Annotated in this window: 65 protein-coding genes (1 of these 65 cut by a window edge); 49 read left to right on the top strand and 16 right to left on the bottom strand. The window is 62.5% G+C overall.

Annotated features, from left to right (window positions below; translation table 11 throughout):
* Nucleotides 1–36 carry the final stretch of a DoxX family protein gene (locus NKJ08_RS16020; protein WP_352524104.1) on the top strand. The gene continues 396 nt to the left of window position 1, outside the view, so 36 of the gene's 432 nt are visible here — the last part of the coding sequence; its start codon lies beyond the left edge, outside the window; the stop codon is at nt 34–36.
* 40 nt (nt 37–76) lie between these two features.
* Here the strand turns inward: NKJ08_RS16020 and NKJ08_RS16015 are convergent, their stop codons facing one another.
* On the bottom strand, nt 77–382 hold the full coding sequence (locus tag NKJ08_RS16015; RefSeq protein WP_352524105.1) for a hypothetical protein: 306 nt from the start codon (nt 380–382) through the stop codon (nt 77–79).
* 727 nt (nt 383–1,109) lie between these two features.
* Between NKJ08_RS16015 and NKJ08_RS16010 the strand changes: the two genes are divergently transcribed.
* From NKJ08_RS16010 to NKJ08_RS15965, 10 genes are all read left to right on the top strand, one after another.
* Nucleotides 1,110–1,529, top strand: a complete 420-nt coding sequence (locus NKJ08_RS16010; protein ID WP_352524106.1) for a hypothetical protein — start codon at nt 1,110–1,112, stop codon at nt 1,527–1,529.
* Nucleotides 1,530–1,533: 4 nt separating this feature from the next.
* Nucleotides 1,534–1,935, top strand: coding sequence for a hypothetical protein (locus tag NKJ08_RS16005; protein ID WP_352524107.1), 402 nt, complete (start codon nt 1,534–1,536; stop codon nt 1,933–1,935).
* Nucleotides 1,901–2,581: a terminase large subunit domain-containing protein gene (locus NKJ08_RS16000; protein WP_502896019.1), complete on the top strand. Its 681-nt coding sequence runs from the start codon at nt 1,901–1,903 to the stop codon at nt 2,579–2,581. Before NKJ08_RS16005 ends, NKJ08_RS16000 begins: the two co-directional genes overlap by 35 nt.
* 585 nt (nt 2,582–3,166) lie before the next feature.
* Nucleotides 3,167–3,922, top strand: a complete 756-nt coding sequence (locus NKJ08_RS15995) for a phage terminase large subunit family protein (RefSeq protein ID WP_502896018.1) — start codon at nt 3,167–3,169, stop codon at nt 3,920–3,922.
* A gap of 82 nt (nt 3,923–4,004) precedes the next feature.
* The gene (locus NKJ08_RS15990; RefSeq protein ID WP_352524109.1) at nt 4,005–5,096 is read left to right on the top strand and encodes a methyltransferase; all 1,092 of its coding nucleotides are present in this window, start codon (nt 4,005–4,007) and stop codon (nt 5,094–5,096) included.
* A gap of 116 nt (nt 5,097–5,212) precedes the next feature.
* A complete protein-coding gene (locus NKJ08_RS15985; protein WP_352782298.1) occupies nt 5,213–5,806 on the top strand; it encodes a hypothetical protein in 594 nt (197 codons plus the stop codon).
* A gap of 468 nt (nt 5,807–6,274) precedes the next feature.
* Nucleotides 6,275–7,438: an acyltransferase family protein gene (locus NKJ08_RS15980; RefSeq protein ID WP_352524111.1), complete on the top strand. Its 1,164-nt coding sequence runs from the start codon at nt 6,275–6,277 to the stop codon at nt 7,436–7,438.
* Between the two features lie 175 nt (nt 7,439–7,613).
* Entirely contained in the window at nt 7,614–9,356 is a 1,743-nt protein-coding gene (locus NKJ08_RS15975; RefSeq protein WP_352777427.1) for a portal protein, read from the top strand.
* Nucleotides 9,353–9,478 carry a hypothetical protein gene (locus NKJ08_RS15970; RefSeq protein WP_352524114.1) on the top strand — a complete coding sequence of 42 codons (126 nt, stop codon included), beginning with the start codon at nt 9,353–9,355 and terminating at the stop codon, nt 9,476–9,478. Before NKJ08_RS15975 ends, NKJ08_RS15970 begins: the two co-directional genes overlap by 4 nt.
* Nucleotides 9,460–9,675, top strand: coding sequence for a Bbp19 family protein (locus tag NKJ08_RS15965; RefSeq protein WP_352777424.1), 216 nt, complete (start codon nt 9,460–9,462; stop codon nt 9,673–9,675). The genes NKJ08_RS15970 and NKJ08_RS15965 overlap by 19 nt, the downstream gene beginning before the upstream one ends.
* A gap of 20 nt (nt 9,676–9,695) precedes the next feature.
* Here the strand turns inward: NKJ08_RS15965 and NKJ08_RS15960 are convergent, their stop codons facing one another.
* The 4 genes from NKJ08_RS15960 to NKJ08_RS15945 form a co-directional block, all read right to left on the bottom strand.
* Nucleotides 9,696–9,998: a hypothetical protein gene (locus NKJ08_RS15960; RefSeq protein WP_352524118.1), complete on the bottom strand. Its 303-nt coding sequence runs from the start codon at nt 9,996–9,998 to the stop codon at nt 9,696–9,698.
* 209 nt (nt 9,999–10,207) lie between these two features.
* Entirely contained in the window at nt 10,208–10,525 is a 318-nt protein-coding gene (locus NKJ08_RS15955; protein ID WP_352524211.1) for a YMGG-like glycine zipper-containing protein, read from the bottom strand.
* A 195-nt stretch (nt 10,526–10,720) separates the two neighbouring features.
* Nucleotides 10,721–11,122, bottom strand: coding sequence for a type II toxin-antitoxin system HicB family antitoxin (locus tag NKJ08_RS15950; protein ID WP_352524120.1), 402 nt, complete (start codon nt 11,120–11,122; stop codon nt 10,721–10,723).
* Nucleotides 11,123–11,126: 4 nt separating this feature from the next.
* Nucleotides 11,127–11,315 (bottom strand): type II toxin-antitoxin system HicA family toxin, encoded by a 189-nt coding sequence (locus NKJ08_RS15945; protein WP_352524121.1) that lies wholly within the window; start codon nt 11,313–11,315, stop codon nt 11,127–11,129.
* Between the two features lie 123 nt (nt 11,316–11,438).
* Here NKJ08_RS15945 and NKJ08_RS15940 point away from each other — a divergent pair, with 123 nt between their 5' ends.
* On the top strand, nt 11,439–12,011 hold the full coding sequence (locus NKJ08_RS15940; RefSeq protein WP_352524123.1) for a hypothetical protein: 573 nt from the start codon (nt 11,439–11,441) through the stop codon (nt 12,009–12,011).
* A gap of 20 nt (nt 12,012–12,031) precedes the next feature.
* Here the strand turns inward: NKJ08_RS15940 and NKJ08_RS15935 are convergent, their stop codons facing one another.
* Nucleotides 12,032–12,454 carry a DUF7674 family protein gene (locus NKJ08_RS15935; protein WP_352777421.1) on the bottom strand — a complete coding sequence of 141 codons (423 nt, stop codon included), beginning with the start codon at nt 12,452–12,454 and terminating at the stop codon, nt 12,032–12,034.
* Between the two features lie 93 nt (nt 12,455–12,547).
* Between NKJ08_RS15935 and NKJ08_RS15930 the strand changes: the two genes are divergently transcribed.
* From NKJ08_RS15930 to NKJ08_RS15900, 7 genes are all read left to right on the top strand, one after another.
* Nucleotides 12,548–13,453, top strand: coding sequence for a hypothetical protein (locus NKJ08_RS15930; RefSeq protein WP_352524127.1), 906 nt, complete (start codon nt 12,548–12,550; stop codon nt 13,451–13,453).
* A gap of 32 nt (nt 13,454–13,485) precedes the next feature.
* Nucleotides 13,486–14,475 carry a Coat protein gene (locus tag NKJ08_RS15925; RefSeq protein ID WP_352524128.1) on the top strand — a complete coding sequence of 330 codons (990 nt, stop codon included), beginning with the start codon at nt 13,486–13,488 and terminating at the stop codon, nt 14,473–14,475.
* Nucleotides 14,476–14,687: 212 nt separating this feature from the next.
* Complete coding sequence (locus tag NKJ08_RS15920) at nt 14,688–14,939, top strand: hypothetical protein (RefSeq protein ID WP_352524130.1); 252 nt, start codon at nt 14,688–14,690, stop codon at nt 14,937–14,939.
* A gap of 291 nt (nt 14,940–15,230) precedes the next feature.
* Nucleotides 15,231–15,833: a phage connector family protein gene (locus NKJ08_RS15915; protein ID WP_352524131.1), complete on the top strand. Its 603-nt coding sequence runs from the start codon at nt 15,231–15,233 to the stop codon at nt 15,831–15,833.
* Nucleotides 15,834–15,993: 160 nt separating this feature from the next.
* Nucleotides 15,994–18,285, top strand: coding sequence for a phage tail protein (locus NKJ08_RS15910; RefSeq protein ID WP_352782293.1), 2,292 nt, complete (start codon nt 15,994–15,996; stop codon nt 18,283–18,285).
* A gap of 232 nt (nt 18,286–18,517) precedes the next feature.
* The gene (locus NKJ08_RS15905; protein ID WP_352524133.1) at nt 18,518–19,189 is read left to right on the top strand and encodes a hypothetical protein; all 672 of its coding nucleotides are present in this window, start codon (nt 18,518–18,520) and stop codon (nt 19,187–19,189) included.
* Between the two features lie 2 nt (nt 19,190–19,191).
* The gene (locus NKJ08_RS15900; RefSeq protein WP_352782292.1) at nt 19,192–19,683 is read left to right on the top strand and encodes a hypothetical protein; all 492 of its coding nucleotides are present in this window, start codon (nt 19,192–19,194) and stop codon (nt 19,681–19,683) included.
* Here NKJ08_RS15900 and NKJ08_RS15895 read toward each other — a convergent pair.
* The gene (locus NKJ08_RS15895) at nt 19,677–20,120 is read right to left on the bottom strand and encodes a hypothetical protein (protein WP_352782291.1); all 444 of its coding nucleotides are present in this window, start codon (nt 20,118–20,120) and stop codon (nt 19,677–19,679) included. The genes NKJ08_RS15900 and NKJ08_RS15895 overlap by 7 nt on opposite strands.
* Between NKJ08_RS15895 and NKJ08_RS15890 the strand changes: the two genes are divergently transcribed.
* The 6 genes from NKJ08_RS15890 (at nt 20,103) to NKJ08_RS15865 (ending at nt 28,334) form a co-directional block, all read left to right on the top strand.
* Nucleotides 20,103–22,241, top strand: a complete 2,139-nt coding sequence (locus NKJ08_RS15890; protein WP_352782290.1) for a hypothetical protein — start codon at nt 20,103–20,105, stop codon at nt 22,239–22,241. The genes NKJ08_RS15895 and NKJ08_RS15890 overlap by 18 nt on opposite strands.
* A 77-nt stretch (nt 22,242–22,318) precedes the next feature.
* Entirely contained in the window at nt 22,319–22,804 is a 486-nt protein-coding gene (locus tag NKJ08_RS15885; RefSeq protein WP_352524136.1) for a hypothetical protein, read from the top strand.
* 835 nt (nt 22,805–23,639) lie between these two features.
* A complete protein-coding gene (locus NKJ08_RS15880) occupies nt 23,640–23,990 on the top strand; it encodes a hypothetical protein (RefSeq protein ID WP_352524138.1) in 351 nt (116 codons plus the stop codon).
* Nucleotides 23,991–24,157: 167 nt separating this feature from the next.
* On the top strand, nt 24,158–27,361 hold the full coding sequence (locus NKJ08_RS15875) for an SGNH/GDSL hydrolase family protein (RefSeq protein WP_352777413.1): 3,204 nt from the start codon (nt 24,158–24,160) through the stop codon (nt 27,359–27,361).
* A gap of 4 nt (nt 27,362–27,365) precedes the next feature.
* Complete coding sequence (locus NKJ08_RS15870) at nt 27,366–27,548, top strand: hypothetical protein (RefSeq protein WP_352524140.1); 183 nt, start codon at nt 27,366–27,368, stop codon at nt 27,546–27,548.
* Nucleotides 27,549–27,620: 72 nt separating this feature from the next.
* A complete protein-coding gene (locus NKJ08_RS15865; RefSeq protein ID WP_352524142.1) occupies nt 27,621–28,334 on the top strand; it encodes a class I SAM-dependent methyltransferase in 714 nt (237 codons plus the stop codon).
* Here NKJ08_RS15865 and NKJ08_RS15860 read toward each other — a convergent pair.
* The 5 genes from NKJ08_RS15860 to NKJ08_RS15840 form a co-directional block, all read right to left on the bottom strand.
* Nucleotides 28,323–29,024 (bottom strand): acyltransferase, encoded by a 702-nt coding sequence (locus NKJ08_RS15860; protein WP_352524143.1) that lies wholly within the window; start codon nt 29,022–29,024, stop codon nt 28,323–28,325. The two genes, NKJ08_RS15865 and NKJ08_RS15860, sit on opposite strands and share 12 nt — an antisense overlap.
* Before the next feature lie 321 nt (nt 29,025–29,345).
* Nucleotides 29,346–29,513 carry a hypothetical protein gene (locus NKJ08_RS15855; protein ID WP_352524144.1) on the bottom strand — a complete coding sequence of 56 codons (168 nt, stop codon included), beginning with the start codon at nt 29,511–29,513 and terminating at the stop codon, nt 29,346–29,348.
* Between the two features lie 158 nt (nt 29,514–29,671).
* Nucleotides 29,672–29,839, bottom strand: a complete 168-nt coding sequence (locus tag NKJ08_RS15850) for a hypothetical protein (RefSeq protein ID WP_352782286.1) — start codon at nt 29,837–29,839, stop codon at nt 29,672–29,674.
* 180 nt (nt 29,840–30,019) lie between these two features.
* Complete coding sequence (locus NKJ08_RS15845; protein ID WP_352524146.1) at nt 30,020–30,169, bottom strand: hypothetical protein; 150 nt, start codon at nt 30,167–30,169, stop codon at nt 30,020–30,022.
* A 173-nt stretch (nt 30,170–30,342) separates the two neighbouring features.
* Nucleotides 30,343–30,528: a hypothetical protein gene (locus NKJ08_RS15840; protein ID WP_352524147.1), complete on the bottom strand. Its 186-nt coding sequence runs from the start codon at nt 30,526–30,528 to the stop codon at nt 30,343–30,345.
* A gap of 157 nt (nt 30,529–30,685) precedes the next feature.
* Here NKJ08_RS15840 and NKJ08_RS15835 point away from each other — a divergent pair, with 157 nt between their 5' ends.
* The 5 genes from NKJ08_RS15835 to NKJ08_RS15815 are packed head-to-tail and all read left to right on the top strand — an operon-like array spanning nt 30,686 to nt 32,468.
* Nucleotides 30,686–31,474 (top strand): N-acetylmuramidase family protein, encoded by a 789-nt coding sequence (locus NKJ08_RS15835; protein WP_352524148.1) that lies wholly within the window; start codon nt 30,686–30,688, stop codon nt 31,472–31,474.
* Nucleotide 31,475: 1 nt separating this feature from the next.
* A complete protein-coding gene (locus NKJ08_RS15830) occupies nt 31,476–31,688 on the top strand; it encodes a hypothetical protein (RefSeq protein WP_352524149.1) in 213 nt (70 codons plus the stop codon).
* The gene (locus NKJ08_RS15825) at nt 31,688–31,957 is read left to right on the top strand and encodes a hypothetical protein (protein ID WP_352524150.1); all 270 of its coding nucleotides are present in this window, start codon (nt 31,688–31,690) and stop codon (nt 31,955–31,957) included. Before NKJ08_RS15830 ends, NKJ08_RS15825 begins: the two co-directional genes overlap by 1 nt.
* A complete protein-coding gene (locus NKJ08_RS15820; protein ID WP_352524151.1) occupies nt 31,942–32,145 on the top strand; it encodes a hypothetical protein in 204 nt (67 codons plus the stop codon). Before NKJ08_RS15825 ends, NKJ08_RS15820 begins: the two co-directional genes overlap by 16 nt.
* Nucleotides 32,145–32,468 (top strand): hypothetical protein, encoded by a 324-nt coding sequence (locus NKJ08_RS15815; RefSeq protein WP_036245970.1) that lies wholly within the window; start codon nt 32,145–32,147, stop codon nt 32,466–32,468. Before NKJ08_RS15820 ends, NKJ08_RS15815 begins: the two co-directional genes overlap by 1 nt.
* A 532-nt stretch (nt 32,469–33,000) precedes the next feature.
* On the opposite strand, the gene NKJ08_RS15810 is transcribed toward NKJ08_RS15815, so the two are convergent.
* Nucleotides 33,001–33,276: a hypothetical protein gene (locus tag NKJ08_RS15810; protein ID WP_352524152.1), complete on the bottom strand. Its 276-nt coding sequence runs from the start codon at nt 33,274–33,276 to the stop codon at nt 33,001–33,003.
* A 191-nt stretch (nt 33,277–33,467) separates the two neighbouring features.
* On the opposite strand from NKJ08_RS15810, the gene NKJ08_RS15805 reads away from it, so the two are divergent.
* The 4 genes from NKJ08_RS15805 to NKJ08_RS15790 all read left to right on the top strand — a co-directional run bounded on the left by NKJ08_RS15805 (nt 33,468) and on the right by NKJ08_RS15790 (nt 35,079).
* Nucleotides 33,468–33,764, top strand: coding sequence for a hypothetical protein (locus NKJ08_RS15805; protein WP_352524153.1), 297 nt, complete (start codon nt 33,468–33,470; stop codon nt 33,762–33,764).
* A gap of 363 nt (nt 33,765–34,127) precedes the next feature.
* Nucleotides 34,128–34,433: a DUF1236 domain-containing protein gene (locus NKJ08_RS15800; RefSeq protein ID WP_352524154.1), complete on the top strand. Its 306-nt coding sequence runs from the start codon at nt 34,128–34,130 to the stop codon at nt 34,431–34,433.
* 122 nt (nt 34,434–34,555) lie between these two features.
* Nucleotides 34,556–34,768 carry a hypothetical protein gene (locus tag NKJ08_RS15795; RefSeq protein WP_352524156.1) on the top strand — a complete coding sequence of 71 codons (213 nt, stop codon included), beginning with the start codon at nt 34,556–34,558 and terminating at the stop codon, nt 34,766–34,768.
* Nucleotides 34,769–34,854: 86 nt separating this feature from the next.
* The gene (locus NKJ08_RS15790; RefSeq protein ID WP_352524158.1) at nt 34,855–35,079 is read left to right on the top strand and encodes a DUF2934 domain-containing protein; all 225 of its coding nucleotides are present in this window, start codon (nt 34,855–34,857) and stop codon (nt 35,077–35,079) included.
* A gap of 546 nt (nt 35,080–35,625) precedes the next feature.
* On the opposite strand, the gene NKJ08_RS15785 is transcribed toward NKJ08_RS15790, so the two are convergent.
* On the bottom strand, nt 35,626–36,003 hold the full coding sequence (locus NKJ08_RS15785) for a hypothetical protein (RefSeq protein WP_352524159.1): 378 nt from the start codon (nt 36,001–36,003) through the stop codon (nt 35,626–35,628).
* Nucleotides 36,004–36,230: 227 nt separating this feature from the next.
* On the opposite strand from NKJ08_RS15785, the gene NKJ08_RS15780 reads away from it, so the two are divergent.
* From NKJ08_RS15780 to NKJ08_RS15770, 3 genes are all read left to right on the top strand, one after another.
* Nucleotides 36,231–36,482 (top strand): hypothetical protein, encoded by a 252-nt coding sequence (locus tag NKJ08_RS15780; protein WP_352524161.1) that lies wholly within the window; start codon nt 36,231–36,233, stop codon nt 36,480–36,482.
* Between the two features lie 185 nt (nt 36,483–36,667).
* A complete protein-coding gene (locus tag NKJ08_RS15775) occupies nt 36,668–37,918 on the top strand; it encodes an aconitase X (protein ID WP_352524213.1) in 1,251 nt (416 codons plus the stop codon).
* Nucleotides 37,915–38,355: an aconitase X swivel domain-containing protein gene (locus NKJ08_RS15770; RefSeq protein ID WP_352782281.1), complete on the top strand. Its 441-nt coding sequence runs from the start codon at nt 37,915–37,917 to the stop codon at nt 38,353–38,355. Before NKJ08_RS15775 ends, NKJ08_RS15770 begins: the two co-directional genes overlap by 4 nt.
* Here the strand turns inward: NKJ08_RS15770 and NKJ08_RS15765 are convergent.
* On the bottom strand, nt 38,352–38,558 hold the full coding sequence (locus tag NKJ08_RS15765) for an SIP domain-containing protein (RefSeq protein ID WP_352524163.1): 207 nt from the start codon (nt 38,556–38,558) through the stop codon (nt 38,352–38,354). The two genes, NKJ08_RS15770 and NKJ08_RS15765, sit on opposite strands and share 4 nt — an antisense overlap.
* 110 nt (nt 38,559–38,668) lie before the next feature.
* A complete protein-coding gene (locus tag NKJ08_RS15760) occupies nt 38,669–39,700 on the bottom strand; it encodes a LacI family DNA-binding transcriptional regulator (RefSeq protein WP_352524164.1) in 1,032 nt (343 codons plus the stop codon).
* A gap of 370 nt (nt 39,701–40,070) precedes the next feature.
* Here NKJ08_RS15760 and NKJ08_RS15755 point away from each other — a divergent pair, with 370 nt between their 5' ends.
* The 12 genes from NKJ08_RS15755 (at nt 40,071) to NKJ08_RS15700 (ending at nt 53,042) form a co-directional block, all read left to right on the top strand.
* Nucleotides 40,071–41,684 (top strand): extracellular solute-binding protein, encoded by a 1,614-nt coding sequence (locus tag NKJ08_RS15755; protein ID WP_352777403.1) that lies wholly within the window; start codon nt 40,071–40,073, stop codon nt 41,682–41,684.
* 78 nt (nt 41,685–41,762) lie between these two features.
* Nucleotides 41,763–42,623: a carbohydrate ABC transporter permease gene (locus tag NKJ08_RS15750; protein WP_352524166.1), complete on the top strand. Its 861-nt coding sequence runs from the start codon at nt 41,763–41,765 to the stop codon at nt 42,621–42,623.
* A complete protein-coding gene (locus NKJ08_RS15745) occupies nt 42,620–43,579 on the top strand; it encodes a carbohydrate ABC transporter permease (protein WP_352777401.1) in 960 nt (319 codons plus the stop codon). Before NKJ08_RS15750 ends, NKJ08_RS15745 begins: the two co-directional genes overlap by 4 nt.
* Nucleotides 43,576–44,667 carry an ABC transporter ATP-binding protein gene (locus NKJ08_RS15740; RefSeq protein WP_352524169.1) on the top strand — a complete coding sequence of 364 codons (1,092 nt, stop codon included), beginning with the start codon at nt 43,576–43,578 and terminating at the stop codon, nt 44,665–44,667. Before NKJ08_RS15745 ends, NKJ08_RS15740 begins: the two co-directional genes overlap by 4 nt.
* Before the next feature lies 1 nt (nt 44,668).
* Entirely contained in the window at nt 44,669–45,742 is a 1,074-nt protein-coding gene (locus NKJ08_RS15735; protein ID WP_352524170.1) for an ABC transporter ATP-binding protein, read from the top strand.
* 35 nt (nt 45,743–45,777) lie between these two features.
* Nucleotides 45,778–46,866 carry a Gfo/Idh/MocA family protein gene (locus NKJ08_RS15730; protein ID WP_352524172.1) on the top strand — a complete coding sequence of 363 codons (1,089 nt, stop codon included), beginning with the start codon at nt 45,778–45,780 and terminating at the stop codon, nt 46,864–46,866.
* A 42-nt stretch (nt 46,867–46,908) separates the two neighbouring features.
* Nucleotides 46,909–47,823: a sugar phosphate isomerase/epimerase family protein gene (locus tag NKJ08_RS15725; RefSeq protein WP_352524173.1), complete on the top strand. Its 915-nt coding sequence runs from the start codon at nt 46,909–46,911 to the stop codon at nt 47,821–47,823.
* A 37-nt stretch (nt 47,824–47,860) separates the two neighbouring features.
* Entirely contained in the window at nt 47,861–48,802 is a 942-nt protein-coding gene (locus tag NKJ08_RS15720) for a sugar ABC transporter substrate-binding protein (RefSeq protein ID WP_352524174.1), read from the top strand.
* 60 nt (nt 48,803–48,862) lie between these two features.
* Nucleotides 48,863–49,867 carry an ABC transporter permease gene (locus NKJ08_RS15715; RefSeq protein WP_352524176.1) on the top strand — a complete coding sequence of 335 codons (1,005 nt, stop codon included), beginning with the start codon at nt 48,863–48,865 and terminating at the stop codon, nt 49,865–49,867.
* Entirely contained in the window at nt 49,864–50,646 is a 783-nt protein-coding gene (locus NKJ08_RS15710; protein ID WP_352524214.1) for an ATP-binding cassette domain-containing protein, read from the top strand. Before NKJ08_RS15715 ends, NKJ08_RS15710 begins: the two co-directional genes overlap by 4 nt.
* Nucleotides 50,647–50,680: 34 nt before the next feature.
* Nucleotides 50,681–51,862 (top strand): aldose 1-epimerase family protein, encoded by a 1,182-nt coding sequence (locus tag NKJ08_RS15705; RefSeq protein ID WP_352524177.1) that lies wholly within the window; start codon nt 50,681–50,683, stop codon nt 51,860–51,862.
* A 91-nt stretch (nt 51,863–51,953) separates the two neighbouring features.
* Complete coding sequence (locus NKJ08_RS15700) at nt 51,954–53,042, top strand: fatty acid desaturase family protein (RefSeq protein ID WP_352524178.1); 1,089 nt, start codon at nt 51,954–51,956, stop codon at nt 53,040–53,042.
* The last annotated feature ends 80 nt before the right edge of the window (nt 53,043–53,122 follow it).

Here is a 53,122-nt window from a genome sequence, read left to right as displayed (position 1 = left end):
GGTCGCGTGCTGGCGCTGAAGCTTGGCAGCGCCTGATGCCAAGCTTGCTGCCCGGCGATCATCCTCGATCGCTGCCTCACATCCGGTCGTCGTAGGTTTCCTTTATCTGGCCGACCATGCGAGCCAGCTTCGAGAATGACGGCATGTCCGTTTCCGGCTGACACTGATTGGCCAGTTCCAGCAACCGGATGGGGAAGTTGACAGCGTCGCGGCTCGACGCCGACATGCCCTCGGAGCGTTCCTCGTTGATCTCGCTGGCTTCGGCCTTGCGCAAAGCGATGTCGATGTCCTCAACCGAGACCACGCCCTTGCGGACCAGGACCTGGTTGATCGATGCGACGGCCATCAGGAGGCCTTCAAGTTGCAGATTGGCGACGTTCATGGTTTTCGCTCCCATTTGCTAGGGCCAAAACGCGCGAGCGCCTGTTCTGATCCAGACTGCGGCTGCTCCCCGGCCGGTGAGATGCCAGGGAAAATGGTGGCGAGGGACCGCCAATCGCCGAAGCTGCGTTTCCTCGCCCTACGAAGTGGGTGGCGGGTAAGCCGAGGCGGTGGAGGGAATTCGTATTTTTCTGCCGGTCGTGCCGCATTTTGTTCTTGCTTTGTGCCGGCAGCTATGCTAGTAATTCGGGTATGGTGCTAATTGGCTCCAACGACCCGCCCCGCCGAGGCGGTTTTTTTGTTTCTGGCTTCTTTTCGACCAGACGTTGCGTGTGCTGCCGGTCTGACGTCGGCGGGACAGAGAGGGGCGCGAAGGAACGCAGCCTAGCGGTCTTCTTGGAACATCACCTCGGAGGCGGACAGGGCGAGGCGCTGAAGGGAATTCGTATTTTTCTGCCGGTCATGCCGCATTTTGTTCTTGCTTTGTGCCGGCAGCTATGCTACTAATTTGGGTATGGTGCTAATTGGCTCCAACGACCCGCCCGCCGAGGCGGGTTTTTTATTTTCAGGCTTCTTTTCGACCAAACGTTGCGAGTGCTGCCGGCTGTGAAGTCGGCGGGACAGAGGGGGCGCGAAGGAACGCGGCTCTGGCGATCGTCGGGACTGCAAGTCTCACTACCCATAGTTTTAGCAACGCGCCTGCGCGCGCCCACTTCAGAGAACGCCCCATGTCCAGCCGTTATGCCACCATCATCACCGACGATGACGGCCGCGAGGTCGTCAGCGCCATTGGCGAGTTCGCCGGCGCCGCACCCTATGCCCGTCATGGCCGCTTCGAGCAGGTTGCCGCCGGCGTGCGGATCGGCATGGTCCGCGGCGGCCCCGGCGATGCGGTCGGCGGCTTCGGCTTTCCCTTGGGAGCAGTCGGGTTCGACGGCAAGGCGGTGGAAATTCTCAGGGCAAGGCTGAATGCCTTGCCCGACGCCAGTGCGGTGAAGCCCGGCACGACCACTGATGCGAAACCGGCAAGCCAGCCGCGGAAGCCGAAATCGGCACGCGCCGGCAAGAAGGCGAAGCCGCGCAAGCGCGTCGTGCGGCCAGGCAACAAGGCAGCGAAGCCGGCAATATCCGCCGCGACGGCGGGGTAGGGGCATGGCCAAGGCTCCTTCCACCGGCGATCCGCAGCCGCACGATCAAGCACCCGGCAAGCAGACCAGGCGGGCGAAGAAGACGCTGGCCGATGGGTTTCTCGAAGCGATCCGCACCGATTTTCGCGCCCACGGCGCCGGCGTCATCGCCGAGGTGCGCGCCGAAAAGCCCGACCAGTATCTGAAGCTCGTGCTGTCGGTGCTGCCCAAGGATCTTAGTGTCAACATCAACAATCTGGATGCATTGAGCGATGACGAAATCAGGCAGCGCATCCGCGGCCTCGAAGCCGTCCTCCGGCCGTTTCTCACAGAGCCGGGCCTCGAAAGGCCGGGCCTCACAAAGCCGGGCGGCAAGGACGGAATATCTCGGCCTGCTGGCGGAGCTGGACCGGAGGCGCCGCACTAACCAGCTTGCCGCCTATCGGCCCTATCCCCGACAGGCCGAGTTCCACGCCGCCGGCGCGACCAATCGCGAGCGCCTGTTCATGGCCGGCAACCAGCTCGGCAAGACCAGGGCCGGCGGCGCCGAATGGGCGATGCACCTCACCGGCCGCTATCCAGATTGGTGGCAAGGCAAGGTTTTCGAAACCGCCGTGCGGTTTTGGGCGGCCGGCGTCACCGGCGAAAGCACGCGCGATAACCCGCAGCGCATCCTGATCGGCCCGCCGCAGCAGCAGGCGGCCTGGGGTACCGGGATGATCCCGGCCGACGCCCTCGTCAGCACGATGGCGGGGCGGGCGCCGGGCGCGCTCGACAGCGTCGTGGTGCGCTGGGGCGGCGGCGGCGATGTCCAGGCCGACGAATCGGTGCTGTCGTTCAAGAGCTATGAGAAGGGTCGCGAAAAATGGCAGGGCGAAACGCTGCATGGCGTCTGGTTCGACGAGGAGCCGCCGCTCGACATCTATTCCGAAGGGCTGACCCGCACCAACGCCACCGGCGGCATCACCATCGTCACCTTCACGCCGCTGCTCGGCATGTCGGACGTGGTGCTGTTGTTCCTGACCCCCGAACGAGTCGAGTTCAAGGTAAAGGGGAAGCAATCGGCTGAATAAGCCAGCCCGGCGCAATCATTATCCCAGGTGACTGTGTGGCACGGAATAAATGTGGAAGCGCTTCTCTTTGCAGCAAAATTGTAGTCACTTGGACGGAGGATGATAGCCGCAACGGAGGGGTGGGCAGTGGGAAATCACTATAGGTCGCTAGTCGTGATCGGCTCAGTAATGCTTTCAGGATGCGTAGCGACTGAAGGCCAGTTCAATACAATCAACACTGGAATACAAGGAAGTCCCGCCTTCAACAGAGATTTTTATGACTCAGTGTGCGGTAGGACTAGGAGCAAAGCCACTAGGTTACCGCAAACAATGGGCAAGGATAATAAACACGAGCGTTGAAGCATTGCCAGAAGTGTACTGCAAACGCTGGACCGATGCGGTGGTGAGCGGGCGCATGACGTACGCGGATTACAAAAATGGAGTATCGCAAACTGCCGATAAAAGTAAGTTGATTAAGATACTTCAGGGCCACTAGCCGGCTCTCTCCTGTGTCCCGTGCCACCTGAGCAGCCCTTCGGGGGCTTGCGGTGAACACTGCTAGTGTTCGGCGTTGTTCCAGGTTGGCGCCTCATCGAGGCATCGAGCATGACCCGTCACGTCACCTTCATGACCATCGACGAAGCCGAGCACTATACGCCGGAGCAGCGGGCCGAGATCATTGCCGCCTATCCGGCGCATGAGCGCGAGGCGCGGGCCAAGGGCATTCCGGTGCTCGGCTCCGGCCGCATCTTTCCGGTGGCCGAGGAGCTGATCGCCTGCGAGCCGTTCCGGCTGCCGCGCTATTGGCCGCGGCTCGGCGCGCTCGATTTCGGCTGGGACCATCCCTCGGCCGCGGTCGAGCTTGCCTGGGATACCGAGGCCGACGTCGTCTATGTCACGAAGGCCTGCCGCGCCTCGCAGCAGACTCCCGCCATGCAGGCGCTGACGCTGAAGCCGTGGGGCGAATGGCTGCCCTTTGCCTGGCCGCGCGACGGTCGTCGCGAGACGCTGGAAGGGGCGGGCACCGCACTTGCCAGGCAGTATTCAGCACATGGGCTCAACATGCTCGCCAGCCATGCGCAGTTCGCCGACGGTTCCGTCTCTGTCGAGGCTGGGCTGATGGAGATGCTGGACCGCATGCAGAGCGGCCGCTTCAAGGTGTTTTCGACGCTTTTGCCCTGGTTCGAGGAGTTCCGGCTCTATCACCGCAGGGATGGCCAGGTGGTGAAATTGCGCGACGATCTGATGGCGGCCACCCGCTACGGCGTGATGATGCTGAGGGAGGCGCAGGTCGACCCGGCGGTGTTCAAGGCCGCGCGGCGCAAGGCCGGGCAGGCCGATCCGCTGGGGGCGTTTCGGTGAGGAAAATCGGGGAGGGAGGCAATGCGCTCCGGCTCCGATTGGAAAACTGTAGTGAACGTCCGTGGACGTGGTGTAGCATCGAATGATCCCGCTCAAGGGACGCATCGGCGTGGCCTCACGGGGGCGTTCGCCGATAGGGGAGGATCAGATGCAAAACGGAATTTCTCCAGACCACATACTGCAAATTGGCTTTGGGTTCTGGCCAGCCAAGACATTGTTGAGCGCCGTGGAACTGGGACTCTTCTCGCTGCTTGCGGACGGGCCCAAAACGGGCCTCGAACTGCAAGGCGCGATGGGGCTGCATCCGCGCGCAACGTATGATTTTCTCGACACCCTCGTCGCGCTCGGATTGCTGCAGAGGGACGGCGCCGGTGAAACCGGCAAATACGGCAATACGCCATCGACCGCGCTGTTCCTGGTCAAGCGGAGCCCCCAATACATCGGTGGAATCCTTGAGATGGCGAACGCACGCCTGTATCGGTTCTGGGGCGATCTCACATTGGCATTGCAAACCGGAAAGCCTCAGAACGAGATCAAGGAGACAGGCAAGTCGATGTTCGGCGAGCTCTATGCGGACCCGGCGCGCCTGGAGCAGTTCATGGACGCGATGAGCGGCATTTCGATGGGCAATTTCATGGCGTTCGCCGAGAAATTCGACTTTTCCAAATACAAGATGCTGGCCGATATTGGCGGTGCAACCGGGCAGCTTTCGGCCATCGTCGCGGCGCGGCATCCGCACATGCAATGCCGGACGTGCGATCTCGCCGATGTGCAGCCGATCGCCGAACGGCGCCTAAGGGAGCGCAATCTCGGCGGCCGGGTCGTCGCCGAGACGATCGACTTCTTCGCGGACGAATTTCCCACCGCGGATATCATAACGATGGGAATGATTCTTCACGACTGGAACCTAGAGAACAAGAAGATGCTGATCGCCAAGGCCTACCGTGCGTTGCCGGCCGGCGGCGCGCTGGTCGCCATTGAGAACATCATCGACGATGAGCGCAGGCAGAACGGTTTCGGGCTCATGATGTCGCTGAACATGCTGATCGAATTTGGCGAGGCGTTCGACTTCACCGGCGCCCAGTTCACCGAGTGGTGCAAAGAAGCGGGGTTTAGCCGCTGCGAGATTATTCCGCTGGCCGGACCTGCCAGTGCAGCGGTGGCTTACAAATAGAGGCTTGGCACCCAGTTCGCCGGCTCGGTCGAGTCCGGGCTGATTGAAATGCTGGACCGCATGCAAGGTCGACCGCCGCCTTCTAGCGCCGCAGTGGACGGTAAGGTTCGCCGAGCATGACCCTCCGCATCATTCCCGCCACCTTGCGCGATCTCTCCTACATCGCTGCCAACCTCCGGCCCGAGGACCGGGCCGAGATCGACTGCCAGTTCGACGACTGGTCGCCGGCGCTGCTGGCGCTGACGGCGCTGCAGGGTTTTGCCTACGTCGCCGAGCTAAACGGCAATGCGGAGGCCGGCTTCGGCGCCGCCGAACAGCGCGGCGGCTTATGGATCGCCTGGAGCTGGGGCACGCGCCGCATGACGCGCTGCGTGCCTGGGATCACGGAATTCTTTCACGCCGTGCTCGGACCCGAAGTCGCCGCCCGCGGCGCCTGGCGGGTCGAGGCGCGGGCGCTGGCCACCAACGAATTGGCGCTGCGCTGGCTTGCCCGGCTGGGCGCGACGCAACGCTGCCGCCTGCCCGGTTACGGCCGGAACGGCGAGGATTTTCTGCTCTACGACTGGACAAGAATCTCTCACTTCGGAGAAAACCATGTGCCTTTTTCAAAAACCGCCGGCGCTGAAGCCGTTGCCAAAGACACCGACCATTGCCGACAAGGACGTGCAGGCGCGCGAGGCAGCCTTGCGCGCCCAGCTTGCGGCCAATGATGGCACTGCAGGAACCGTGAAGACCGATTTGTCGCCCCGCGATCTGACCGGCCAGCGCCGCGTGCTGCTGGGGGTTTGACATGGGTGCGATGAGAAGAGTGTTCCGCAACCGGGTGCTGGCCTGGTGGTATTGGCGCCGGCACGCGCGGTTGTTGAAGAAGCGAAGCGGGTGACGCCGCCAATCTCCCCGTGGAGGAGATGCCCGGCAGGGCAGAGGGGGCGCGAAGGAACGCCAGCCTTTGATTGTGCCCTGCCGGCAGCGAACCGAGCCTCGTTGTTGCGTTTGATCGGCAAGTCGGCGGGACAGCGCCCCCCTCTGGCCTGCCGGCCATCTCCCCCACGAGGGGGAGATCGGCAGCTTCGGCGTTTCCGGTAACAACCGAGAGCAATTCGTGTTCTTTCGGCACGGTTGACATTCCTCCCTTAGCCGCCATGCTGCATTGCAACATGGCCATCGAGGAGTCCGGCATGACAGAAGCCCGGTCATCGCGCATCGAGTGCCTGGACGGGCTTCGGGCGCTTGCCGCGATCTGGGTGCTGATCGGGCACTGCCTGCTTTTGACCGGCTGGCATGTTCCCATCATCGGCGAGCCGGATCTTGGCGTCGATCTCTTCATCATGCTGTCCGGCTTCCTGATGGTGTTCCACTACCAACTGCGCCAGGACAAGGAGCCCTGGCAAAGACCGGAAACCTGGCTGAAATTCTGGACCCGCCGCTATTTCAGAATCGCGCCGCTGTTCTACGTCATGCTTTTCGTTGCGTTGGCGCTTGGCCCCTATCTCTACGGGTCGAGAATGGTCATCGACGAGTTCCTGCTGAGGTCGCCGCAGGCGCCCGAGCGCTATCTCGACAGCGGCCTGAAGAATATCGGCGCCCATCTGCTGTTCCTGTTCGGCCTGGTGCCGAATTTCGCCTATCGCACACCGCTGCCGGACTGGAGCCTCGGGCTGGAGATGCAGTTCTACGCACTGTTCCCGGCCATCATGCTGCTGGTTCGCAGGCTTGACTGGATATGGGCGGCCATCGTGGTCGCCGCGACCGCCAGCGCGATCGTGTTCTTGATGGGGCAATTGTCGGTGCATTTTCCGATGCCGTCGTTCCTGCCGCTGAAGATGCAGATTTTTTTGTGCGGGATGCTGCTGGCGGGCGTCGTCCACCAAAGGCAAAAGCGGCCCTTCGTGCATCTGGCATTGGCCATGCTGCTGGCAGCGCTGCCCTTTGGCGGCGGCTATGGGCTGGGCAAGCTTTTGATGCGGGAGGCGCTCGTACTGGGTTTCTTTGCCCTGGTTCTCTACCGGATGCTGCCGGGGATGGCGGGCATCGTGGCCAGAAACATCGCCATGACGCTCGCCAACAGGTTCTTTCATTTGATGGGTGAGCTTTCCTTCAGCATCTATTTGATCCATCTGCTGGTTCTCCAGCCGGTCGCGGCCCTGGTCATCACCCAGTTCGGCCACGATTTGTCGGCGCCGCTGCGCTTTGCGGTCGTTGTTGTCGTCGTCTTGCCGGTGGTCTGCCTGCTGTCCTGGATCACCTACATGCTGATCGAAGTTCCCGGCCAGAAGATGGGCCGTTTCGTGGTGCAGCGCTTTGGGCGCAAAGCCGCGCTGGAGACGACGCCGGCGGAATAAGGCGCTTCCAATCTCCCCCACTGAGGGGGGAGATGTCGCCGAAGGCGACAGGGCCGATCCACGCGAGACGACCCCCTCTGTCCTGCCGGACATCTCCCCCACTTGGGGGAGATTGGCAGCTTCGGCGTCCCCGCCATTTCTTTTTTCCAACTGAGTTCATCAAGCGAGGCTGACCATGAGCGATTCCCGTGCCCGCGATATCCTGGCGCGACAGGCAGAACTGGAGAGCGAGCGCAGCCAGTACGAGCATGTCTGGGAGGCGGTGTCCGAATTCTGCGACCCCGATGCGCCCGACATGTGGAGCGGCCGCCGCCAGGCCGGCGCGGACTCGCAGGCCGAGCGGCAGGAGCGGCGCGGTGCCCGCGTCTACGCCAACACCATCAACTCGGCCGCCAACCGGCTGGCCGCCGGGCTGGAAAGCCTGATCATCCCGCAGTCGGAGAAATGGCATGGGCTGTCGACCGCGGCAATCAACGACGAGGAGACCGACGAGGAAAAGGAATGGGCGGAAGCGCTGCGCGATTTCCTGTTTTCGCTGCGCTATTCCGCCAATTCGAATTTCGTGCCGGCAACGCAGGCCTGCCTGCGCAATGTCGTGCGCTACGGCCCGGCCTATCTCTATGCCGAGGAGGGTTTTGGCGGCACGCTGATCCGCTATGCCTCGATCCCAGTGGTGGAAGGCTATCTCAGCCGCAACCGCTGGGGCCAGGTCGACATTTTTCACCGCCGCTACGAGCGCACTGCAAGACAGGCAGCGCAGCTGCTCGGCTATGACAGACTGCCGGCGCGGATAAAGGTGCTGGTCGACGATGCCTCGAAATGCGAGACCAAGATCTCGCTGATCCAGTGCATCCAGCCGCGCGACGAACGCAAGATGTACAGCTTGAGCGGCTCCTACCAGTATCTCGATACGGCGTTCGCTTCCTATCACGTCATCGAGGACGAGGAGGTGATCGTCAGGGAAAGCGGCTTCCGCTCCTTCCCGGTGTCGTGCTTCAACTGGCGCCGCTACGAGGGCGATCCCTACGGCATCTCGCCGACCATCGAGGCGCTGACCACGGTTCGCGAGGAGAACGCCGTGCGGCGCTCCGGGCTGCGCGCCCTTCAGCAGATCACTGATCCGGCGACCGCGTCCAAAGCACGGCTCGATTACGTGCCGGTGCTCAATCCCGGCGAGAACTATCCCGGCCTCATCGACGATGCCGGCCGGCCGCTGATCGCGCCGATCGCCACCGGCCAGAACCCGACCTATGCGTTCAATTATGCCGACAGCCGGGCCGAGGAGATCCGCGACATGATGTTCGTCAATCTGTTCCAGACGCTGGTGCAGAATCCGCAGATGACGGCGACCGAAGCCTTGATCCGGCAGGAGGAAAAGGGCGCGCTGCTCGGGCCGTCCGGCTCGATCATCCAGGCCGGCTTTGCCAGCAATCTCGACCGCGAGCTGGGTATTCTGGAAGACAAGGGATTGTACGAGGAAGACAGCCGCTTCCTGCCGCCGGCGAGCCTTGCCGGCAAGGCGCTGCGGCCGACCTTCACCGGCCCGCTCGACGTGCTGCGCCGTTCGGCCGAGGCGCGCGACACTATCCAGGTTGTCACCACCGCCATGCAGATGGCGCAGTTCGATCCCGGCGTGATGGACAATATCGACGGCGACGAGGCGCTGAAGATCGTGCAGAGCGCCGGCCGCAGCCCACAGCGCATCTTCCGCCGACAGGACGAGGTGGCGGGCATTCGCGATGCCAGAGCCAAGGCGCAGCAGGCGCAGGCCGGCATGGCGGCGGTCGCCACCGCCGGCAAGGTCGCCAGGGATGCCGTGCCCGCCGCAGTGCAGGCGCGCGACAGCGGCCTGCTCGATGGGCTCGGCGGGCTGATGCCGCAGGGTGTGCAAGATGCTTCGGGCGGGCAGCGCGCATGAGCGGCAAACGCTTCGCCCATTCCAGCCAGGCCGGCGGCCCGGCCAAGGCGCGGGATGCGCTGGCCAAGCCTATCTCAGAGTGTTCTCAGGCCAGGACGGCGAAATGGTGCTGGCCGACCTGACGGCCGCGACCGGCTATTATCGCCGGCCATCCTATGGCGAGTGGCTGGCCAAGACGAAAACTCCGAACGGCTTCGAGCTGCACAGCGCGCTGAGCAACGCCCGCGCCGAGGTGGTGCAGCACATCATGGGGTTCCTGACGCTGGACGAAGCGCAACTGGCGGCACTGGAGAAGGCGGCGAGGCTGGAGGGGAGGTAGGGTGGTGAAGGACCCTGTGGCTAAGTCTTGCTCAAATCTAAGGTGAGTCGCAACGGGCTGGTTTTGACGCCTGGCGGCCAACACCTCTGGATCGATTTCGTAAGTTGCTGGGCCGCTTCCGCCGCCGCCTCTGAACGTGGATCATAGGATACAACGGTGACCGACTCGACCTTGCCGGCCTTGTCCAGTGTCACCTCGAAAGTGGCTTTGACGTGATTGTCGACAGCGGCCGTCGGCAAGACCAGGCAATCGCCAATCCGCTCAACACTGACAGCCTGTCTGGCGTGTGCGGCAACCGAACAAACAGCCAGCAGTGAGGTCATCAAAAATCGCATCGTCGCCCCCTTTGGATAGCCGACGATAGCGCCGACGTTTAATCAGCGGAAGGACCAAATCGTCAGGGAAACGGATGCGCGAGGCTGACGCTGCGCCCCTCTCCGCGTTTTACGGGGAGAGGATGCCGGCAGGCAGGTGAGGGGCGGTGCCGGCATTTCAGAGCTTTCTCCCCATAGAACGGGGAGAAGGGGACCAATCAATAGTCGCCGTTGTAGTAGCGGTCGTCGCAGGGCGCGGTGTAGATGCGGCCGCTGTTGCGATCCTGATAGCGGCAAAGCTGTTCGCCGCGCGGCTGCGGGGTGGTGGCGTTGCCAACCACGGCACCCAGAAGGGCGCCGGCGCCCGCGCCGATGACCGTGCTCTTGGTGTTGCCGCCGATCGCCTGGCCGGCGAGAGCGCCGGCGCCCGCACCGAGCAGCGCGCCCGTGCTGGTTCTCTGTTGTGCTTCGGTCTGCGCGCAGCCTGCCAATGCGGCAGTCACAAGCATGGCGGCAATGGCTTTGTACATGGTCATCATCTGGTACTCCCTTGAAGCCTATGAACTAATACGCTGGCTGATTTCGCCAAATGCGGTCGCATTTGCGGCGGAACATAGGCACCCTTTGTCACGAAATGAGACATGGTTGTTTTTGTCTGACAGCTCCGTTCCGGAAAGAAATGTAACCGAACAAGACCACAGAGCTTCATCTCAAGTCGACCTTCGAGGGCGCTACGCTGCCTCGATCTGCATCACCTTTTTCGCCGCGGCGGCCAGAAATCCGGATCGGCTGTAGCCGTGGCGCTCCGCATATCGATCGATCTGATCGAGGACATCTTCCGGAATGGTGACATTGACACGCACGACCTTCGCCGCTTCGGCTTTCAAGGGAACCAGGATGGCGACACCGCTCAGATTGTCCTTGTCCGACATTACTTCCTCCAGGGACGACGGCTCTGGAATGGCCTCGCCATCCTCGACCAGCCCCTCGACATGAAAGGCCAGTGCTTCCTCGGCCATGGCGCGGGCATCATCCAGGCTGACGCCGGCTGTCACCAGGCCCGGAAAATCGGGAAAGGAGACGCCGAAGTCGCTGTCCGCTTGCTTGTGGATCAGTCCGATGTAGTTGCGCATTTCTCTACCTCAGCTTCACGCCGGATTGTTTTTCAATGCTCTTCAGAGTGCCGATCGGGATGTCGCGCTTGGGATGCGGTACTGTTACCCGGCCCGGCTTGGCCTTGTGCTTGAACTGGGCATGACTTCCTTTTCGAGCCACTTCGTACCAGCCATCCGCCAACAGCCTGTGAATGACATCGGCGCTCTTCATGTTGTGTATAGATACACATAGCTGCCCCAAATGTCCATGAGGATTTTGCCTCAGTTTTTGGGTGCGGCGGTCCAGCCGCTGCCTTTTTCAATCCCCGAAAAATTCCAAGAATGGAGAAACCAGATGACCCGAGGTCTTCCCCGGACGCTTTCACGTGCCGCCGCCAGAGAAGCCGGCCTTGCCCCGCCCAAGGTCGGGCTTTCCGCGAGGACAATCGGGCAGGGCGGCGCCTACCGCACGGTCTTTTCGTTCAATGCCATGCCGGTGCCAGTAGCAGATGCGCTGGCCTATGCCAGCCAGAAGCTGTTCGATTTCCTCGACGGCAAGGTGCGGATCAAGGGCGGCACGGCAAGGTTGCAGTTCGCCGTGTTGACGCCCCGCGCTTTGACCATCAACGACAATGCCGCGCTGACCTGGTCGCTCGGCTCGACGGCGGCGTCGAGTGCTGCGCTCGCCGGTACCATGGTGAACGTGCTGGCCGCGACCGGCCGCACGCTGGATGGCGCGGGTGCTGCGCTGTCGAGCGGATCGGCCGCAGATATTGCCGCAGCTTTGACGCTCGACGGCACGGTAACGCCGGTCGACCTCTATCTCAACCTGGCGTTTGCGACCGGCACGGATATCGACGCCGACGGCACGATTGCCGTTGCCGGCACCATCACGCTGCTGTGGGAGAACTGGGGGGATAATGCCTGAGCCCGGTATTGCCGATTGGCTTAGACCGACGGCGTTCCGTCGGACCAGAATGCGTTCAGTTTCGTCCACCAAATTGCGGACTGTGGCCGCAGCCATGGCTTGACGTGATCGGGCTGCGTGCTGCGATGCAGGTTCGCGTTCTGCAGATCCTCGAGCAGCCCGACGATAGCGGCTTCCCGGACGTAGCGGTTGCCTTCGACGATCCAGCGCTCGACGACATCGAAAATGTCGCCGAAGCGATCTGTCTCTCCAAGCTCGAGATTGTGGATCAGGTGGAGTGCCAGCTCAGACAAGGCAAGATACAGCGGTTCTTCCGTCTCATTGCGCCACTCATCCTGGAATTTGTCCCATTCCCTACGGAATGACGGATCGGCCAGCAGGAGCGGCTCGAACATGTTCGAGCCATCGAAGGTGAAATCTGCGGCCTCGTTCTTTCCGGTCATACGCCCTTTTCGCGCGGCGGCTCCGGACTGGCAAGCTTCAAGCAGGCTGAACCGGCCGGCACCTTATTGAAACCCAAGCAAAGGAATCTTCTCATGACAGATCTGGCAGCCGGGTCCGTGGTGGCGGCGCCACCGGCGGGCAACCTTGCACGGCCACCGGCCAACGGGGACAATGGGTCCGCCCCGCCTACGGCCAAAAGTTGGTTTGACGGTCTTTCCGAAGGCAACCGCAAGCTCGCTGAAACCAAGGGCTGGACCAAGCCTGAAAGCCTCGATCGGGTTTTCACCTCTTATGCGGAGCTGGAGCGGCAGCAGGGTGAGAGCCTGCGCGTTCCCGCCGCGGATGCATCTCGGGAAGACTGGGACAGGTTCCATGCCCGCTTGCCCGAGGCGATGCGTCCGCTCACATCGCCCGACAAGGTCGAGTACCGGCGCCCCGACGGGCTCCCCGAAGACTTCGCGTATTCGGACGAGCTCGCCAATGCCTCCAAGGCCTGGGCGGTCGAAGCCGGCGCCACGCCGAAGGTCGCGCAGGCCTATCACGACCGCTTCGTCGGCTATATGGCCGAGCAGGCCAAGGCGCAGCAAATCGCCCTTGCCCGCTCGGTCGAGACCACCCACGACGATCTCGTGCGCGATTGGGGACCGACCGACAGCGCTGGCTTTCGCCAGAAGCTCGAGGTCGCGAACCGGGCGATGAAGAAGCTCGGCCTGGTCAATGCCTACAAGGCGAAGGGTATCCTTCTGCCGGATGGCGCCTTGACCGACCCGCAGATCGCCAAGGCGTTCCACGCCATCGGCGAGGCGATGTTCCGCGAAGATACGATCGACGGCGGCGCGACCTTGAGTGGAGGCAATCCCTTCAAGCGCAATGCCGCCGGCGAGCGCAACCTGACTGATATCTCAGCCCTCGTCAAAAGCGACCCCGCCCGCGCCCGGCGGCTGGCACGCGAGGCCGGCGAAAACCCCGATCTGTGGATGCCCAATAATCCTCGTTAGCCGCAGCACACCAACCCCAAAGGAAGACAAAAATGGCAGACGCCTATACCCGTATCGCGGACGCGATCGTTCCGTCCGTCTATGCGCAATATTCGTTCGAGGAGCACGTCCAGTCGCTCGACATCTACCAGGCCGGGATCCTGTTTTCCGACCCGGCCATCGCCTCGAAGCTTTCCATGGGCGGGCGTTCCGTCGACATGCCCGGCTGGAAGGACCTCGGCAATGATCCGTCAGAGCCGGTCAATGACGATCCCGCGGACTCGATCGAGATGAAGAAGATCGGCGCGCGCCGCGAAGTCGCTGCCCGCAATGTCCGCGCCCAGGCGTGGGGCATTCCCGACCTGACCTCGATCCTGGCCGGCGACGACCCGCAGAAGCTGATCGTGCGCCGCCAGACCGACTACTGGCAGCGCGCCAACAAGCTGACCCTGCTCGGCATCCTGAAAGGGGTGCTGGCCGACAACATCGCCAATGACGGCGGCGACCTGGTGCGCGTCACCGGTGCCTCCATCGTCGACACCGATATCATCGAAGCCGCCTATCTGATGGGCGACCGTGCCGACAAGTTCAAGACGATCTGGATGCACTCCAAGCAGATGAAGGCGCTGAAACTCGCCGACCTCATCGACTATGTGCCGTCGTCCGAGCAGGGCGGGCCGCTGATCCCCTATTACATGGGGCTCAGGGCCGTCGTCGACGACGACATTCCGGTTGCCGCGGGCGTCTACACCTCGTTCATGTTCAAGGACAAGGCGATCCTGTGGAACGAGCTGCCGGTCAACACCGAAGGCGGGCCGCTCGAGTTCGACCGCAAGCCGCGGCAGGGCCATGGCGGTGGCGTCACCGAAATGGTCGGCCGCCGGCATTTCGTGCCGCATGTGCCGGGCACCCGCTTCCTCGATGCGGCTTCGGCCGGCGAATTCGCCACCGATGCCGAGCTGGCGCTGGCGGCGAACTGGGACCGCACGGCGTCGAGCGTCAAGCACATGACGTTCATCGCCCTGAAGACGACCGAGGCCTGATCGGGCCGGAAGGGGCGGGCATCAGACGTCCCGCCTCTTCTGGACGGCAGGTCGGCGAATGTGGCGAATCCCAAGTTCATCCGCTGCGCTGCACCTGAGTGATACGAATTTTGGGGTCCACCACATTATTCGTGTTGCCCTTCGGTCAATCGACGGCACCAAACAGTTACAAGAAAGGGCGATGCTGCCTTGTCTTGGCAGGGGAGGTAATCATGAACATGAAGTACAAAACAGTTCAGGAAGTGCTCCGAAAAGCGGGCATTGTCATGAGCAAGAAGGGGGAAGTTCATCGCATAAACTTCTTCAGCGGTCTGGAAGACACCGCCTACTACACGCCAAGTCTTCAGGATGCCCTGGACAGGGGCTTGGCTTTGGCGGGAGGTGCCGGAAGGATGAAATTAAGCGCCTTTGTCAAGTCAGCCGAAACAGGGCAGAGGATCTCGACCGGCGCAGGCATCGGCTGACATTGCCGGAATCCAGGCAAGACATCGCCGCGTTGCGCGGCGGTGTCGTGAAACTGCAATAGCCAAAGCATCACCGTCTCCTTTGCTCGAAGGTATAAAAGACGGATCACGCAGCGCGTGCCACCGTTTCCTGACGGGTTGGCATCGTGACGGCGCCACGCACGAGACGTGCGACGTTCCGCCCAAGCCACAAATCACAAAAAATCCCCAGCCGCTTCGAAGCGGCTTTTTGCCATGGAGGCACCATGCCTTGTTCTGCCCGATCCACCATGCTGACGGAGGCCTGACGCCATGGCCATCACCCCGCTCGACATCGCCAACATGGCGCTAGCGGTACTCGATGAGGCGCCGATCGACAGCCTCGACCAGGACGGCAAGGCGGCGCGCCTGCTCAATCTGCACTTCGACCTGACGCGGGAAGCCGAACTGACCAAGCATGCCTTCGTCTTCGCCATCCTGACGGCCTCGGTCGCAGGGTTCGATACCGGCAGCAGCGCTGGCACGCTGAACGTCGCCTACGAGCTTCCCGCCGACTGCCTGCGGCCGTTGCCGCTGACCCTCAATGGCGACCCGGACGGCGTGCAGCTCTCGTGGCGGCAGGAGGCCGGGCTGATCTATTCCGATCAGGCCGGGCCGCGCGTCATCCGCTATGTCGCCAATCTTACGGACCCCAACGACTGGGACGCGCTGTTCAGCGAAGTGCTGGTTGCAGCGCTCGCCGTCAAGATCGCGCATCCCTTGACCCACAAGGCCGGCATGATCGAGGTCGCCCGCAACGCCTATGACAGGGCGCTGGATGCAGCCTATTCGGCCAATGCCATCCAGCGCGGCGGCAGATTTTCCACGATGTCCTGGGCTTTCCAGCGCGGCGACAACAGGTTCGTCGGCCGATGACCACGCTCTATCCGGTCCAGGACGCTTTCATCCGCGGCGAGATTTCTCCCCGCTTGCATGCTCGCGCCTCGCTCGATCTTTACCGGGCGGCGCTGTCGAAATGCACCAATTTCGTCACGCTGCCGCATGGCGGCATCAGGAAGCGCGGCGGCACCTATTTTTGCGCGGAGGTGAAGGCTCCGTCAAAGGCGACACGGCTGATCCGTTCATCTTCTCGGCCGACCAGGCCTATGCGCTCGAATTCGGCGATCTCTACATCCGCGTCTATGCCTATGGCGCCCGTGTCGGCACGGTCGAAGTCGTTTCGCCTTATCTCGAGGCCGATCTCTTCGACCTGCAATTCGTCCAGTCGGCAGACCAGATGTGGATCACCCACAAGGCTCATCCGGTCAAAGTGCTGACGCGCACCGCCCACACGACTTGGACGCTCGCCGATTTCGTCTTTCTCGACGGCCCATACGACAAGATCAACACCACCGCCACGACGTTGACACCGGCCGCAACCGGCAACGCCATGCCGGTTATGGCCTCGAATACGCTGCCAAGCGGCACGGTCAGCAACAGCAACGGCTCATCCGACGTGTGGCAGGTTTTCGACGGCGATAAGCAGAAGGGGGAGAACATAGCGGGATTTCCGAGCGGGTATCTGCGCTACCAGTTCGGCGGCGGCGGGGCCAAGGCAGTCGACGCCTACTGGATTACCGCGACGAATGATCACTCAGACACTGCATCGCCAACCCAGTGGCAATTCCAGGCCTCGCACAACGGCACCGACTGGACGACGCTCGACAGCCGGGACGGAGAGACCGGCTGGTCCAAGTCGGAAACCCGCTTCTTCGACGGCTTCAACAACACGGTTGCCTACGAATATTATCAGCTGCTGTTTTCAGGTGGCGGCAGCGACGGAACCGCTATCGCCGAACTGGCCCTGCACGAATACGCGCCGTCGCAAACGCCATTTGATCTCTCGGCCTCCTCGATCGTCGGCATCAACGACGGTACTGGCTTCCAGACCAGCGATGTCGGCCGCGCCATTCGGCTGCTTGGCGCGGATGGCTTCTGGCGCTGGGCCAAGGTCATTGCCCGGACCAGCACGACGGTGGTCACGATCCAGTTGTACGGGCACGCTCTGCCCGATCTTAGCCCGATCACCCGCTGGCGTCTCGGCACGTTCGTGCCCGGCAAGTACGTCCAGAGCGGTTCGCTTTACGAGGAGCGTCTGGCGTTCAGCCGAAAATTCTCGGTCTATGCCTCGCAAACCGGCGATTTCGACAACTTCGCCACCGGCGAGAAAGACACCGACGCGCTGGAGTTCGTGCAGGCAGGTGGCGGTCAGGCCAATGATATTACGTGGGTGGCGGAATCGGACGGTGCGTTGATCATCGGAACGCTTGGCGGTGTGAGGGCGCTGTCGGGCTCCGGCATCGACGAGGCGCTGACGCCGTCCTCGTTCAAGAACCGCCGGTCGCGGACTTTCGGCTGTGCCCCGCTGCGTCCTGTCGATGCGGGGCAGTCGTTCCTCTATGTGACCCGCTCCCGGAAATCGATCGCCGAGCTGACGCAAAACGCCACCGGCCGCTTCACCTCCGACGATGTCGGTCAGATATCAGAGCACATTGCGAAGAAAGGCGTGATCGAACTCGCCTTCCAGACCGACCCGGACCCGCTGCTCTGGTTCCCGCTCGGGGATGGAGAACTCGGCGGCTACACCCATCAGCCGTCGCAAGACGTTCGCGGCATGCACATCCACCAGATCGCCGGAAGCTTTGCCGGATCGGGCTGGGCCATTGTCGAGAGTGCCGTGGTAACGCCCGGCCAGGGCGGCAACGACGATCTCTGGCTGATCGTCAAGCGTACGATCGGCGGCGCGACCAGGCGCTATATCGAGATCAAGACGGTGCCATTCGAGTATGGCGCGGTCGAGGACGCATTCGAGATCGACTGCGGGCTGACCTATTCGGGCGCCGCCGTCAACGTCGTCTCCGGCCTCGATCATCTCGAAGACCAGCCGGTCGACGTGCTGGCCGGCGGCAAGGTCTATAAAGGGCTTACGGTTGCTTCCGGCCAGGTGATGCTGCCCGGTGGCGCCACCGCCGCCAAATGGCAGGTCGGGCTCGCCTACCAGTCCGAAGCCAACACGCTGGAGCTCGACGTCGGCGGCCGCGATGGTTCGATTGTCGGCCGCCGCAAGAAGGTCGCCAAGGTCATTCTATCGCTGCTGGAAACCGACACCACCGGGCTCCAGGTCCAGTCGTTCATCCGCGGCCGCTGGGAGCAGGTTCGCGTCCCGTCCGTGGTTGCTCCCGACGGCATGGCGACATTGTTCACCGGCAATGTCGAGGTGCCAATCGACGATTCGTGGGAAGGGCAGGGCAGGGTGAAGATCCGCCACACCAATCCGACGCCGTGCACGATCAGGGCGATGACGCCGGTGTTCGATGCCGAGCCTTAGCTGAAACTGCCAATCTTTCCCCCTTGAGGGGGAGATGTCGCCGAAGGCGACAGAGGGGGTCGGTTCGTCCTGACGCGGCCTCCTATCGCCTCCATCGCGGGCGAGAACGCCGGCGCTCCACGCGAGGCGACCCCCTCTGGCCTGCCCTCTTTGCCACAGCTCGGCATCCCCCTCGAGGGGGGAGATTACCCGCTCCGTCCTCCATCGCCTCCCCAACAAAGGAACTCATCCCGTGACCCAAATCCCCCATGCCGAGCAACTCGGCAGGGCGCCGACGGCTGCCCATTTCGCCGCCGTCATCGCCTTGCTCGACACCGACCTCAACGAGGCGATCGCCCGCAAGCAGGAGCTGCAACAGGCCGAGGATCGCGCGATCTTCGGCGAGGGCGACCTGGCGGCGGCGCGTGCCGCATTAGACGACTGCAACGCTGCAATTGCGCTCGTCGAGAAAGCCATCGAGGACGCGGAAAAACGTCGCGTCGACGCCCCCTTGGACGAACCCCCCGCCGAACCGCGCGCCGATACGCCCGCGCCCGGCGACGAGGTCAGGACAAAGGCCGAGGCTCTCGGCGAGCGCTGGCGCATGGTCCACTGGCTGATCGAACAGCTGCGCCAGGAACTGTTCGCGGCCGATGCCTTGAACCGCGCCATCACCACCGCCAACGGCCTGTTCGACACCGACGGCGGTGCTGACTTCAAAGTCAACCTGACCACCATCCGCCGCGCCGCCATGGCCGGCGCGCGGGCCGCCGCGCCATCCCGTCTCAGCCGCCCGGCGATCCAGGCCGACAGGCTGCTTTTGTCCTTCCTCAGCCCAGGCGGCGTGCTCGACCGGCGCCCTGCGATCGGCGCACCGGTCGAAGGCATCAAAAGCAAATTCATTCCCGCCGGCGAACGAGGCTGACCATGTGCACACTAGCTCTTATCGGCACGGCCCTTTCCGTCGGCGGCGCGCTGGCGGAAGGCCAGCAGTCCAAGCAAATGGCCGACTACCAGGCCAAAGCCTATGAACAGCAGGCGCGGGCCGACGCCCAAAGCTCGGCCTTCGAGCAGGGCCAGGAGCGCCACAAGCAGGACCTGCTGCAGGCGCAGGCGCGTGCCCAGGCTGGCGCATCGGGCGTTGGCATATCAGGCTCGCCGACCGAGGTGCTGGCCGCCAATGCCAGGCAGGGCCAGCTCGACCTCAAGGCGATCCAGTACGGCTCGCAGCTGCGCCAGGACAGTCTCGCCACGCAGGCGGCGATCGCGCGTTTTTCCGGCAAGCAGGCGGGGGGCGCCTCGATCTTCAAGGCCGGCGGCAACCTCGTGTCGGGCCTTTCCGGCCTCTACGACCCGGCCAAGGCGGTGACGTTCGGCAGAAGCGCCTTCCCGCCGGCGCCGGGCGGAGGCCTCTACTGATGGCCACCATCCCCCTCCAGCTTGCCCAGCGCCGCTTCGATAGCGGCAACGTGGTTTCCTATCCCAACGGCTCGCCGGTGGGCGCCGCCATGCAAGGCTTTGGCGACGAGCTGTCGGCGATAGCCGAACGCTTTCGGCAGCAGAAGCAGCAGCAGGATGCGTTCGACGCCGACATTATCGGCCGCGAGCTCAACGCACGCATCGCCCACGCCGAGGCCGTGGCGGTGCAGACCGCGCCGGCCGACGGCAGCGGCCTGCACGACTTCATGTATGGCCAGCTCGATCCGCGCAGCGATAGCGTCGTCAAGCCCGGCGTGTTCGACCAGATCTTCGACGACACCGCGGCGAAAGTGCCGGAGAGCGAACGCGCCAATTTCCTCGCACAAAAGCAGGCTTTGCGGCTCGCCGGCTCGGCGCGCATGGCCGCGCAGCAGCACGCGCGGCGCCAGAACTATGAGCAGGCCGAGTGGAGTAAGGTCGAGGACGGCTACACAATCGCCATCGCGCAGGGCGACCCGGACGATAGCGGCACGTTCGAGGCGATCAGGCAGAGCGGGCTCGGGCTGATCGGCAAGATGGGCAACCCACTCGCCAGGCAAGCGGCCGAAGCTGCCTGGCGCAGCAACACGGCAAAGGCGCTCGTCCAGGCGATGATCGCGCAAGATCCGAAGCGCGCCGCCGGGATGCTGGGGGGAGGGCCGGTCTCAACGGACGGCAGGACTAAGGACGATACTATCGAGGCTGTGGGCGGACCTCGGGCGAGTGGGTCCAGCGTGCTGGCGACGCGCGAAGCGCCCGCAAGTGGCCTTCCATCCGACAAAACACCTATCCGCACGGGTTCCATGGGGCCTGTCGGAAATACGGCCTGGGCTGCCGCAGGACCCTGGATGGCCGACCTGTCGCCGGACGCGATTCAGGATCTCGGCCGGAAGGCGCAGGTAGCGACTGCCGCAAGCCTGGTCGATGCGCGCACCGACATCGACCTCGCCTTGCAGAACGCCCCGGCTGCCATTGCCAATACCGGCAGCTATTCTGGCAAGACACCGAATGCCGAAGACTTCACTGCCGTCTACGGCGCCGAAGATGGCGGCAAGCGCCTCCAAGCCTTCAACATAACGGCTGATATCGGCCGCGCGGTTTTCGACATGCGACCCGTCCCGAACCGGGCGATACACGCCCAGATTCGGGATTTTGAACCCGGCCCCTACGACTCGCGGGAAGAGCGCGAGCAATACGAGATAAGGGCCGGCGCCGCGCAATTGGTGCTGGGTGCCAGGCGCGCCGATCCCGCCGGTTACGTCGGCCAACTGTTCTCGAACAAGGCTCCGGACTGGAGCAAGGTATCAACTCCGGAGGATCATGAGGCCGCCATCACCTGGGCCATCGCGGCCCAGCAAGAGATGGGTTTTGACAGGATACTGCCGCTGCCCTGGGCCGCAGCTGACCAGCAGGCGGCGAAATACATCGACCAAAGCGTGCCGTTCGAAAAGCGCCTTGCCGAGTTGAGTTCGATTGTCCTGGCGGTTCGCGATCCGGATGCTCGCAAGGCGACAACCCAACAGCTTTCTTTGACGGCGGAAGCCCAGTGGCGAGCCAAGGCCGCCCAAGATCCGAACCTCGCGCCAGAGTTGTTGGAAGCCCAGGTTGCAGTGCTCAAGAACGGGCTGGCGTGGATCGGGGAACATCCGGCCCGAGCCCAGTACAGCACCATGCCGCTGCTGCAGCAATTCGGCTTGGCGTTCTCGGATGTCGGCCGCCTAACAGCCAAGGGCGCGGCTGCCGACGGTGCGGACGCGATCTCCGCCGGGCTGGACTCCGTTTGGTCGAGCGGAAACTACGAGAACCTTCTTGAAGATGAGCAGGCCGAGACAGCGGACGCCGAGGACCGGGCCGGCTCGGCCGGTTGGGCGGCGGAGGCCCTCGGCGCCGGCTTGAGCGGATATGGCCTGGCGAAGGGTCTGTTCGGTTTGCTGGGCCGGGCAAGCGTTGGCGCGGCGGCGGAGAACGGCTTGATCGGTCTTGCTGCCCGAACCGGCGTCGGGGGTGTGGCGGGTGGCACTTATGGCGGGGCATACGCCTACAACACCGGCGGGAGCGTCCCGTGGGGGATTGCCAACGGCGCGCTTTGGGGGGCGGGCGGCAATGTCCTTGCCGAGGGACTCAGTGCAGTTGGCAGCCAGGTGGTGGCAAAGCTCACCGGCCGTACTGCAAATGCTGAATTTGCTGCAGGTCAGGCAGACGAGGCTTCACCGATACCCACGGCTGCCGTCGAAGACCCTGTCGACCTGGCACAAGATGGCGTCAATTCCACAAGAGCTTCATCCGCCGCAGGGAACCTGACACAGGCTGAGATGTACGATCTCAGCCTCGTGCCCACTAAGCGCACTACAACCAATAAGGCGCTGCGCAGGCAATGGGAACTGCTGCACGGACAGCCTTGGCCGAAGGATCCTGCTACGGGCCGGAATATGGATGTGTCTCACGAGAAAGTGCTGGCCGACGGGGGGGGCAGATCACGTATCAAACATCACGCATCGTGCGAGAGCAGATCATATTAAACACCATAGCGATGCAGGAGACTATGCTCGCTGGGCAAGAAGAAGATGGCTCAAGCAAGAAATGAAAGGGAACACAAGTGGTCGAGAGAAATTATAGCGACGTCAAACCCGACTTGACTAGCGTCACCCGCTTGCCGTCGGCTGACAAAAGCACAGGCGATGAAGAGCTTGATGCTGCACGTCTGGAAGCCCGAAAATATCTTGATTTCTATGATTGGGTTTCAGACATCAAGGGGGAGTACCTTGGATACGGTGCCGATGGCATAATCTATATTTTTCTCTTCGAGATTGTTCCGGGCAGGCCAGAAGTTGACCCATGGATATGGGTAATCGTCGGCGATGTGCCCCCGACATATCTGCCGGCTGTAGACGCCAAGACTCCATACGAGGCGCTGGATGGATATATCGGCGCCATGGAAGAGTGGGTCGAAGCTGCGCGACGAGGGGACTCGGTGGCGGATCTAATCCCGGTCAATGTGCCGGCTAGCCCAGCCAACGCCGAAATGTTGGATAGCCGTCTCAAATTCCTCGACGAAAGGGTATTACCAGAACTTCGAGAGTGATCGGTTGCCGCTTGTGGGCAAGCGCCGTCAGTTAAGGACGCTACCCGTGCGGTGATCACCTTCGCCAACCAGGTCTCGAACCCGAGCGGTCACGCATTTCCCAGACGGCCTGGAGGAAAACTCGAACGATGCCAGCCCCGATTTTAGCAGTGTCAAGGCCCTGCCGCCCGGCAATCCTTGTGGCAGTTTCGAGTTCAAGGGCGCCCGTCGTGAGGCTCGCGCATACCTGGAATCCCATAGCTGGGTATCGGCCATCAAGGGCGAATATCCTGGATACTGCATAGATGGCGTCATTTATATCTTTCTCTTTAAATTCATGCCGGCCAAACCGATGTACCGTCATGGACATGGTGATCGTCGGCGACGTGCCCCCAGCCTATGTAACCTGCCGCTACGCCAAGACACCCTATGATGCCCTAGACGGCTATATAGGCGCCATGGAAGAGTGGGTCGAAGCCGCGCGAGCGGGAAAAATCAGTCGCGGACATTATCCCGGTCAACGTGCCGGCGACTCCTGCCTACGCCGAAATGTTGGGCGGACGCCTCAAGTTCCGTGACGAGACGTGCTTCCGTTGCTTCCGAGGTGATGTAATGAGCGCTCCGTGGCTCGTCGCTGATGCAGGCCGGCAGCCGGTTCGACCGGATCACGCCGGCGATGGCAACCAGACAGGCAGAGCGTGCCGCGATCGGCCAGCGGCCTGATTGTGGTCACGATGCTGGCTTATGGCGTCGATAACCGCAGAGCGGTCCCAATTGGCGGTGCCTCCAGGATCAGACATCCTGTTTCAGATGAAGGATTGACCCTATCTTGTTGCGCACAGACTCTTTTCCGACCATGGCAAGGATCGTTTTTCTGCTCACCTTGGCCGGTGTTCTCCTGCTCGCGCTTTCGCCAGCGCGATTCCTGCAGGAGTTGGACATGGGCTTCACCTTCCAGCACGACAAACTCAACCACGCCGCGGCGTTCGCGGTGTTGGCGGCACTCGGAAGCCTCGGCTGGCCGGAACACAAGACGAGGCTGGTCGTGCTCCTCGCCATGACCGGCGCGGCGATCGAGCTTCTTCAAGGCGCGCAACTGATAGCGCGCGATATGGATATCCTCGACTGGGTCGCCGACTGCGCCGGCATGGCCTGCGGGCTGGCCGCCATGGGCGGCACAAGAAGGCTCATTGGCGGATTGCTGTAAGCCCCGAATCGCGTTGCTCGCTGTCCGCAAAATGTAAATCGTCCGTGCCGGCTGCGCCAGATAGCGCCGTGTCCGGCCGCGTAGCTTTAAGTCTCCCGCCGCCCCGCACTGAACCCGAAGCCCCTTCCAGCCTCGCTTATGCGGGGCTTTTTTTATGGAGCGACCTCATGTCCCGACCTGCAACTGCCGCCGTTCGTCTCCTGACCGGCGGACGCGAACCCGTGCGCCTCGCAACCACGGCCAACATCCTCCTGCACGGCCTGCAGACGATCGACGCCGTGCCGGCGCAGGCCGGCGACCGCGTGCTGGTCAAGGACCAGGCCGACCCGACGCAGAACGGCATCTACACGGCGAGCGAAGGCGACTGGTTCCGTGCCGCCGACGCCCGCACTACTCGGACCCTGCAGAAGGGCACGACCGTTCACACCCAGATCGGCACCGCCAACGCCGACCGCGTCTTTGAGTTTACGGCCGACGAGCCGGCTATCGGCACCGATGTCATCACGGTCGCCGCCTCCGTTCCGCCCGACATCGCGGACGCGATCGATGAGATCGAAGCGCTGCGCGATGAAACCCAGGCGCTGAAGGATGCCGCCGAGGCCAGCGCCGGCCAGGCATCCGCCAGTGCCGCCGCTTCCGCCGCGAATGCCGGACAAACCACTGCCGACCGGGCTGCTACCAATTCCGATGCCGTCGCAGCCGCGGCGGCAGTCATCAGCGCTCAGGCTGCACGCGACGCTTCGCTCTACGGCAAGGGCATCTTCCCGACGACTGCTGCGGCAATCGGCTTCGGCGTCGTCGGCAATGGCGCGATCACGGCAGGCTCGGGCGGCGCCAACGGCACGTTCGACCTGGCGTTTGCCGGCGGGACCGGTTCGGGTGCTGCCGGCCGCTTCGTGGTGGCGGGCGGAGCGCTGACGCAGATACTGATCACGGTGCCGGGCTCCTACACAGTGGCGCCGACGTTCAGCTTTGCGGCTTCGGCAGGGCTGGCCGGCGCCGCCGCGATGGTGGTGCTGGGCAGGAATGTCGATGTCGGCGAGTACTTCTGGACCACTGTCAGCATCGGCATTATGGGGCTTTACAGCGTCGGGACAGGCCCGATTGCCGTCGATACGGGCATTCGTGCGTCACCGGCGGAAATTGCCCTGATCAGCTCGCGGGTCGTTGGGCCGGTTCCGATCACTGGTTCTGTCGGCGGCACGCTGATTACCAACGACAGCGTTTATTTCTGGCCTGGATCGGTGTCGGCGGCCGATGAATATCTGTCGACCTTGGAGCTTGGATTTGGCGCCGTGCCGGGGACAGCCCATATTGTCTTCGCCCACCTCGAGGGCGACGGGACGCTTAGCCTGGTTTCCGAGCAAACGATATCCGTTCCAGCCGGCCCGTCGTCAGTTGTTTCGGGGCTCGCGATCCTGAAGCCGGCCGGCAGCGTCATGGGCGTCCAGCGCACTGGTGTTGGCAGCTGGTACTATACTGCCGGGGCAATTCCGAACGGTGAAGTCGAGTGGTTCACAGCGGCGGTTCCGACCTCGCATACTGCCAAGACCATAGGCGCGGTAAATGGTCCACAATGGAACGCAACCTTTAGCGGTGAAGTTGCCGTCAAAGCGCGCGCAGCCTATACCACGGCAAACGGTCTCGTTTCCGCTGTCGGGCTTAGTCAGGAAATCGGGTGGCCGGCGCTGGTCAATACGGGGCCGGACGTTCCGGGCAGCTACAGCGCCATCATGCAGACGCCAGCGCCGGCCGATGGGTACATTACCGCAGTCGACGTCGGCGCGGGCGCTGCCGCCGGTCAAGCATTCATCCACGTCGTCGATTACCTCGGCGGGTTGGTCGTCAACGTCCTAAGCACCTATGCTGTGACGTTGATCAACGGCGTCGCTCATATCCCGCTGGGTATCCCGATCCCCGCCGGCAAGTATCCGGCAATCAGCGGCGGCGCCTACAAGTTTCAAAACAGCGTCAACCCGCAAGGCATTCCGGCATGGATCAAGGCAGGCGCGCTGTCGAATGGCGCGACCGTAGCATCGTCCGCCCAGCATCGATATGAGGTTCGCTTTACGATCAAGACCGGTCTGCTCGCCGATGCCGACCGGGCCTTGGCCGGCGGCGCTAGCAATACCGGCATGAACCTGCTGGCTGGCGCCGATACGAACGGCGTCGTTGACGCGACCGCGCTGTTTGCGTCGGCGGCTGCCGCTCATCCCAATCCCTATGTGCCGCCCGGAAGCTTTGCCCTGACGGCCATTCCTGCATCTGGCGACGGCTTCTGGGGGCCGGGCAAGCCGGTGGTCGGCGGCAAGCGCTTCTTCATTCCGCGCCGGCCATCTTTGCAAAATCTGTATGACGGCTTCCGCGCGAAAATGGCTGAGCATATCGCCAACAACGACGTGCTTTGCCTGATCGCCGATAGCATCGGCCATTGGGCGCTTGCCAGCGATGGGGCGAAACACTGGTTCCACCTGGTCACCAGTTTCGCCAATCTCGGCATTGCGGCTGACGAGCCGGGCATGACTGCTTTGCGGCCAAGCTCTACCTATGTTCCGACCTTCTATGGCGTGACAGTCGCCGGCAGCGTGTCGACAGGATCGCGCGGGCCGATCGGCGAGAGCATCATCTTGGCGGCAGGCGCGTCTGTGGCGTTCACCGGCGCCTATGAACAGGTCGACGTGCACTATACACAGGACGCCGGCCAAGGCTCCCTTGCCTTTGCGTTCAATGGCGGTGCTGCCTACAAGACCGTCAATTGCGCCGGGGCACTCCTGCTGGATCAATATTCTGGGCCGTCCCTGACCGGGCAAGCGGCAAGCGGCAATTACACGCTTACGGCAGTCGGCGGTCCTGTCGAAATTACCGGGCTTATCCGGCTTGGCCTCAAGGCGGCCGGCTCGCGTCCGCGCCTGCGCACCTTGCGCGCGGCACACGGCAGCTATGCCTTCTCGTCGTTCAACACCGCGCGTCTTACGTCGGCCGCCGCTCAATGCGGGTATGCCGGCGGCAAGATCGTGCCGGTTCTGGCGCTCGGCATCAACGACAGCTTTGGCACGCCACCGGCCACGATATCGGCAAACATCGCAACAATCATCAACACGCTGGAGGCGGCAGCTGCACCGCGTATCATTGTGATGCCGCCGACGCGGCCGTCAGCCGCATGGGATGCAAGCTACACGGGCGGTCGGACCTATGATGCCGCCCTTGGCGCAATCCGTCAGACCTATCGATCGCGCAATGTGCTGACCATCCCGATCGACGGCTTCGACTACATCAATTCGGGAAACTATCAAGAGGGCTTGCATTTCAACGATGCCGGCCATGACGGCAATGCGCTGCGCTTCATCGAACAAGTCGCGGAAAGGGGATAAAGCAATGGCATTCGCTATTCAGCATAAGGGCGAAATCGTCACCGAGCTCGAGGAGGGCGAGGAATGGCTGGTGGTGGGCGCGATGATTATGGTCGCGAAGCCAAGCGATCCGACGCACGGCCGGGAAATCCCGGCGCCTGACGGAGATGTCGAGGGTCTCGTTGCAGTCTGGCTGGGCGGCGCCTAGTCCGCACTAGACGCCATTCGCGGGCAATGGCAGCATTACGTCGGCGGGGGCGCGTCCTTGGAGGATTGTTCCATGGCTCATGCCGGCAGCATTATCGCGATTTATGACGACTACTACGCCGATGGAAAAGTAGCCGCAAAACGGGAAATCGCATCAAATCAGTCGATCGGGCACATCGAAGCGATCGTTCACGGGCAGTCCTTCGACAAGATACTCGACATCGGCGCCGGTGAAGGTGCGGTGCTGGACAAGTTGAGCAAGAAGGGCCTCGGGAAGACCCTTGGCGCCGTCGAGATATCGACCAGCGGCGTCGAGGCGATCAAGGCCAGAAAAATAATCAACCTGGCCAGCCTCGACATCTTCGACGGCTATCACATCCCCCATCCCGACAAGTCGTTTGATCTAGGTCTTGCCATTCACGTCGTCGAGCATGTCGAGCACGAGCGGATGTTCTTGGCAGAGGCGGCAAGGGTCTGCAAGAAGCTCTATGTCGAAGTGCCTTTGGAGCATACGCGAGATCTCAGCAAAGCCATTCGGATGTCGGGTCCGTATGGGCATATCAACTTCTACACGACCCAGACGTTTGAAAACCTGCTCACAACGTCTGGGCTAAAGGTCGAACGACTAAAGGTCTTTGTTCACGACCTCGCCTATGAACAGCATCTGGCTGGCACGACAAAAGGATGGGTGAAACACAGGCTGCGGACCGAATTTCTCAGGTTCGCACCCAACATGGCGATGCGCTGGATGGCCTACATGGCCGGAGCTCTGTGCTCAAATCGCTGATGTGGTAGCAGCGCCACCGATCTGCTTTGCAGGATTACCGCCGACCATACTAAAGGGCGGCACGTCTTTTGTGACGACAGACCCCGCACCAACGACCGATCCCTTGCCGATCGTTACGCCCTTAAGAATGATGACGTTGAAGCCGATAAAGACGCTGTCTTCAATCTTGACTGGCGCGATGGTGATCTTTGACCAGTTCTTTTTTCCCTGATGCCAGTCGGCGACATCTTCCTTGCGGTCTTGCCAACCTGTCGCGTGTGAGTTGTGATCGACCACTGTGGTGCCCCAACTTATGATCACGTCATCGCCGATTTCGATCCTCTCAGCCGCGACGAGGTGGCTCTTGCCGATATAGGATCTTTTTCCAACGGTGATCTTTGCATCGGCGCGATCGAAGGAAAAGACGCCGTTGATGATGCATTCTTCGCCGATCGCATGCTTGCCCCGTCGCAAACTGCGGACGCTCCGCAAACTTAGCTTTGTTGCGGGGCCGGAGTTGATGCCGGCTAGGCGGTAGAGGAATGGTGGAACGAATGGCATATCAGTTACAGCCGAAGCGCGATTTTCGCGCCCTCTCAGCGAAAAGCTGCGATCGCTCGAAGAATCTGAAATGCTTCCAATGTTGGTGTTCAGATACCCCTTCCAAGAATGCCCGCGCCGCGTCTTCGAGGTCCGTATCAATAATTGCACGTGGGATTAGTGGCTCGTCGGCGAACTGAACCGACAACCGAAATTGGCTGTTCGCAATAGACAGGTCCGCCTCCATCATCCATGCGTCTCCTTACGGCCTAGCTATTGCGACAAGCGGCGGCGGTTTGCAAGCTTGTGAGACGACCGCGTCCGCCAGTCTAGACGCCGTTTGAAAATCGCCGAAAGGCGGTAGAAGAATCGGGAGCCGCTCGAGCGCACCAACATGGCACGGCAACTCGACCAGAAATCCTTGGGGAGACAGTATTTCGGCTAGGGTTCATCGCTGACGCGGACCCAGATCCGCCGGCGCAGCGGCTACCGTCAGCTGTCCTGCGGCTTCTGGTGCGGGTCCTGGCTTTTCGACCACCAGACAAAATACAGCGAGCCCATCCTCATCACAGGCACGCGGCGGTCGCGTTCGCGGGTTCGCAATTCGCGATAGGTCTTCAATTTCAAGGTGCCGCCCGGCAACTTGATACGCACCGTCATCGGTCCAACTCCCGTTGTGCAGCGCAGCAATGATGTGCAATGCGGTAATAGAGACCGTCCGTTACGGAAGAGTCAACAGCGGCTTCATCAACTTTTCTTGGGCCGGAAGGCAGAGCCTGGTGGGGAGGCGCCTCGCCAGGCCGCGAGCGTCAGGTGGGTCAGCCCAGCGGCTGATCATTGACGGCGCTTTGCCGGTTCGACCACCAGGTGAAATAAACCCGGCCGATCTTGACGACGGGGATGCGGCGGGCGCGCTCGCGGTCGCGCAATTCGCGGTACACCTTCACCTTCAGCGTGCCGCCAGGCATCCTGATACGCACCGCCATCGATTCCGCCGCCCCATTGTGCAATGCAGCACCAGAGACCTTCCGTGGCGGAAGAGTCAATGCCTGCCTCCTGACTATTTCTGGGACTAGTTGAGCGGCCGTCGGAGGTTGGGCGCGCAAGGCGGTTCCTGATCCCGCACGGAGGCGTCAGTGCCCAGCCGAGATCGTCGGATGCGCGGGTTATTTCTTGGGCGAGGATTTTTTGGGCGAGGATGGGCGATCGGACATGCCGCTCGGCCACCAGATGACGAAGTAATTGCCGACCTGCCAAACCGGTACCTCGCCCTTCTGCTCGCGGCGCCGCAGCTCTTCCCTTTTCTTGATCTTCAAGGTCCCGCCCGGAAGCCTGATTCTTATCGTCACGTGTCCTCCCGTACCCCCTAAAGCTACGAACGATAGACGGGAACAGTTTCATCCCGGCTAAGCAATTTCGTCCAGGTCAAGCAATTTCGGGGCCGATAGACGCGGCGCGGCGGAACGGAGCGAGATCGCCGGAACCGGCTTCATTTGAAGAAATCTGCAATGCCGTTGATGGCCAGCACCGCGTAGACGATCGGTCCGGCGATAAACGCACAATAGAGGCAGAGGATCGCCGCCAGCACCAGCAGCAGCGGCTTGTCGCGGCCGACCGCGCGGAGTTCGGATTTCACCGTCCAGCGCGCCGCAGCCGATTGTTCATCTTCAGACATGTTCACCATCCCGCGCCCATTTCACACGGCGGGTCGAAAACATCAACCTTGCTTGCTGCCGCAACATCGGCACGCGCTGCCGCCCAATTCTACTTTGCCGCGACGCATCTGTTTTTCAACCTCAAAACCCTGCCCACAAGGGCGGAAAGGACTGCCCATGGAAATGACGTTCAAGGGCGCCGCCAGGCGCCTCGACGATATAGATTTGCCGAAACTCGGCGCCCGGATCGGCGTCGGCGAAGACGAGATGCACGCGTTCCTCGATGTTGAAACCAGCGGGCACGGCTTCGACGCCGTTGGCCGGCCGGTCATCCTGTTCGAACCGCATGTCTTCTACCGCAATCTGTCGGGCGCCAAGCGGGCGCAAGCGGCAGCCGCTGGCCTGGCCTATCCGAAGTGGGGCGAGAAGCCCTATCCCAGGGATAGCTACCCACGGCTCAAGGCAGCTTGTGCGATCGACGAAACCGCGGCGCTCAAATCCGCTTCGTGGGGACTGGGCCAGGTTCTCGGCGAGAATTTCAAGGCGACCGGCTTTCTTACCGTGCAGGCGATGGTCGAGGCGATGATGGCGGACGAGGCGCTGCAGCTCAGCGCGGCGATCGATTTCATCGTCGAGAAGCGGCTCGACGACAATCTGCGCAATCATGACTGGGCGGGATTCGCCAAGGGTTACAACGGCGCCGGCTATCGTAAGAACGCCTACGATACCAGGCTTGCCGAGGCCTATCGCAAATGGTCGCGCATCAAGGACACGCGCTGGCCGTCTGCCGGTCCGGTGTCATCGGTGGTTGTCCTTCGGCCTGCAGCTCCGCCAGAGCCCGCGAAGCCAATTGCCGTTCCACAGCCGCCCGCCACGCCCTCTGCCGCGCCTCCCGTACCTGTCGGCAAGCCCGGCTTCTGGGCAGCACTGATCACAGCCATCCTGAAACTATTCGGAAGGAAATGACATGTGGACCCGGATCAAGAACTTTTTCCGCGACAGCGAAACAATATTCTGGGCGCGGCTTCAGGCGGCCATCGGCATCATTGCGACCATCGTCACCTATGTCGACCCGCAGGTTCTTTCGCCGATTATCCCGGGGGAATGGTTCCCCTGGTTTCTTGTGATCAACGGCGTTTTGACCGAGTTCCTTCGCCGCCGCCGCGCGGAGGATTTGTGATGGCCGCGCTCCTCACCATTCTCAGCGCCATCATCGGCAACAAGGCCGTCATGACGGTATTCGCTGCTGTGGTCGGCGGCATCGGCCTTTACGTTGCGGGCGGCATCAACCGGGCGAATAAGGCGGCGGTCAAACAGGCCGAGGCAAAAGTCGCGGCCGCCGAGGACCGCCTCGAAATGAACCGCGAGGCCGCCGCCGAAGGGCGCAAGGCCGCCGGCATGACCGATGCGGCAGCCAGAGCGGAGGCTGGGAAATGGGCAAGGCGCTGATCCTCTGCCTGGTGCTCGCCGGCTGTACGACAACCGCGCCGGCCGGCAACCCACGCCAGGTCTGGTGCGACCACAACCAGCCGCGCCGTCCGTCCGCCTCCGTCGTCGCCGCCATGACCCGGCCCGAGCTCGACGAGATGAATGCCTTCAACGGGCAGGGCGCCAGATGGTGCGGGTGGACGCCATGATGCACGAGTTGCTCGACGTCCTAGGCATCAAGGCACCGGTCTTGGTCGCCGGCCTTTCGGGCGGCATTTTGCGGGCCTTGTCGCGTCACCGCTACAAGGTCCGCGAGATGGTGGCCTCACCGATTTGCGGCGCGCTGGCGGCGGCCTATCTGACGCTGCCGGTCGTGCATTATTTCCGCGCTGCCGGCCTGCCCATCCCCTCTCCGGACGACGACACCACGACGCTCGCCGCGGCGTTCCTCATCGGCGTCTCGGCCATGTGGATCTCAGACATCGTCTTCGAAGTGATCGTGCGCCGGTTCGGGCCGGTGAAGGAGGAGTAAGCCGCCCAAGCCTGACGAAAGAGTGACGTTCAGTTGGAGCCCGCCGCGCCGAAAGGTGCGGCGGGTTTTTTTGCATTTTCCCTCGCATTCTGTACGATCTTGCCTCTGCGCGAGGGCTTCCGGCGCTTGCGAAACCAAGATGCGCGTTAGGCTTCACAGAAGTAGGCTTCACAGGAGATGGTGTCATGCCGGCCAGAGTCCTGACAGAAGCGGCAGTTCTGACAGCCGGGGCGCTCATGTTTGCCGCGACGGCCCACGCCCGGCCGGACAGCCGCGCGATGACCTGCGAACAGACACAGCTTCTGATCCAGAGGCATCGCTCGGTGGTGCTGACCACCGGCCAGAACACCTACGATACGTCCGCCAATTCGGCAATGAATGCGACTGGCCGGCGGTGCCCGGCGCCGCTTATGTCAGGACGCGTGACGGTCAATGTCTGGTCTATCGCTGCCAGGATCCGGTCTTCGACCTCCCGGATTGAAAGCAGGGGCTTTTCATCCGACCGCCGACGCAGAGTGCGGAAGGCGGCGGTTCATTCCTCGTCGAAAGGACCACCTTCCCGTTGGAGATCGCGCGAAATGGCGCGTTCATCGGTGTCGTCCGGCAAGGCCTCGTCGCTTTCCTGGTAAGCGTTATCGTCGTCCTCCTCCGGCAGTTCGCCGTCTTTCTCGACGTCGTAGCGGATGTCGCCGTTTTGCGGCACGCCGTCAGGGAGGATTCTCCCGCTCCGGATGGCATCCCAGTCCTGCTGCTGGATGGTCGGGCTCTCCGTCTCGTCGTCGGTTCGTTCTTTCCTGCGCGGTTCCATCGCTGGTTCTCCATAATGTCGGCGGCCTTGAACTGACTCAATGATTGAACTCATAAGTCTCCATGATTGAACTCATAATCCCGCGGCCGGTTCCCGGACGACTGCGGGCTTGGCGCATTGCCGCACGACGGAACCAATCGCGCCCGCCTGTCTTCACAAGTCAGACGATCTTGGCGCGAAAGGAGCTCGACATGAGACCGCTCATTTTCTTGCCGTACATGCTAGGCGCGCTGGTGCTGGCGATGCCGGCGGCCGCGCAGACGGGCGAACCGGCACAATCCGACCGCTGCAAGGTCGAGCCGCAGGACCAGAAGAGCGAGCAGCAGAAGCCGGCCGGCAACAATTTGTCCGATACGCTCGAGCCATGCGATGGTGTGCTGAAGCCGCCGCCAACGGGCGATCAGGGCATGGCGGCGCCACCGCCGGATGATGGCAAGACCCCCGTGATCAAGCCCGGCGAGGTGCCGCCACAGCCGCCAAAGCAGTAGCCCGTCCATTGGCCGCCATGGGGCTACCAAGGGGCTGCTATGGGCGGCAACGCCGCGCCGCTTGAGCCGGCAGCATTGTTGCCCTCGCTCAGGAACATTAGCTTGTCCTAAATGTTATTTTGGACGCAGCCGATATCACCCCCTCCGGTATCGCTGCTGATCGGGAACCCGATCGGCCCGCGTCTTGCGAGGCGGGCCACCGCAGCCCATTCGCCGCCGCACGGGCACTTCACCGCTGTTCGATTAGCCGCGACTTACGGAACAACAAGGTGGCGTGGGCGTTTGCCTAGAGGGTCCGCCGCTTCGACCGGAATGCCGCGTCGCAACCGTAAAGGCGAGGCCCGTTAACAACAGGAGTAGACGATGAAAATCCACCTTGTTCCTGCTGCGGCGGGATTGGTGTTGCTCGCCGGCGTCGGCGTGGCCACCGCAGACCAGGTGATTGTCACGCCCGAACAGCAGACGGTCATCCGCGAATACGTCCACAAGCACCCGTTGGCGTCGATCAATCTTCTGGGGGTGGAGCTCAATATCGGTTCCACGTTGCCCGATACGGTCGAGCTGCAACCGATCGATGTTCCCGACGTGCGGTACAGATACGTCGTCGTCGGCAATCGCACCGTGCTCGTCGACCCAGGCACCCGCAGGATCGTGCAGGTCATCGAGTGATCGGCGTTCCCAAACCGCGAACCGGATTTGGAAAGGTCACGGTCTTATGAATCGAACTCCATCCCGAGCGATCGGGATGGAGTTGCCGCAGTCGCCTCGAAACAAGGAAAGGAGCCATTCCCATGCTGCCGCATGTCGAGCCGACCAACGTGGCCGCAGCTGTCGACAAACTGCTTGCTGAACGAGGCGATGGCCTGCTGTCGATGAAGGCAGCGATTGCACTGTTGCGCGAACGCACCGGAACGGAGCGCTCGGACGCCGATCTTGAAGGGCTGATCATCAAGAAGGCGGCGCTCCTCGGCGTCGCTGTCCTGTGTGACAGAGAGGCTCAATAACCGTGTTGCCTGCCGCTCAAGACGCGGCTCGAAATTTCGGCTAGAACAACGTTGCTTACGCATGAACCGAGCCGACGGAGGCAACAGTGACGGACAGGCAGGAACGGATTCGCCAGCGGGCACACGCGATCTGGGAACAGGCAGGCAGGCCCGACGGGGCGCATCAGCAGCATTGGGATCAGGCTACCGCCGAAATCGACGCAGAAACCGCCACGCCGGAGACCGCCAGCCGACCGAAGCCGAAAGCACGCCAGCCTAAGCCGGCCGCCAAGGAGGAAACCAAACCCAAGGCGCGACCACGCAAAGCGTGAACTCGAGCGGATTTGATTCAACCAAGTCCGCAAGAAAATCCTGCTGAGACTGAAGACCAGCGCGGGATCTTAAATCCAGCGCATGCTACATTCGTGGCACGGACTCCCGGTTCCGCCGGGCCTATCGTCAGGCGTTCCTTGCACCCCGTTCCGTGGTCGGCAGCGGGACCAGCTAGAACTGGTCCCGCGAGCGTAAGCCCCCCGCGATCGTAAGCCCAGTTGTCGCGGCTAACTACTTACTGCAATTGTTGTCGTTGACAGTCGGTGAAACCGTCCCGGCAGGCTTGTTGGACGCATCGGGTTGAGCACCTTGCGGGGGTTGCAGGGCAGTTTTCATCCGCATTGGAGTTCATGGCACCCGTCGTGCTGCTAGTCGTGCCAGGGTCGCAACGGTCGTCGGTTCGAGCGGCATTGCTGCGGGCGCGGGGGTTGGCGTCGGCACCGGCATCAATGTCGGCGCCGGTATCCAGTCTAAAGCCCGCCATCCCAATGGTGGGCTTTTTGCCGCCTTGCACGTGGCGGCAGCAGGGCGGGGCTCACAATAGCTCAATGCGTTTGACGGCCAAGATCCGGCGAAACGGCCACCCCGCCTTCCAAGGCGTCCCGGACCACTGCGGGACTGCTTTGCATCAGTTCGGGGCACGCGAACTCCGCCAGATCGGCTTCCGTGAAGCCGTCGAACTCGATAGCCGCCCCTTGGAGTTGGGCTGCTTGCATGACGAGCCATTCGATGTCTTCGCGCGCGACATTCTCGGCGAGGTTCTGCAGTCGCACGGCTTCGGCGACAGCAGTCAGATTGATGGCAATCCTGGACTGCAATGTAGACCGAACTCGGGAATTAACGTCGTCATGCAGGCGAACCGAAAATCTGTAGCGCATGGAAAACCTTCCTTTCAGGAGCGGTTTATCCCTCGCTTTCACCATGCGCCCAGAGTCCGCGATTGACAAGCGAAAATCTTGAAAAATTATTTAGTATCAAATAGTTAGCGTATTTTGTCGATTGTGCAGTTGATGCTTGATCCGCTTCATTGGATTTCTGCACGGATCACGCATCTGGAGATCTTGACGTACTCTGCCAACATACCTAACTCTACAAAGAATTAGGAACATACTAACTCAGCTCTTTTAGCCTGGTATGACTGGAGGCCGAGATGTCCGAACTGGAACGCCCGGAACGATTGCAGATCATGCTGACCGTCGATGAACTGGCGGCGTTGGAGAACTGGCGCTTCGACAAGCGCATGCCGAGCCGGTCGGCCGCGGTACGGGAGCTTTTGAGGCGAGGCCTCACAGCCGATGGTTTCCTGACTGCGGCGCACGGGACCAAGTCGCGCGATTTCGGCATCCTGCCCTATTCCTCAGATGGCGACGGGGCAGTCGACGGGGTGCGCCAGAAGGAATAGCCTCGTTTCTGCCGCGATCGTTCGCTCTCCGACCGTTGCTTCGCGACTCTCTTGCTTCGCGATGAGCCGTGAACGTCTGGTCCGCTGATCGCCGCGAAGTAGAAGAGATCCGAAGCTCTGTCTTGCCAGACGCTCCGCAATCAGGGAGTGCTTGGTCGGGCATAGTGTGGGCTCGGAATTTGCCGATAATGCTGGAATTGACGGCCGACGACCAGTCGATGCTGCATGGCGAGCAAGGCTCGGCAGCGGCTGCCGCCATGAAGATTCTGGTTGCCTTCGCGAAGGCGGTCGGCGCGCGCAAGCTGCTGGACATTGCCGGTGCCCATATCGACGGCTGCCTTTATCACGGTCAGGCCAGCCTCGATTTCGTCGAAAGGCTGATCGAGGGCGGCGGCCGCGTTCGGGTGCCAACGACGCTGAATGTAGGCTCGTTCGATCTCATCCATCCCGCCCTAGTGAAGATGCCGCCGTCGCAAGAGGCGCCGGCGCGGCGCCTGATGAAGGCGCATCTGGAACTCGGCTGCCAGGCGACCTTCACCTGCGCGCCCTATCAGACGCGGTTCCGGCCAGGATTTGGCGAGCAGATCGCCTGGGGTGAATCCAACGCCATCGTCTTTGCCAATTCGGTGATCGGTGCGCGGACCAACCGCTATGGCGATTTCATCGATTTGTGCTGCGCCTTGACCGGGCGCGCCCCGGTGTGGGGGCTGCATCTCACCGAAAACCGGCGCGGGCAGGTCCTGTTCGAGTTGATCAATCCTGACCTGGAACCGAGCGACAGCCTGTTCGTCAGCGTCGGGCTGATCGTCGGGCAAGTGAGTGGCGATCGCATCCCGGTGATCTCGGGCTTGCCGCAACCACGCGACGAAGACCAGCTTAAGGCGCTAGGTGCGGCTGCCGCGACGACTGGCGCTGTGGCGCTGTTCCATGCGGTGGGTATCACCCCGGAAGCGAACACGCTCGAAGAGGCGTTTCACGGCATGGCGCCAGACGAGACGATCCGCATCACACGCGCCGACATCGGCCAAGCGCTGGCCAGGCTATCGAGCGTCGCTGACGGCGCGTCTTTGGTGGCCGTGTCACTGGGCACGCCGCATTTCTCGTACGACGAATGGATGCGCCTGTTGCCGCTGCTGCGCGAAGTTGCGCCGGGCAGGGGCGTCCCGATCTATGTCAATACCGGGCGCGCGACGCTGACGCGGCTTCAGGACGAGGGCGCACTGGCCGGCATGGACGCGTTCGGCCTGATTCCGGTCGCCGATACCTGCACCTATGTCACCGATATCCTCGATCGTCTCGACGGCGTGGTGATGACCAATTCCGGTAAATGGGCCTACTACGCGCCCGGCAATATCGGCGTGTCCGTCGCCTTCGCCGACATGAAGGATTGCATCCGTTCGGCAGCGGTGGGTCATGTCGCGCGGGGCACGCCATGACGCGGTCGGTCGAAACAGGCCTCGTCGAACGCACCGGCACGTTTCAGCTCGCTGGCGAGGCGCAAGGCTCGGCGCTGGTGCTGTCGCAAGCACTCAGCTTCTGGGGCGGGGTAGACGTCGAAACAGGCGACATCATCGACCATTCGCATCCGGATCTGGGCGGCAATGTCGCCGGCAAGATCCTGGTGATGCCAAGCGGGCGGGGGTCGTCGTCCTCGTCTTCAGTTCTGGCCGAAGCGATCCGCAGGGGCACGGCGCCGGCCGGGATTATCCTGGAGCGGCCAGACCCAATCCTTGCTGTGGGCGTCATCGTTGCCGAATTCCTCTACGAAATCAGCATGCCGCTGGTCGTTTGCGAGATAGCGGGCATTGTCTCCGGCGACCGGATCGCGATCGACCTGGGCGAGGATGCTCAAGCGACGGTGAGCACGATCTAGCCGGCCATCAGTCCTGCCGCGCCGCGCCGCCAATAGGCTGCGGCAAATGTTTCGCTGCGGCCGAGCGCCAGGGTGCCGCGCCAGTGTTCGCGCACCGTCCTGGCGGCAGTCGCTTCCGCCGCGAACCAGCCGAATGCCGAACCGGCCGGCCATGCGACCGACTGGATGGCGCGCGCCAGCCTGTCGTCGAGCCCGGCCGGCATGCCATCTCGAGAAGCCTCGACACGCGGTCGGGCAAGCCTACTTATGCCCCAAACATTTCGCCCGAGCGTCATGAATCCAAAGGACACCAGGTCTCACTTGCACGACTGGTTCATATCTCCGGGATGCTTTCCCTGAAGATCACCTGCAGCCTTGGCTGGTGCAATTCGTAAGGCAATCCCCTGACCGCATGGGTCAAGGTGTTGAGCGCTTCGCGGGCTTCGACGCGCGGATTCTGGTCGATGACCGCGTCGAGCGTGCCGTCGAGCAAAAGCTCCTTGGTGCCTTCCGTTACCTCATGGCCGAGAAAAACCGTCGATAGTGCACGCCCGCGTTCCCTCAGCGCGCGCGCAATGCCGGTGTTACCGGCACCGACATTGTAGATCGCGGCCAGGTCCGGGTGCCGGTCCAGCAGGGCGGAGGCCTCTGAATAGGCCTTTTCCCGGTCGTCGAGCATCTCGCGCATCTCGACGATCTGCAGGTTGGGCGATTCTTCCGTCAGGATGTGGCGGAACCCCATCTCGCGCTCTTCGTGGCCGCGATAGGAGAGCGAGCCGGCAAACAGCGCGACCTTGCCCGGACGATCGGCGCCCATGAAGCGATTGAGCAGATAGCCGGCGAGCCGGCCGGCGGCGCGGTTGTCGATGCCGATATAGGCGACCCTCGGCACATGCAGGATGTCGGAAGCGATGGTGACGACCTTGACGCCGCTGGCAGAAAGCGAGCGGATCGCCTCGCGCACCGTCGGATGGTCGAGTGCGATCACACCGACGCCTTGCGTCTGTCCGTGCAATTCCTGCAACAGACGCGCGAGCCGGTCCGGATTGAAGCCTTCGATCGTGGCGACGCGGACGTCAAGGTCAGGCCGCGACTGCGCCTGCGCCTCGATCTGGCGGTGCAGCATCTTGATGAAGGAATTGGTGCCGGCGGGCAGGGCGAAATCGAGCCGTATGACCTCGCCGTGCTGCGCGTTGCGCGAGCTCGGATTATTCGAATTTTCAGCGATATAGCCAAGCCGTTGCGCTGTTTCGAGCACGACCTCGCGGGTGCGCGCCCTGACCCCGGCGCGGTTGTTGAGCACACGGTCGACCGTGGCGGCGGAAACGCCGGCTTCCCGGGCTATGTCTGTCAGGGTGGACCGCACTGTCGATCACCTCATTCCAAAATGCGCCAAGGGCGCATCGAGATCACGCATTTCATGGGTCCGATGTCGGATGGTGGCTTCATCGCCACCCGCGATTCTGATGGGAAATGATGTAGCCGGCCTCGGCCGATGCGCAAGCGGGTGCGCTAGACCAAAACGCCGAAGCGGACCAAAGCGGGCGGGTGTGCACCTGGTTCCCTCAAATTCAGGCACCGGCTTCAGTGTGAGAGCCTCGAGAAACGCCATTCTCCCCTCCCTTGAGATGTTATGAGGTGTCTTGATTATTTATGATGTTGACAGCCTTCGTATAGTGCCGTCAATATCCATCCTAAGGGCCGTGGAGGAACAAGGCCCTGAGGGAGGAGTTCCAATGTCGAATTTGATCCGCATGTCGCGGCGCCGTTTGCTGGCGTCCGGTGGAAAGGCGGCCGTCCTTGTTGCCGCCGCAGGTATTGCACCGAAATTCATTCGCCCAAGCCGTGCCTATGCGGCCGATGCCCTGGCGCCCGGCATGATCGGTGGCCCGACGGGTTTCGACGGCTCGGAGCGCTATCAGTACGGGCCAGATACGCCGGAGGGCCGCGCCATCGAGGCGGCCAAGGCGATGAAGGGCGCCGGCAAGGCGCCGGCCAAGATCGTGCTCGGCCTGTCCGACGGTTCGATCGGCCAGCTGGCCCAGCCGTTTCCTGCCGGTGCGCCGTCGATCAAGGATCTCTGGGAGAAGGAAACCGGTATTCCGCTCGAGATCGTCGGTGTGCCGAACGGCCAGGAATTCACCAAGACGATGCAGGACATCTCCACCAAGGGTGGTGCCTATGACATCTACGCGGTCGAATGGAACCGCCTTGGCGACCTGGCCGAAACCGGCGGCATCTTGAAGCTCGACGACTTCGTCGCCCAGTACAAGCCGGAATGGGACAATCCCGAGCTTGGCTACGTCAATGGCGCCAAGGGCGTGTCGCTGCTCAATCAGTATCGCGGCTCGACCTATGGCGTGTCGCTGGATGGCGACTTCCAGACCTGGGTCTACCGCACCGATCTGTTCGGCGACGCAAACGAGAAGAAGGCCTTCTCCGACAAATACGGCTATGAACTGGCGGCGCCGAAGACCTGGAAGCAGCATGACGAGATCGCGGCCTTCTTCCAGCGCCCGGACAAGGGCCTGTTCGGCTCGACAGATCTGCGCAACCAGGGCTGGGGCTACACCAACTGGTATCAGCGTTATGTCTCAATGGCTTCGCCCAATCAGTTCTTGTTCGACGATACCGGCAAGCCGTTGATCAATTCGGAGCAAGGTATCGCGGCGACCAACGAGTACATTGCGTCGCTTTCGCACCATTCGCCGGATGCAATCTCGTGGGGCTGGCCTGAGCAGTACGGCAATTTCGCCAAGGGCGGTGCGGCCATGACCTGCGCCTTCTCCAATCTGCCGAAATTCCTCGACAATGCCGGCAACAAGGATTCGCAGGTCACCGGCAAAATTGGCTCGATGCTGCCGCCCGGTCGCGAGATCGACGGCAAGCTGGTCAGCCGTTCGGTGCTGTGGCTCAATTTGTCGGCGTCGGTTTCCTCGCAAGCCAAGAACCCGGAGGCCTGCTACCTGTTCCTGCAGTGGCTGGGTTCAAGCCGCATCTACGCCTGGATGACCGCCAATCCGGGCGGCTACTTCGATCCGTTCCGGCTGTCGGATTTCTCCGATCCGCTGGTTCGCCAGACCTATCACGCCTACCACATGGACGTGGTGCGCGAGACGGTCGCTCGAACCGTGCCGAGCATCAACTATCCCGGCGCCACCGCCTTCCACAACGCGCTGGACGAGAACCTCGTCGCCGCGCTGACCAAGGCCAAGACGGCCGAGCAGGCGATGGCCGACACCGAGGCCGAGTGGAAGAAGATTGCCCGCCGAACCGGCGAGGAGAAACTTCTCGAAGCCATCAAGACCAACAAGGAGGCTTGGCCCACCGTTCTCGATCCGATCGCCTGATCCTCCCAGGATCCTACCAAAGAGGGGAGGAGTGATTGCTCTTCCCCTCGCTAACGAAGACTCCAGCAAAGCCGACAGATGAAGCGTTCCGTTCCTTTCGAGATATTCCGCTATGCCGCGATCTTCGTGGCAATGGCGGTGACGCTGGTGCCGATCCTGTGGATGATGTCGATGGCGTTCAAGCCGATCGCCGAATGGTCGGCGACCGGGGCCGACCTGACCTGGTGGCCGAAGAACCCGACACTCAGCAATTTCCGCTTCGTCTTCGGTGAATCGACCAACAGTCTGATTGTCGCGCTCGATCGCACCGCTTTGAAGCCGGTCCTGTCGTCGCTGCTGTCGGCCACGTTCGGCACGGCAATCGCCATGTCGGCGGGCACCGCGGCGGCCTACGGACTGTCGCGCTTCGGCTCGGGCCAGAACCTGCCGCTGGCGCTGATCCAGCTTCGCCTGTTTCCGCCGATGGCGGTCATGACCCCGGTGATGATCATGTGGGCCTTCCTCAATTTCACCGACAGCTGGTGGGGGCTGTCGCTGATCTACGGCATCGTCACGCTGCCTTTCGCCTTCTGGCTGATGAAGACCTTCTTCGACGACATGCCGCGCGAGATCGAGGAAGCAGCACTGGTCGAGGGCTGTTCGCGGTGGCGCGTCTTCACTCGCATCACCCTGCCGATGATGCGGGCGCCGCTGGCCAGTGCCGCGCTGTTCGTCTTCATCCTCAACTGGTCGGACTATCTGATTGCGCTGCTTCTGACGACGCGCGAATGGGTGACGGTCCCCGTCTACATGGCCTCGCTGTCCTCCTCGATGACCGGACAGCTCTACGGCGCCAAGGCCGCACTCGGTCTCATCGCGGCGGTGCCGCCGGTGATCATGGGCATCGCCATCCAGCGCCATCTGGTGCGCGGGCTGACCTTCGGGGCGCTCAAGCAATGAGCGCGGTGACGGCCACAATTTCGGAGGAGGCCATGAATGCCGCCCGGGCAGAGCCGGTGTTGCCGGACGAGGGAGCGCGGCTCGGGTTCCGACTGACCCTGCCGGCGCAGATCCTGGTGCTGTTCATCGCCGTCTTCCCGCTTCTGATGCAGCTCTATGTCAGCCTCACCGACTGGTCGCCGCTGTCCGGCCTCGGCTGGTGGAACGCCTGGTCGATGTGGAACAGTTTCGCCAACTACACCGACCTTGCCGCCGATGCGCGCTTCTGGAGTGCGCTGAAGCGCACGGCCATCGTCATGATCGTCTGCGTGCCGGCGGAGTTCCTGCTGGGCCTCGCGCTCGCGACGCTGTTTGCCGACGAGTTTCCCGGCAAGCGGATCTTCTACTCGATCCTCTTGATGCCGATGATGGTAGTGCCGGCGGTGGCAGGCTACATGTTCTTCATGCTGTTTCAGTCGGGCGGCCCGGTCAACGACATCCTATCGGCGATGTCAGGCTTTCCCGTCACCATCGCTTGGCTGTCGGACCCGACGCTGGCGCTGATTGCGGTGATGGTCGCCGACATCTGGCAGTGGACGCCGCTGATGTTCCTGATCCTGCTCGCCGGCCTCGTCGGCGTGCCTGAGGACCAGATCAAGGCGGCGACGCTGCTCGGCGCCAACCCCTGGCAGCGCTTCGTCACCATCGTGCTGCCGAAGATGAAAACGATCATCATCATCGCGCTCGCGATCAGGGTGATCGAGAACTTCAAGATATTCGACACGCTCTACATCATGACCGGCGGCGGTCCCGGCGTCGCTACCGAAACAATTTCCGTTTACATCTACAAGCTCACCACCCAGGACCTGATCTGGGGCTATGTCGCGGCGATCGCGCTGGCCATATTGATCGTGCTGTCGATCGTCGCGGTGTTTGCCATGAAACGCATGGCTCGGGTACGCGAGGTGGCGGCATGAGCACCATCCACCTGCAGAACCTAGTCAAGAAATTCGGCGACTTCACCGCGCTGAAGACGATGGACCTGGCCATTGCCGACGGCGAGTTCATGGCGCTGCTCGGACCGTCGGGCTGCGGCAAGTCGACGACGATGAACATGATCGCCGGCATGGAGGAGCCGACCAGCGGCAAGATCCTGTTTGGCGAGCGCGACATGGCCGGCGTGCCGATGGGGCGGCGCGGCGTCGGCTTCGTCTTCCAGAACTATGCGATCTTCACTCATATGAGCGTGCGGCAGAACCTCGCCTACGGGCCGAAAATGCGCGGCGCACCAAGGGCCGAGATCGACCGCCGTGTCGGCGCCATTGCAGAGATGCTGCACCTGACGCCGCTGCTCGACCGCAAGGCGGACAGGCTGTCGGTCAACATATTGCAGCGGGTGGCGATCGGCCGTTCGGCGATCATGGAGCCGGCGATCTTCCTGCTCGACGAGCCGCTGTCCAATGTCGATGCCGCCTTCCGGGCAGTGATGCGGACCGAACTGAAGCAGTTGCAGCGGCAGTTCCGGCAGACCATGGTCTACGTCACCCACGACCAGCTCGAAGCGATGACGATGGCCGACCGCATCGCGGTGATGGATCATGGCGTGCTGCAGCAAGTCGGCACGCCACTCGAGGTCTACAACAATCCAGCCAATGTCTTCGTCGCCCGCTTCATCGGCGCGCCGGGCATGAACCTGCTCAAGGGCAGGCCGGCGGAAAGTGACCGTGGCATGGTCGTCGATCTCGGCCCGCTGGGGGCGACGCCGCCGCTGCCGGTCGAGATCGCCGATGCCGCACGCCGGATGCGCGGCGAAGTGTTTTATGGCTTTCGACCGGAGCAGGTGACGCTGGCGGAAGGCGGCCGTGGCCTGTCCATGCCGGTGAGTTTCGTCGAGCGGATCGGTGCTCGCACCATCATCCATCTTGGCGACGGCGAGACAGCGGTGAAGGCGGTGTTCGACAATGATGTCGGGCTGGCGATCGGGCAGACAGCCGTCGTCGCGCCTGCGGCGGAGGCGGTGCGCGTCTTCGACGCCGCTTCCGGCCTTGCGTTGAGAGCAGGTTGAGATGGCTGATGTCGTTTTCCGCAATGTGACGAAACACTATGGTGCCACACTGGCCGTCGACGATGCCTCGTTCACGGTCAACGACAACGAGTTCTTCTGCTTCTTCGGGCCGCCGCTGTCGGGCAAGTCGACGATACTGCGCCTGGTGCTTGGGCTCGAGACACCGGACACAGGCGAGATCCTGATCGGCGGCAGGCCGGTCAACGCAGTGTCACCGGCGGAGCGCAATGTCGCCATGGTGTTTCAGAACCTGGCGCTGTTTCCGCACATGAGCGCGCGCGACAACATCCGTTTTCCTTTGGTCGAGCGGAAGGTGGCAGAAGCCGAGATCGAAAAACGCGTCGCCGACGTCGCGGCCAAGCTGCATATCGGCCATATCCTGCACAAGCCGCCGGCGCAGCTTTCGGGCGGCGAGCGGCAGCGCGTGGCGATCGCTCGCGCGCTGGTGCGTGATCCGGCTGCCTATCTGATGGATGATCCGATCTCGGCGCTCGACGCCCGGCTGCGCGAGGAGACGCGCGTCGAGCTCAAGCGCATCCAGCGCGAGCTCGGCAAGACGCTGATCTATGTCACGCACGACCAGGAAGAGGCGATGTCGGTCGCCGACCGCATGGCCATTCTGGAGAACGGCAAGATCAGACAGGTCGGCGCGCCGGCCGAGATCTATGACCGACCGGCCAGCACCTATGTGGCGCGGCTTCTCGGCTCGCCGATGATGAACATATTGAAGTCGGTGCGCGGCGCGGAAGGCGTGGAGGCGGCGGAAGGCACAATCCGCATCGCGGACAAGGCTGCGCCGGCCGATGCAGTCGAGATCGGGCTCAGGCCGGAAGATATCAAGGTCAGGACTTGGTCGGGTGAAATGCCGGAGGGGGGCGCGGGCCGCCCGGCGCGAGTGTTCGAGGTCGAGCCGCTCGGCGGCTACACCGTCGTGACGCTCGCCGCCGGGCAGGCGCGTCTGCGGGCGCTGCTGCGCGGCCAGCCGGACATCAGGCCGGACGCGATGGTGGCGATATCCTGCGAGCCGGGCAGGGTGCATTATTTCGGACAGAGCGGGGGAGCGCTGGCACGATGACGGCGGCTGCAAGGAACGAGCTTCGGGAGGAACATATGGCAAGCAGCGGCTTCGAGCCGGACGTTAAAGTCCGCACCAGGGAATACAAGATCGGCTGCGTCGGCGCCGGCATGATCATGGCCGAATGTCACCTTGCCGCTTACAAGGAAGCCGGTTTTCCGGTGGTGGCGATCGCCTCGCGGACCAAAGGCAGCGCCGAAAAGGTCGCCAATCGCTGGGATATACCGACCGTCCACGACACGCCGGAACGGCTCATCGAGGACAAAAATGTCGAGATCATCGATCTTGCCTTTCCGCCGGACCAGCAACCGGCGCTGATCCGCCATGCGCTGAAGCAGGAGCACATCAAGGCGATTTTGGCGCAGAAGCCGCTGGCGCTGTCGGTCGAAGAAGCGGTCAAGCTGCGCGACGAGGCGGCCAAGGCCGGCAAGATCCTCTCGGTCAACCAGAACATGCGCTACGACCAGTCGATGCGCGTCTTGAAGCAGATCATCGACAGCGGCGCGCTCGGCGACATCGTCTTCGCGCAGATCGACATGCATGCCATCCCGCACTGGCAGAGCTTCCTCGAGGACTACGACCGGCTGACACTCGCCAATATGAGCGTCCACCATCTCGACGTACTGCGCTTCCTGTTCGGCGATCCGGACGAGATTACGACGCTGACCCGCAAGGACCCGCGCACCCACTTCGATCATTCGGACGGCATCACCGTGTCGACGATCAAGTTCCCGTCCGGCGTGCTCGCGGTATCGCTGGAGGATGTCTGGTCGGGTCCGCGCCAGGAGGGCTACAAGGACGACCAGCATATCAACTGGCGCGTCGACGGCACCAAGGGCGTCGCCAAGGGCACCATCGGCTGGCCGACAGGCTCTGCCTCGACCCTGACCTATGCCTCGACCGAGACCACCGACGGCAAGTGGGTAACACCCAGTTGGGACACGATGTGGTTCCCGCATGCCTTCATCGGCGTCATGGAGCAGCTCCAGCACGCCGTGAAGACGGGCACGCCGCCGGCGCTCTCGGTCGCCGACAACGTCAAGACCATGGCGCTGGTCGAAGCTGGCTATCGTTCGATCGACAAAGGCCGCACAGTCAAGCTTTCCGAAATCTCGATCAACTGAAACACCAGGCGACTGAATCACTTACAGGGAGGACTTCACACCATGATGCAGGCAGGTATTTTCACGGGTTATTTCCCGTATGGCCTCAAGGAAACCGCGCAGAAGATCCGCGCGCTCGATTTCAACACCGTGCAGCTCGACCTGCATTTCAAGGATATAGATCTGTCGGCTGGGCAGATCACCAAGGACAAGGCCAAGACTGTCCGCGATACGTTCCGCGATCACAATCTGCCGATCTGCTGTGTGTCGGGCTACACCAATATTATCCATCCGGACCCGGCGGAGCGCGAGAGGCGCGTCGGCTATTTGAAGGAGATTATCCGTAACGCACGCCATTTCGGCACCCCTTACGTGATCTCGGAAACCGGTACCTACAACACCGAGTCCGATTGGGTGCATCACCCGAAGAACAAGACCGAGGAAGGGTTTGAGGAATGCCGCAAGGTTATCGCCGAGCTTGCCCAGACTGCCTATGACCACGGCGCGGTGTTCCTGCTCGAAACCTATGTCAACAATGTCGTCGGCTCGGTCGAGGAGACAGTGAAGATGTTCGCGCAGGTCGACCATCCTGGACTCGGCTTGTTGATGGATCCGACCAACTATTTCGAAACCCACAACATCGACAGGATGGACCAGATCCTGAACCAGGTGTTCGACACGCTGACCGACAAGATCAAAATCGCGCACGCCAAGGACGTCAAGCGCTCAGGCGGCGACAAGTCGGAGAAGCACGCCGACATTGGCGACGAGGATGCGCTGGAGAGCCACACTTTCCGCGGCGTCGGCGAGATCGAGTTGCCGGCGCCCGGCCTCGGTTCGCTGAACTACGACCTCTATCTCAAGCGACTGGCCGAAAAGCACCCGAACATCCCGGTCATCATCGAGCATCTTTCGGAAGACGACGTGCCGCGCGCCAAGAAATTCCTCGACGGGAAATTCATCGCCAACGGACTATGATGGCGCGGTTCGGCTACGAAACAAGGGAGGAAGAGAAATGTTGAAATTCGCGTTGAAAATCGCGTCCGCGGCGACCGTTCTTGCCAGTGTGGCGCTGGCTACGCCGGCGCTGGCGCAGGACGGCCAGAAGACGTTCTACCTGTTGTCGCATGGCGGCCCGTCGGATGCCTTCTGGATCGATTGGAATGCCGGCGCCATCAAGGCCTGCGACCAGCTCAAGGTGACCTGCAAGATCTCGTTCAGCGGTGGCGACATGGCGGCGCAGAAGGAGGCCTTTAACTCCGCACTCGCCGCCAAGCCGGACGGCATCGCCACCACCTCGGCGCAGCCCGGCCTGTGGACTGAGGAGGTCAAGGCAGCGAAGGCGGCCGGCATCCCGATCGTGTTCTTCAACACCGACGATCCGGCGACCGGCCGGCAAGCCTATGTCGGCGCCGACCTCAAGGAAGCCGGTGTCATCTGGGCGAAATATCTGGTCGACCACAAAATGGTGAAGCAAGGTGACAAGGTGTTCCTGCCGGTCGAAGTGCCGGGCGCCAGTTACCAGCAGCTCGAGACGGAAGGCATTGCCAGCGTCTTCGATCCGCTCGGCATCAAATATGACGTGGTCGATTGCGGCACCGATCCGGCCGGCATCATCGCCAAGATGACGGACTATATGGTGGCCAACAATCCGCCGGCAATCATCGCGCTCGGCGATTCCGTGGCGGCCAGCGTCAAGCGGGTGTTCGACGGCGCCGGCGTGCCGGCCGGCAAGATTCCGGTCGTCGGCTGGGGCAATTCGAAGGAAACCGCCGAGTCAGTCAAGTCCGGCTTCATCAACGCGGCTGCCTGGCAGTTCCCATCGGCGCAAGGCTTCATGCCGGTGGCGCTGCTCGGTCTCGCCGCCGCGGGCGAACCGATCGGCTACGACATTCACACCTTCAGCCTCTACGACGCCTCAAGCGTCGAACCGATCCTGAAACTCTACAACAAGTGATTGGAACTGACGCTCGCCGCGCAGGCGGCGGGCGTCACCCTGGCGTATGGTCGAGTTGTCATGACAATTGCCGCAGAAGAGGAAATGCCGCGTGCCAAACGCAGGTCGAGCCTGATCCGCTCGCCGCAGTTCTCGTCGCTCGTCATCCTGATCGTCCTGCTTGCGGTATTCGCGATCGCCGACGCGAATTTCCTGTCGCCGCTCAACATCTCCAACATGATGGCGTTCCTGCCCGAGCTCGGCATCATCGCGCTCGGCATGACGCTGCTTCTGACGGCGGGCGAGTTCGACCTTTCGGTTGGCGCTGTGTTCGGGCTGGCGCCGGTCGTCGTCATGCTGCTGGTGCAGAACGGCGGGTTTGATATTGGCGTCGCGCTGCTGGCCGGCCTGCTGCTCTGCATAGCGATCGGTGCGATCAACGGGCTGATCGTCACCAAGATCGGCATCTCGTCCTTCCTGGTGACACTGTCGATGCTGCTCGTGGTGCGTGGGGCAGCGCTTTACATCACCCAAGGCTTTCCGCTGAAATCCTGGGACCAGCCGGGTTTTTTCGTGACGCTGCTGGCCGGCAGCTTCAATATCGGAACGTTCCGTTTCTATACGTCCTTGTGGTGGTTCATCGGCCTATCGCTGCTGGCGATCTACATCCTGCGCTATGCCAAGCTTGGCAACTGGATCAGCGCCATCGGCTCGAACCGTAACGCTGCCGTGGCGCGCGGCGTGCCGGCCGATGCGGTCAAGATCTGGCTGTTCATCCTGACCTCGGTGCTTGCCGGTCTCGCCGGCATGATCAGCGCCTTCCGTATCTCTGCCGCCTCGCCGGTGGCCGGTACCGGCTATGAGCTCGAAGTGATCGCCATGGTGGTGGTCGGCGGCACGGCGCTGACCGGTGGGCGCGGCACGATCCTCGGCACGATCGTCGGCGCATTGATGCTGCGCAGCATCCGAAACGGCATCGTGCTGATCGGCGTGCCGGGCCTCGCCTACAACATCTTCGTCGGCGTCATTATCCTTGCCATGCTCATCCTGCACGCTTTGCTGCAAAAGAACGCCGCCAGGAGCTGATCATGGAAGTGCTTCGGCTGCAGAACCTTCAAAAGTCCTTCGGCAGCGTGCGTGCGCTGAAGAGCGCCTCCTTCACGCTCAACGAGGGCGAAGTGGTGGCCTTGCTCGGCGACAACGGCGCCGGCAAATCGACGTTGATCAAGGCGATCTCGGGCGTGTTTCCCGTCGACCGCGGCGACATCTATGTGCGTGGCCAGAAGGTCTCCATCCGCTCGGCCCGCGATGCGATGGATTTTGGTATCGAGACCATCCACCAGGACACGTCGCTGGCGCCGGACCTCAGCATCGCGCGCAATCTTTTCCTCGGCCGTGAGCCGGTCAACCTCAAATGGCTCGGCGTGTTCGCGCCGCTCGATCTCGCCAAATTACGCGACGCCGCCTCGGCGCTTTTGAAGCGCGTCGGCATTTCGAAAAAACTCGACGCCGATGCATTGGTCAGCACGCTGTCTGGCGGCGAGCGTCAGTCGATCGCGATTTCGCGTGCCATGCAGTTTGCCGCCAAGGTCATCATCCTCGACGAGCCGACCAACAATCTCGGCGTCGAGGAAACACACGGCGTACTGCGCTTCGTCAAGGAGGTGCGCGACGCCGGCCATTCGGTGTTGCTGATCACCCACAACATCCATCACGTCTTCCAGGTCGCCGACCGCATCATCGTCATGCGCCGCGGCGAGATCGTCGCCGAACAGACGGTCGCCGATACCGACCTGCTGACCGTGGAAAGCATCATCACCGGCGCCGATATGTCGGCCCTGCTGAAAGAGACGAGGGCGAAGTGAAGGGCGGGAGCGAAGTGAAGGAACTGGCCGTCACATGGTAGAGCTTTACGGCAAGACGCTGTCGCGCCGGCAGGTTTCGGAGCGGTCCGGCATGCTGTCGCAGTTCGCCGGCGTGCGGCTGATGACGCTGGGCGATGGCGTCGAGCGCGGCATCCGCATGCTGGAATTCCGCACCGGCTCCGGCCTGCGCTTCACCGCGCTTGTCGACCGGGCGCTCGATATCGCCGATTGCGATTTCAAGGGCCAGGCGATCGGCTGGCACTCGCCGAGCGGTTTTCGCCATCCGGGCCTGCACGAGTATGAAGGCGAAGAGGGATTGGCGTGGGCGCGATCGTTCTCCGGCCTTCTGCTGACCTGCGGCCTCGACCATATATTGTTCATGAACGAAGTACCGGCCGACACCTACAACTATCCGCCGAAGAAGACGGTGCGCCATTCGCTGCATGGCCGCATCAGCACCATCCCGGCGCGGCTGACCGGCTATGGTGAGACCTGGGAAGGCGACCGCTGCGTGCTGTGGGCGGAAGGCATCGTCCAGCAATCGACTGTATTCGGCGAGGATCTGCATCTGCTGCGCCGGATCGAGGCCGATGTCGGCGGCAACGAGATCCGGCTTTCGGACCGTGTCGTCAATCACGGCTTCAACCGGACGCCGCATATGTATTTCTACCACATCAATGTCAGCTATCCGGTGCTCGATCAGGGGGCGCGCTACCTGGCGCCGATCCGCGACGTGATCTGGGCCGGGCATGCCGGCGAGCGCTATGAAGCGCAGAAGGTCGGCTATCGCACGGTGCCGGCGCCGCAACTGGGTTTCAAGGAACAGGTTTGGCAGCACGAACTCGGCGCCGACGGCGCCGGCAATGTGCCGGTGGCGGTGGTCAACGACAGTCTCGGTCTCGGCTTCGAGGTGGTCACGCGCAAGGACCAATTGCCCTGCGCCTACCAATGGCAGAATTTCCAGGCCGGGCAGTACGCGCTTGGGATCGAGCCGTCGACGCATCATGTGCTGGGAAATCTGGCCGCGCGCGAACGCGGCGAGATGATCTGGCTGGAGCACGGCGAGAGCCGCTCCTACGATGCGGTGTTCCGAGTTCTCGACGGTGTCGGCGAGATCGCCGATGCGGAGGGCCGGATCGCGGCGATTGCCAGACAGCCGCAGCAGGACTACCCGGGGCCGTCGGGCCATTTTCCTGTTCTTGGAGGCAGGTCGTGATAATGGCGAGGACGATAGGAGACACCAGTTGGGAGGCTGGTTCCTGCCCGAGCGGGGAGGGCTCGCGGCCGATCGGGAATTGGAGGTCACAATGGCTGGCAAGGTAAAGCGCGATTACAGCCTGGTCGGCGAAAGCACGCGGATTGCGATCGAAACCGGGCTTGCCTCGGCGGAGTGGTATCACACCAACGTCCCCCGCAAGGCGATCAAGGAGTTGATGCAACGCTCAGATGGCCCGGCGATCCGTGACACGATCATCTGGATCGTCGCCATTCTGGGCTCCGCTGCCGGTGGCGTCTATTTCTGGGGCACCTGGTGGTGCGTGCCGTTCTTCTTCGTCTACGGCGTGCTCTACGGCTCCTCCAGCGACTCGCGCTGGCATGAATGCGGCCACGGCACGGCTTTCCGCACACGCTGGATGAACGATGTGGTCTACCAGATCGCCAGCTTCATGTTGATGCGCAACCCGGTGACCTGGCGCTGGAGCCATGCCCGGCATCACACCGACACGATTATCGTCGGCCGCGACGCAGAGATAGCCGTGATGCGCCCGCCGGACCTGTTGCGTGCAGCGCTCGCTTTCACCGGTATCCTTGATTTTCGCTATTCGCTTCCGGCGCTGGTACGCCAAGCGTTCGGCAAGCTCACGCCCGACGAGAAAAGCTACGTGCCTGAGATGGAACAGCACAAGGCCGTCATCGCCGCGCGCTGGCATATTGCCATCTACATCGCCACGATCGCGCTCGCCCTCACCATGCAGTCGTGGGTGCCGGTGGTGCTCATCGGCGTACCGCGCCTCTACGGCACCTGGCACATGGTGCTGACCGGCCTGCTGCAACACATCGGTCTGGCCGACAACGTTGTCGACCACCGGCTCAACACCAGGACCGTGTACATGAACCCAATCAGCCGGTTCATCTACTGGAACATGAACTATCACGTGGAGCATCACATGTTCCCGATGGTGCCCTATCACGCGCTGCCCAGGCTGCATGAATTGATCAAGCACGATTTGCCTGAGCCGAACCCGTCGATATGGCATGCCTATCGCGAGGTCTGGCCGGTCCTGCTCAGGCAGCTCAACTATGAGGACTACTTCCTCAAGCGTGAGCTGCCGCCGACGGCGCGCCCCTACCGTGGGGAGTTCCACGAAGTGAACATGTCGGCAGCGGCTGAATAGGCACCGCACCAGCGCAACGCAGAAATTTCAGGAGAAGCAGAAATGGCCGATTGGGTCGAAGCGTGCGCCGTGGACGATGT

The organism is Mesorhizobium sp. M0244, from assembly GCF_040321795.1.
GTDB lineage: Bacteria > Pseudomonadota > Alphaproteobacteria > Rhizobiales > Rhizobiaceae > Mesorhizobium.
Note: the sequence above shows the minus strand (reverse complement) of the source record. Positions and strands in the feature narration are given on the sequence as shown.

Excerpts from the sequence above, each read along its gene's own strand:
- NKJ08_RS16015 (WP_352524105.1), bottom strand. The coding sequence starts at position 382 with ATGAACGTCGCCAATCTGCAACTTGAAGGCCTCCTGATGGCCGTCGCA.
- NKJ08_RS16010 (WP_352524106.1), top strand. The coding sequence starts at position 1,110 with ATGTCCAGCCGTTATGCCACCATCATCACCGACGATGACGGCCGCGAG.
- NKJ08_RS16005 (WP_352524107.1), top strand. The coding sequence starts at position 1,534 with ATGGCCAAGGCTCCTTCCACCGGCGATCCGCAGCCGCACGATCAAGCA.
- NKJ08_RS15995 (WP_502896018.1), top strand. The coding sequence starts at position 3,167 with ATGACCCGTCACGTCACCTTCATGACCATCGACGAAGCCGAGCACTAT.
- NKJ08_RS15990 (WP_352524109.1), top strand. The coding sequence starts at position 4,005 with ATGATCCCGCTCAAGGGACGCATCGGCGTGGCCTCACGGGGGCGTTCG.
- NKJ08_RS15985 (WP_352782298.1), top strand. The coding sequence starts at position 5,213 with ATGACCCTCCGCATCATTCCCGCCACCTTGCGCGATCTCTCCTACATC.
- NKJ08_RS15980 (WP_352524111.1), top strand. The coding sequence starts at position 6,275 with ATGACAGAAGCCCGGTCATCGCGCATCGAGTGCCTGGACGGGCTTCGG.
- NKJ08_RS15975 (WP_352777427.1), top strand. The coding sequence starts at position 7,614 with ATGAGCGATTCCCGTGCCCGCGATATCCTGGCGCGACAGGCAGAACTG.
- NKJ08_RS15970 (WP_352524114.1), top strand. The coding sequence starts at position 9,353 with ATGAGCGGCAAACGCTTCGCCCATTCCAGCCAGGCCGGCGGCCCGGCC.
- NKJ08_RS15965 (WP_352777424.1), top strand. The coding sequence starts at position 9,460 with ATGGTGCTGGCCGACCTGACGGCCGCGACCGGCTATTATCGCCGGCCA.
- NKJ08_RS15960 (WP_352524118.1), bottom strand. The coding sequence starts at position 9,998 with ATGACCTCACTGCTGGCTGTTTGTTCGGTTGCCGCACACGCCAGACAG.
- NKJ08_RS15955 (WP_352524211.1), bottom strand. The coding sequence starts at position 10,525 with ATGACCATGTACAAAGCCATTGCCGCCATGCTTGTGACTGCCGCATTG.
- NKJ08_RS15950 (WP_352524120.1), bottom strand. The coding sequence starts at position 11,122 with ATGCGCAACTACATCGGACTGATCCACAAGCAAGCGGACAGCGACTTC.
- NKJ08_RS15945 (WP_352524121.1), bottom strand. The coding sequence starts at position 11,315 with ATGAAGAGCGCCGATGTCATTCACAGGCTGTTGGCGGATGGCTGGTAC.
- NKJ08_RS15940 (WP_352524123.1), top strand. The coding sequence starts at position 11,439 with ATGACCCGAGGTCTTCCCCGGACGCTTTCACGTGCCGCCGCCAGAGAA.
- NKJ08_RS15935 (WP_352777421.1), bottom strand. The coding sequence starts at position 12,454 with ATGACCGGAAAGAACGAGGCCGCAGATTTCACCTTCGATGGCTCGAAC.
- NKJ08_RS15930 (WP_352524127.1), top strand. The coding sequence starts at position 12,548 with ATGACAGATCTGGCAGCCGGGTCCGTGGTGGCGGCGCCACCGGCGGGC.
- NKJ08_RS15925 (WP_352524128.1), top strand. The coding sequence starts at position 13,486 with ATGGCAGACGCCTATACCCGTATCGCGGACGCGATCGTTCCGTCCGTC.
- NKJ08_RS15920 (WP_352524130.1), top strand. The coding sequence starts at position 14,688 with ATGAACATGAAGTACAAAACAGTTCAGGAAGTGCTCCGAAAAGCGGGC.
- NKJ08_RS15915 (WP_352524131.1), top strand. The coding sequence starts at position 15,231 with ATGGCCATCACCCCGCTCGACATCGCCAACATGGCGCTAGCGGTACTC.
- NKJ08_RS15900 (WP_352782292.1), top strand. The coding sequence starts at position 19,192 with ATGTGCACACTAGCTCTTATCGGCACGGCCCTTTCCGTCGGCGGCGCG.
- NKJ08_RS15890 (WP_352782290.1), top strand. The coding sequence starts at position 20,103 with ATGGCCGCGCAGCAGCACGCGCGGCGCCAGAACTATGAGCAGGCCGAG.
- NKJ08_RS15880 (WP_352524138.1), top strand. The coding sequence starts at position 23,640 with ATGGCAAGGATCGTTTTTCTGCTCACCTTGGCCGGTGTTCTCCTGCTC.
- NKJ08_RS15875 (WP_352777413.1), top strand. The coding sequence starts at position 24,158 with ATGTCCCGACCTGCAACTGCCGCCGTTCGTCTCCTGACCGGCGGACGC.
- NKJ08_RS15870 (WP_352524140.1), top strand. The coding sequence starts at position 27,366 with ATGGCATTCGCTATTCAGCATAAGGGCGAAATCGTCACCGAGCTCGAG.
- NKJ08_RS15865 (WP_352524142.1), top strand. The coding sequence starts at position 27,621 with ATGGCTCATGCCGGCAGCATTATCGCGATTTATGACGACTACTACGCC.
- NKJ08_RS15855 (WP_352524144.1), bottom strand. The coding sequence starts at position 29,513 with ATGACGGTGCGTATCAAGTTGCCGGGCGGCACCTTGAAATTGAAGACC.
- NKJ08_RS15850 (WP_352782286.1), bottom strand. The coding sequence starts at position 29,839 with ATGGCGGTGCGTATCAGGATGCCTGGCGGCACGCTGAAGGTGAAGGTG.
- NKJ08_RS15840 (WP_352524147.1), bottom strand. The coding sequence starts at position 30,528 with ATGTCTGAAGATGAACAATCGGCTGCGGCGCGCTGGACGGTGAAATCC.
- NKJ08_RS15835 (WP_352524148.1), top strand. The coding sequence starts at position 30,686 with ATGGAAATGACGTTCAAGGGCGCCGCCAGGCGCCTCGACGATATAGAT.
- NKJ08_RS15830 (WP_352524149.1), top strand. The coding sequence starts at position 31,476 with ATGTGGACCCGGATCAAGAACTTTTTCCGCGACAGCGAAACAATATTC.
- NKJ08_RS15825 (WP_352524150.1), top strand. The coding sequence starts at position 31,688 with ATGGCCGCGCTCCTCACCATTCTCAGCGCCATCATCGGCAACAAGGCC.
- NKJ08_RS15820 (WP_352524151.1), top strand. The coding sequence starts at position 31,942 with ATGGGCAAGGCGCTGATCCTCTGCCTGGTGCTCGCCGGCTGTACGACA.
- NKJ08_RS15815 (WP_036245970.1), top strand. The coding sequence starts at position 32,145 with ATGCACGAGTTGCTCGACGTCCTAGGCATCAAGGCACCGGTCTTGGTC.
- NKJ08_RS15810 (WP_352524152.1), bottom strand. The coding sequence starts at position 33,276 with ATGGAACCGCGCAGGAAAGAACGAACCGACGACGAGACGGAGAGCCCG.
- NKJ08_RS15805 (WP_352524153.1), top strand. The coding sequence starts at position 33,468 with ATGAGACCGCTCATTTTCTTGCCGTACATGCTAGGCGCGCTGGTGCTG.
- NKJ08_RS15800 (WP_352524154.1), top strand. The coding sequence starts at position 34,128 with ATGAAAATCCACCTTGTTCCTGCTGCGGCGGGATTGGTGTTGCTCGCC.
- NKJ08_RS15795 (WP_352524156.1), top strand. The coding sequence starts at position 34,556 with ATGCTGCCGCATGTCGAGCCGACCAACGTGGCCGCAGCTGTCGACAAA.
- NKJ08_RS15785 (WP_352524159.1), bottom strand. The coding sequence starts at position 36,003 with ATGGTGAAAGCGAGGGATAAACCGCTCCTGAAAGGAAGGTTTTCCATG.
- NKJ08_RS15780 (WP_352524161.1), top strand. The coding sequence starts at position 36,231 with ATGTCCGAACTGGAACGCCCGGAACGATTGCAGATCATGCTGACCGTC.
- NKJ08_RS15770 (WP_352782281.1), top strand. The coding sequence starts at position 37,915 with ATGACGCGGTCGGTCGAAACAGGCCTCGTCGAACGCACCGGCACGTTT.
- NKJ08_RS15765 (WP_352524163.1), bottom strand. The coding sequence starts at position 38,558 with ATGCCGGCCGGGCTCGACGACAGGCTGGCGCGCGCCATCCAGTCGGTC.
- NKJ08_RS15755 (WP_352777403.1), top strand. The coding sequence starts at position 40,071 with ATGTCGAATTTGATCCGCATGTCGCGGCGCCGTTTGCTGGCGTCCGGT.
- NKJ08_RS15750 (WP_352524166.1), top strand. The coding sequence starts at position 41,763 with ATGAAGCGTTCCGTTCCTTTCGAGATATTCCGCTATGCCGCGATCTTC.
- NKJ08_RS15745 (WP_352777401.1), top strand. The coding sequence starts at position 42,620 with ATGAGCGCGGTGACGGCCACAATTTCGGAGGAGGCCATGAATGCCGCC.
- NKJ08_RS15740 (WP_352524169.1), top strand. The coding sequence starts at position 43,576 with ATGAGCACCATCCACCTGCAGAACCTAGTCAAGAAATTCGGCGACTTC.
- NKJ08_RS15735 (WP_352524170.1), top strand. The coding sequence starts at position 44,669 with ATGGCTGATGTCGTTTTCCGCAATGTGACGAAACACTATGGTGCCACA.
- NKJ08_RS15730 (WP_352524172.1), top strand. The coding sequence starts at position 45,778 with ATGGCAAGCAGCGGCTTCGAGCCGGACGTTAAAGTCCGCACCAGGGAA.
- NKJ08_RS15725 (WP_352524173.1), top strand. The coding sequence starts at position 46,909 with ATGATGCAGGCAGGTATTTTCACGGGTTATTTCCCGTATGGCCTCAAG.
- NKJ08_RS15720 (WP_352524174.1), top strand. The coding sequence starts at position 47,861 with ATGTTGAAATTCGCGTTGAAAATCGCGTCCGCGGCGACCGTTCTTGCC.
- NKJ08_RS15715 (WP_352524176.1), top strand. The coding sequence starts at position 48,863 with ATGACAATTGCCGCAGAAGAGGAAATGCCGCGTGCCAAACGCAGGTCG.
- NKJ08_RS15705 (WP_352524177.1), top strand. The coding sequence starts at position 50,681 with ATGGTAGAGCTTTACGGCAAGACGCTGTCGCGCCGGCAGGTTTCGGAG.
- NKJ08_RS15700 (WP_352524178.1), top strand. The coding sequence starts at position 51,954 with ATGGCTGGCAAGGTAAAGCGCGATTACAGCCTGGTCGGCGAAAGCACG.